Raw genomic sequence first — 49,145 nt, 5'->3', positions numbered from 1 at the left:
CCTTCCGCGCGCGGGAATTCTGGTCGGTCAAGGCCATGCTGGTGACGCCACGGGGCCAAGAATATGAAACCCGGCTGACCATTCTGGGCGGCAAGAAGCTGGACAAATTCGACATTGCGACGGCAGAGGCTGCCGAATTGGCGGTGCAGGCTGTCACTTCCCGAACCTTGGCGGTGCAGGCCGTCGAATCCAAACCCGCCAGCCGGAACCCCTATCCGCCCTTCATGACCTCGACCCTGCAACAAGAGGCCAGCCGCAAGTTAGGGATGGGGGCCAAGGCCTGCATGTCCACCGCCCAGCGCCTGTATGAGGCGGGGCATATCACCTATATGCGGACCGACGGCATCGACATGGCGCCCGAGACGGTGATGTCGGCGCGCGACGCGATCAAGGCGATCTTTGGGGCGAATTATGTGCCCGACAGCCCGCGGATGTACAAGAACAAGGCCAAGAACGCGCAGGAAGCGCATGAATGTATCCGGCCGACCGACATGTCAGCCAGCCCCGACAAGCTGCGTCTGGCCGAGGCGGATCAGCGGCGGCTCTATGACCTGATCTGGAAACGCACCATCGCCAGCCAGATGGCGGCAGCGCGGCTGGAACGGACTGTGGTGGATGTCCTCAGCCCCGATGGGCAGGTTGGTCTGCGGGCGAATGGGCAGGTGGTTCTGTTCGACGGTTTTCTGAAAGTCTATGACGAAGGCCGGGATGAGGATGGCGAGGACGAGGGCCGCCTGCCCCAAATCATGCAGGGCGAGGCGGCGGAAAAGCGGTCGGTGACGCCGGAACAGCATTTCACCCAGCCGCCGCCGCGCTATACCGAGGCAACCTTGGTCAAGCGGATGGAAGAACTGGGCATCGGGCGGCCTTCGACCTATGCCTCTGTGATCAGCACGATTCAGGACCGCGAATATGTCCGCAAAGACAAGAACCGCCTGATCCCGGAGGACAAGGGGCGGCTGGTGACGGCCTTTCTGACCAACTTCTTCCGCAAATATGTGGAATATGACTTCACCGCCGATCTGGAATCGGAACTGGATGATGTTTCGGCTGGTGAGCGGAATTATAAGGACGTGCTGAGCCGTTTCTGGCGGGATTTTTCGGCCGCGATTGCGGAAACGGCGGATCTGCGGATTGGCGAAGTGCTGGAAAAGCTGGATGATTTTCTGGCCCCCCATCTTTACCCGCCCCGCGCCGATGGGTCTGACCCGCGGATTTGCCCGACCTGTGGCACGGGGAAACTGCACCTGAAAACCGCCCGTTCGGGCGGGGCTTTCATCGGTTGCGGCAATTATCCCGAGTGCCGCTATACCCGGCCCATTTCGGTTGCGGGCGGGGAAGAGGCGGGTTCGGTCGACGGCAAGGTTCTGGGACAGGACAGCGACGGGGTCGACATCACGCTGCGCGCAGGCCGCTTTGGCCCCTATGTGCAAAAGGGCGAGGCAACGGCAGAGCAGCCCAAACCGCCGCGCGCCAGCCTGCCCAAGGGCTGGTCGCCCGAAAGCATGGATCTGGAACGCGCCCTGGCCCTGCTGGCCCTGCCGCGCCCCATCGGGAAACACCCCGAGGATGGTGAGTTGGTCGAGGCTGGGATCGGGCGCTTTGGGCCCTATATCAAGCATGGCACGAAATACGCGAATATCCCGGATGTGGACGAAGTCTTTACCATCGGCATGAACCGCGCGGTGGAGGTTCTGGCGCAAAAGGCCAGCCGCTTTGGCCAGCGCACCGCCCCGGCGGCGGCTTTGCGCGAACTCGGGGCGCATCCCGATGGCGGTGTGGTGCAGGTGATGCCGGGGCGCTATGGGCCTTATGTGAAATGGGAAAAGGTCAATGCGACCTTGCCCAAGGAAACCACACCCGAGACCATCACCTTGGACGAAGCCTTGGCCCTGATCGCGGAAAAGGCGGCGAAATCGCCGGCCAAGGCGAAAAAGGCCCCGGCAAAGAAAGCCGCGCCCAAGGCGACGGCCGAGAAAAAACCGGCGGCCAAGAAGGCTGCCGCCAAAACGGCGACGAAAACAGCCGCCAAGAAACCCGCAGCGAAAAAAGCGGCGGTCAAGAAGGCCACCGAATGACCGGCACAGGGGCGGTGTCACACGGCATCGACCTGACCGGCGCAGAAGTGTCCTTGCTGGGCAAGCGGCTGCTGGGGCCGGTGACGCTGAACATCAGCGAACGCCGGGTGGGCATCATCGGGCGCAATGGTTCGGGCAAATCCACCCTTTTGCGGTTGATCGCGGGGCTGGTGGCCCCCTCAGCTGGGCAGGTGCGGGTGGACGGAATCGACCCGTCGGGCGACCGCAAGGGGCTGATCGCGCGGCTGGGCATCCTGTTCCAGAACCCCGATCACCAAATCATCTTTCCGATTGTCGAGGAAGAACTGGCCTTTGGCCTGCGCCAGATGGGGCTGGGCAAGGTCGAGGCTTTGGCCCAGGCCAAGGCGCGTCTGGTGGCCGAAGGCCGTGGCCATTGGGCCGGGCGGCCCGTGTCCAGCCTTAGCCAAGGCCAGCGGCAATATCTGTGCCTGCTGGCCGTCCTGATGATGGAACCCGCAACGCTTTTGCTGGATGAACCCTTTTCCGGTCTCGACATCCCCACCGCGCGGGGGTTGGCCGCCCATCTGGCGAGGCTTTCGCAGCGCCTGCTGGTCGTGACGCATGATCCTTTGGTGGCCCAAGCCTATGACCGGGTGATCTGGCTGGAGGGTGGGTTGGTCAAGGGCGACGGGACGCCAGATGCCGTTTTGCCCGCCTATCTGACAGCGATGGAGGCAGCGGATGCTGGGCCTGACTTCGGCGCATAAGACTTGGATGCACCGCCTGCCGGTGGGGCCAAAGCTGGCGCTGCTGGCCCTGTTCAGCGTGGTGCTGTTCTGGCTCGACAACCTTTGGCCCATGTTGGTGGCCTTGGTGCTTGTCGCCGCTCTGGTGGCCAGCGGCGGGGCAGGTTTTGCCCGGCAAGCCCTGCGGCTGTTGCAGCCCGTCTGGTTTTTTGTCGCCCTTCTGGCGGTTTGGCATCTGTGGCTGAATGACCCCCTGAACGGCCTGCGCATTGCCTTGCGGCTGGTGGTCGCGGTGACGGCCGCCAATCTGGTCACGCTTACATCACGGCTGTCAGACATGATCGACCTTATCGAACGCCTGCTGGGCCGCAAAGTGGCGCTGACCCTTGGCCTTGCCTTGCGCTTTGTGCCGGTGCTGGGCGAACGGGCTGCGATGTTGAGCCTTGCTTGGCGGGCGCGGTCGCAAAAGCGCGCCGCTTGGCGGCTCGTGCCGGGCCTGACGGTCGGGGCCTTTGACGAGGCCGACCACATGGCAGAAGCCTTGCGTGCGCGCGGCGGATTGGTTTAGCTGCACTGCGGCATCAACGACCGCTGAGCCATCAAGGGGACAGAGATGGAAAAGAACATTGCTTACGTGGCGCTGTTTGCGGCGCTGGTTGTGGCCTTGGGCACAACACCGGCCTTGACCCTGCCGGGGGGTATTCCGCCCATCACGGCGCAGACTTTCGGCATTTTGCTTTGCGGAACCGTGCTGGGGGCACGGCTGGGCGGGCTGGCCGTGTTGGTGTTTCTGGGCATCGTCGCCTTGGGTTTTCAGGTGCTGCCGGGCGGGCGTGGTGGCTTGGGTGTCTTTGTCGGCGGCTCGGCGGGCTTTCTGGTGGGCTTTCCGGTCGCGGCCTTTGTCGCCGGTCTGGTGATGCGGGCCTCGACCCTGCCGGTTTGGCTGGCGGCTGCGGTGGCGGGTGTCATCGGTGGCATTGGCGCACTGTATCCGCTGGGGATTTTGGGCATGTCGATCGCGCTGGAAAAGCCGATGATCGAGGCGGCGGTGGCCTGCATCGCCTATCTGCCGGGTGATCTGATCAAGATCGCGCTCTGTGCGGCGGTGACTCACAGCATCGCGCAAATGCGGCCACAGGCGCTGTTGTCGCGGGCTTAAACGCGCTCTAGGATCAGGGCTGATCCGATGCCCCCGGCCGCCGCGATGGCGGCAAGGCCGGGGGCGGTTTCCAGATCGTGAAACAGGCGCACGGCGAGGATGGCCCCCGATGCGCCGATGGGATGGCCGCGCGCCACGGCTCCGCCCTTTCGATTTACCATATTCGGGTCAAATCCGGCCTGCTGAATGCAGGCAAGGGCTTGGGCAGCAAAGGCTTCCATCATTTCAACATGGCTAAAGTTGGCAGCTGTCAACTTTGCCTGCGCCAAAACCGCACGGATCGCAGGCAAGGGCGAAAGCCCCGGTTCCATCGGATCGGCGCCTAAGGTCGCCGTGGCCCGGATGATGGCCGCGCCGGGCGTGGGCTTGGCACTGATCACAACGAAAGCCGCCGCATCGGCGGCGACGGCCATCGTAGCCTTGGTGATATTCTCTGCGACCTTTGGGGCACGAAGCGCAGCTTGCAGGGTCAGGGCGCGGGTGAAGGCGTCGCTTGCGCCTTCCGGCAAAGCCACAATCTCATCCGAAAGATCCGCCGCCATGGCCTTGGCATGGCTTTCGACCGCCCATTCCGCCTGCCTTTGCGCGGTGATGCCCAACCGTTCGGCCAAATCCGAAGCCGCCTGCGCCATGTCCGGGTTTCGATCCGGCCAAGGGGTAAAGAGCGGGGCATCATAGGCGACGGGTTCCCCCCCATCCGGGTCCGTTCGCAACCGCAAAGGACGGCGGGAATAGCTTTCCGCCCCCCCGGCAATCACGACGCGCGCCTGCCCGCTGGCGACCATCGCCGCGCCAAGACGGATGGCATCAAGGCCCCCGGCGCATTGGCGGTCAATGCTCAGCCCTGCCACCCGTTCGGGCAGACCTGCCGCCAAAGCAGCAAGGCGGGCCGGATTGCCGCCGCCGCCCAAGGCATTGGAGAGGATCTGCTCATCGACATCGTCAGGTTGCAGCCCAGCATCGGCCAAAACGGCGCGGATAACGGGGGCAGCGAGGTCATGGGGATGCAGGCGGGCAAAACCCCCACCCCGGGGCATGACGGCGGTGCGGCGGGCGGCAAGGATATAGGCACTCATTCGAGCGCCCCGGCCAAAGCGGCGAAATCGGTCTTGCCCGAGGGCAGCATAGGCCAATCCCCCGCCCACCAAAGAATGCGACGGGGAACGGCCAAGGGGCCGAAATGGTCGCGGATGGCTTGGCAAAGGGGCTGATCCTGCCCCTGCCCTTGCAAAATGGCGATGGGAACCTGACCCCGTGCCGCGTCGGGCTGGGGCAAAAGGGCGGCCTGTCGGATGCCGGGTTGAGAGAGGAGGAAGGTTTCAACCTCCTCAGGAAACAGGCTTTGATCGGCGATGCGAATGCGGCGGCTGCCGCGCCCGAGGATGACCAGATCGCCCGAGGGCAAAAGGCGGCCCCATTCGCCCGCCGTAACGCGGCCATCCTCCCAGCGGCCCGAGCCTTGGGTTCCGGCATAGCCCGCCGCGAGATAGGGGCTTTCCACCCAGATTTCACCGATGCCTTGGGGATCTGGGTCGCGCAAATGCAGGGTGACGCCGGGGTAAGGCTTGCCCGCCGCGCCTTCGGGGGTCGTGGCGTCCGACAGAGTGATGAAACTGGTTTCGGCGGCCCCGTAAAAGCCGGTGATCCTGGCCGAGGGAAAGGCGGTGCGGAGTGTATGGGCCAGCCCCGCATCCATCGCGCCGCCGCCGATGATCAGATGCCGGATGCTGGCCGAAGCCCCCTGCCCCGCCAAAAGGCGCAGTTGGGCGGGGGTGGCGTAAAGATGGGTGATCTGGCGTTCGGCCAAGGCGCGGAGGATGCCCTTGGGCGAAAGGCGATGCAGGTGGTGGAAGTAGCCCCCCAGATGCAGCGCCTCTACACCCGCATAAAGGGCCAAGGAATGGATCAGATCACCCATGGCGGCGACGCTTGCGCCGGGGGCGATGTTGAAGAGTTTCGCGTTGATGGCAAAGCTGGCGGTCCAACTGGACTGGCGACGCAGGATGCGGCGGGGCGTGCCGGTGCTGCCGCCAGTGAGGGTTTCAAACCAGCCAATGCCACCCTCGGGAAAGCCTTCACCGCCGACGCGAAAAGACATTTCGGGGGCGGTGAGAAAGACCGAGGAGAGGGCCGCTGGACCGGGGGCGATGACGGGTTCAATGCGACCCAAGGGCAGTGCCTGCCCATCCGGCCCAAAGGCGCGGGCCTTGGGATGCAGGCAAAAGATGTCAGCCACGCCCGAAGTCACGCGCCAAGGCACGGACGCCGCCCAGAAGGGTCACCAGATCGACACCGACCGCCGTGAAGGTGCTGCCCTTTTCCATACATTCCTGCGCAAAATCTCGATCCAGCGTCAGAATCCCCGCAGCCTTGCCCGTGGCCGCAATGCGCCCGATGGCGTCCAGAATGGCGGTTTTGACCACCGGATGGCCAGGGTTGCCGGTATAACCCATCGTCGCGGCCAGATCGTTCGGACCGATGAACAGACCGTCCACGCCGTCCACCGCCGCAATCGCCTCAATCTGGTCTAGGGTCGCCGCCGTTTCCACCTGCACCAGCAGGCAAAGTTCTTGTTCGGCGCGGTTCATATAATCGTCCACCGTTCCAAAGCGGTTCGCGCGGATCGTGCCCCCCGCTCCCCGGATGCCGCGCGGCGGGTAGCGCATGGCCGCCACCGCCGCCTGTGCTTCCTTGGCGGTTTGGACATAGGGAACCAACAAGGTCTGCGCGCCGAAATCCAGCAGGCGTTTGAACAGCACCGGGTCATTCGCCGCTGGCCTGACCACCGGGCTGATCGGATAGGCCGACACCGCCTGCAACATGCCCAGCACGTCGGGCACATCGGTCAGGCTGTGTTCTGTGTCGATCAGCAGCCAGTCAAAACCCGTTCCCGCCAGCGCCTCGGCCACCACGGGCCCCGCGATGGTGTTCCACAGGCCGATCTGCTGGCGGCCTTCCTTTAGCGCGCGTTTGAAATGGTTGAGGGGTAGAGTCATTTCGCCACCAAGGAGGCGACGCGGCGCAGGGCCAGGAGGTAGCCTTCGGTCCCGAAACCGGCGATCACCCCGTCAGCCCGAAGGCTGACATAGGAATGATGACGGAAACTTTCCCGTTTGTGGACGTTGGAAATATGAACCTCGATCACCGGGCCTTCGAAGGTGTGCAGGGCGTCGAGGATGGCCACGGAAGTGTGGGTATAGGCGGCCGGATTGATGATGATCGCCGCCCCTTCGCTGCGGGCTTCGTGGATCCAGTCGACCAAGGCCCCTTCGTGGTTCGACTGGTGGAAGCGGATCGAAAGGCCCAGCTCTTCGGCCAGGGCCGAGACTTTGTCGGCCACATCGGCCAGGGTTTCGCGGCCATAGATTTCCGGCTGGCGCAGGCCCAGAAGGTTCAGGTTCGGGCCGTTCAGGACATAGATCGGTTTGGGCATGGTTTCCCCCTTTTGAGGGAAGTTAGAGGATTTGGGCGGGCTTGGGAACGGGGGTGATGGGGAGGGGATTGCACGCGTGAAATTGGTTTTAGTATCTTGATTTGATTTATTTATTCATTATTTTGAATGTTTTTAGGTGGCTTTTGGTTCATCATCCTTGGCCGGGAAGTTCCCTGCCGATCCGCGCTTGGCAGGTTGGCCTATGCTGTGGCAGGAAGAGGTCACGTTATGGATGTACAACACCTTGCACCAACCGTTGGAGATTGTTGATTTGCGCAAACATCAAGGAGTTTCGGCGGCGGCCCTGATGCTGAGCCTGTGTCCGACACCAAATGTTGCTGAACCCTTGGACGTTTTCCGCGACTGCGACGTTTGCCCCGAAATGGTGGAACTGCCCTTGGGCGAATTCACGATGGGCGCGCCGGATGACGAATTTCGCGAGATCGTCCACTACACCGGTTTAAAATTAAACATCGCCACAAAAGAAGATCCTTATATTCCAAAAAATGAGGGGCCTCAGCACAAAGTGGTTGTAGATATTCCAATTGCGATAGGACGAAATGAGGTGACATTCGACGAGTGGATGGCCTGTGTGGAGGATAATGGTTGCAATGGATACAAACCAGACCCCATGGTCGGCATGGCTGGCAATCCCGAATTAATTCGTCAATCGATTGTTGACCCGAGATTTAAGCGAATCCCTTCAGAGATCGAAATTGAAAAAATCATAGATAGCCCTGAGTATTTACGAACAGCAGGCCGCTATCCTGTAAATGGCGTGTCCTACTTGGATGCGGTCGAATACGTCAGTTGGCTAAATAAAAAGCTCGACAGTTATGCCTATAGACTGCCCACCGAAGCTGAATGGGAATATGCTGCACGCGCGGGAACAAATACTAGATTTCCGCAAGGATTCGAACCGACATCCGACCAAGAGAATATCTCTGGCAGCGAGACCTCGAATATGTTGCAGACACCGCGACCGGATCTAAGGACCCTTGGACATCCTGTTCCTGTAGATGAATTGGACGCGGATAACCCTTGGGGTATCAGGCATATGGCGGGCAATTTGGCGGAGGTTACTTTGTCGTGCTATCCAGAAGATACAGAATACCTCCCGCAATGGTCCACAACTGAAGAATGGCTTGAAAAGAGCTTTTCCGAAAGGTGCCTGCGCGTTTTGAAAGGTGGAAGCTACGCCAATTCCATGAGCCGGGCGCGCCCAACTTCGCGTTGGCGGGTTGAGGAAGATACGCGACTGGATCGGTATGGGTTCCGTGTCGTTAAGGTAATGAAGTAGCTGTCACATCCCGGCATGAGATAGACTGGCAATCAGACTGGATCAGGCTCAGCATGAAATTTGCCTTATCCGATACACGCCGATCCCAAGCCCCGCCCGGCGACCAGCCGGGCCGCGTCCGCCGCCCCCCAGGGCGGACGCGATTGCAACGTCCATCACAAGCGCCACGTTTTTCGGGGTTGAACCATAAATCGAGGGGAACGGACGGCGTGCGTCCCCCCTGCGGCCGACGCGGCCCTTATCGCGTCTATCGACCGTTAATTGGCCCATTCCGCATTAAAAAAGCGCCCCGGTGTGGGCCGGGGCGCAAAAGCGCGACGACTGGGAAAGGCCCGTCAGGCCACCTTTTCCAGCGCCACAGCCTTGGGGGTAACGCCAAGGGCGTGGCAGACGTCGCGGGTCAGGTTGGGGCGGTTCAGGGTGTAGAAGTGCAAATCTTCCACCCCTTCGCCCAAAAGCGTGTCGCAAAGTTCGGTGCAAAGGGCGACCGACAGCAGCTCCTCGCGCCCGTCGCGGATGGCGGCGGTATAGGCCTCTTCGACCCAGGCGGGGACTTTCGTCCCACAGCGGGCGGCGAAGCGTTTGGCCCCTGACCAAGACACGATGGGCAGGATGCCCGGAATGATTTTCTGCGTGATCCCGGCCTTTTCGCAGCGGTCGCGGAAGCGGAGGAAGGTTTCGGGTTCAAAGAAGAACTGGGTGATGGCGGCGGTGGCCCCGGCATCGAGTTTCTTCTTCAGCCAGAACACATCGGCCTGATCATCGGCGGCATCGGGGTGCGGTTCGGGATAGGCCCCGACGCGCAGGGTGAATTTGCCGGTCGCGGCCAGCTTTTCCACCAGTTCGACCGAATCGCGGAAGCCCAGCGGATGGGGCACAAAGCGTTCGGCCCCTTTGGGCGCATCGCCGCGAAGGGCGACGATGTCGGTGACGCCAGCCTCGGCGTAAGCCTCGGCAATGGCCAGGGTTTCGGATTTGGTGGCATCGACACAGGTCAGATGGGCGGCGACTTTCAACCCGTAGTTCTTGCCGATGGTCGTGACCGCCTCATGCGTGAGGGTGCGGGTCGTGCCACCGGCGCCATAGGTGACCGAGACAAACTCCGGGGCCAGAGGGGCCAAGGATTGCACCGTTTCCCACAGGCGGAACGACGCATCCAGCGACTGGGGGGGGAAGAATTCGAAGGAAATTTTCGGAGTCATGGGTCACCTCTTGCCGGTCCCTTGTGTCACGGCAGGCGATGTGAGACAAATTCATAATCTTCAAGATGAACATGAGGAAGACCGCAAGATGTATCTGGAGTTCCGCCATCTGCGCACGATCAAGGCGATCCATCAGGCGGGGGGGTTGGCCCGTGCGGCGGATATGCTGAACATGACGCAATCGGCGCTTTCGCATCAGGTGAAGGGCTTGGAGGATCAGGCGGGGGTGGAGCTGTTCGTGCGGCGGTCGAAACCCCTGCGGCTGTCGGCGGCGGGGGTGCGGATGCTGCGGGCGGCCGAGCGGATCCTGCCGGAACTGGACGCGCTGGCCGAGGAATTCCGGGCCTTGCGGTCGGGCAAGACGGGGCGGCTGCACATTGCGATTGAGTGTCACGCTTGTTTTGACTGGCTTTTCCCGGTGCTGACCCAGTTTCGTCATGCCTGGCCCGAGGTGGATGTGGATATTCGGGCGGGGCTGTCGTTCGAGGCGATGCCGGCCTTGTTGCGCGAAGATGTAGATCTGGTGATCTCGTCCGATCCCGCGCCTTTGGCGGGGGTGACGTATAATGCTTTGTTCGATTACCACCCGACCTTTGTTTGTGCGGCGGGGAATGCGTTGGCGGGGAAAGACCGGATCGAGGCGGAGGATTTCCGGGATCAGGTGCTGATCACCTATCCGGTGGGGCGGGACAAGCTGGACATCTTTACCGAACTGCTGACGCCCGCGCGGGTGGAACCGGCGGGGCAAAGGATGGTGGAATTGACGGCGGTGATCCTGATGCTGGTGGCGGCGGATCGGGGGGTTTCGGTGCTGCCGGATTGGGTTCTGCGGGAAGTGCGGACAAATGCGGATTATGTGACGCGGCCTTTGGGGGATGGGACGATCACGAAGCGGCTTTATGCGGCGACGCGGGAAGATGATGCGACGAAACCCTTCATGGCGCATTTTCTGAAGCTGGGGCGGAGCGAGCCGGTGAAGATGCAGCGCTAGACGATTGCCAGATTGGCAGGGGCTGCGCTATGGTTCCTGCAAGTCAAGCCAAGGGAGGGCTGTCTGAGATGATCGATCGACAGCATCTGACCTATGGGCCTGTCTTTGCCCCGCATCCAGTCATGCGGGGCGGGCTTTAGGTCGAGCATTCACCTTAGTCTGCCCATCGGGCCGCGTTTGCGCGGCTGTTGATTGATCGCCGGATGCCGATTGGCCCGGCTGGCAGATGAGAAAAACATGTCGATCCTGATTTTGAATGCCTTGGGCCTGACCCTTGGTGCCCCGCTGTTCCAAGACCTTTCCTTGACCTTGCATCCGGGCGACCGGATCGGGCTGGTCGCCGCCAATGGGTGTGGCAAATCCTCTTTGCTGCGCTGTTTGGCGGGGGCGGAGGAGCCGACTTTCGGCACGCTCACGCGGGGGCGGGGGCTGGTGGTGGGGTTGATGGAGCAAGAGGTGCCCGCAGGCCTGCTGGGGCTTTCTTTGCGGGCGGCGGTGCTGGCGGCCTTGCCGGTGGAGGAGGCGGAGGCCGACGGCTGGCGGGCGGATGTGGTGCTGGAAGAGTTGGGGTTGCCGTCGGCGCTGCATGATCAGCCCTTGGGGAGCCTGAGCGGCGGCTGGCAGCGGATGGCGCTTTTGGCACGGGTTTGGATCGGTGCGCCGGATCTGCTGCTGCTGGACGAGCCGACGAACCATCTGGATTTGCAGCGGATCGCGGTGCTGGAGGGTTGGATCAAGGGCTTGCCGCGCAGCATGCCACTGGTGATTGCCAGCCATGACCGGGCCTTTCTGGATGCGGTGACGAACCGGACCCTGTTCCTGCGATCTGAGCGGAGCGTGATGTTCCCGCTGGGCTATACGCGGGCGCGTCTGGCCTTGGCCGAGGCGGATGCGAGTGCGGGGCGGCAGTTCGAGAATGACATGAAAAAGGCCGATCAGCTGCGACGTCAGGCGGCGAAGCTGAAGAATATCGGCATCAATTCGGGGTCGGACCTGCTGGTGGTGAAGACAAGGCAACTGTCGGAGCGGGCAGAGAAGATCGAGGCGGCGGCGCGGCCTGCGGCCAAGGATCGTTCGGCAGGGGTGATCCGGCTGGCGCATGGGGCGGCGCGGGCCAAGGCGCTGCTGGGGTTGGAGGATGCGTTGATCTCGTCGCCGGATGGGCGTGTTTTGTTCAAGACCGCTCAGAAGTGGATCGAGCGGGGCGAGAGGGTTGTGCTGTTGGGGGCGAACGGGGTCGGGAAAAGCTGTCTGATCCGGGCGGTGCAGGCGGCGATTGGGGGCGCGCCCGGGTCAATACGGGCGACGCCAAGCCTTGTGCCGGGCTATATGGATCAGGGGTTGGGGCAGATCGGGGCCGCTGAGACGCCGTTCGGGGCGATCACCACGCGGTTCGATCTGGGCGATGGCCCGGCGCGCAGCGTGTTGGCGGGGGCTGGGATTGCACCGGATTGGCAGGTGCGACCGGTTGCAACCCTGTCGGGCGGGCAGCGGGCACGGCTGGCTTTGCTGGCCCTGCGACTGGCAAGACCAAGCTTTTATCTGCTGGACGAACCGACGAACCATCTGGACATCGAGGGGCAAGAGGCGCTGGAGGCGGAATTGCAGGCCGAGGGGGCGACGGCGCTGATTGTCAGCCATGACCGAGCCTTTGTGCGGGCCGTGGGGACGCGGTTCTGGCAGATCATCGGGAAAACGCTGGTGGACGTGGAGGATGCGGAAGGGTTTTTCCGCGCGGCGGCGGGTTGAGGGAAATTGCGCAGGAACGGAAAGTTGCAATCCTGGCTGGCGCATTTCCTGAAGCTGGGGCGCAGCGAGCCGGTGAAGATGCAGCGGGGGTAACGCGGCTATTGGCGGGCGTCTTGTAGAAGGAGTTCCATGTAGATGTCTGCCACCTTTTGCGGCGGATCGCCGGGCCGGACTTGTGCGCTGTAGAGGGCGCGAAGCAGGCGAAAGTCGGGGGATAGGTCGGGGCGGTCCAAGACCGTGTTGTCATATGAAAAAGTTGGCGAATTGACTGAATCATTCAGCAGGCCAAGGCTGTGGGTCAGTTCCTCGTGCAAGCAAGCGTGCAGCATGTCCGAAGCCCGATTCACGTCAATAAAGATGTTGGCCACGACCATCTGATTGTTCTTTGACTTTGATGCGTAAAAACAAGCCTCTACACCGCCTTCGGAAAATTCGTGCAAATTGCTGTCCGTCAGCGCGCCGAACAACACCCCTTCCTCCAATCCCACCAGAAAGATGAAGATGTTGGCCGTCAGCTCCACTTCCTGCGGCGTATCGCGCGGACCCAGATACAGCCGCCCGACGCTGGGGAATTCGCCCGTCTTGCGGCTGTCACGGATACGGTAGCGCGCCTGACCGAAAAGCGAGCCTTCAATCTGGTCCAGATCGAAATAGGTGGCGCTGAGTTCACCCGGAAGACCAGGCACTTTGGCGTTGATTTCGGCGAACTTGGCATCGACAAGTTCGCGGTAGGGATCGCCGCGATGGACAACGATGATGCTGGGCGGAAAGGTCCATTTGCGCACCGTGTTGCGATCCGATTGCAGAATTTCAAGGATCTGCTGGTTCAAGGACTTTTCCTGCGCCCAAGTAGGCGCCGAAAGAACCGTCAACAAGGCCAGCAAAAGCGTAAAAAGCCGCATAGGAACGATTCTCCACCAAAGGTTGCAGCGAGGTTAGGCGATTGGCCCAGACAGACCAAGAACGCAAACCCGCTTTGCCCTTTCCTTTTGGCGCGGGGCGTCCTATAGGCCCAGCCGGATTTCCCCGAAGGATGAGACAATGGCCGCTTCTGCGAACATGAACTTGATGGTTAAGGCTGCGCGCAAGGCGGGGCGGTCTTTGGTCAAGGACTTCCGCGAGGTGGAGAACCTTCAGGTTTCCTCGAAAGGCCCCGGCGATTTCGTGAGCAAGGCCGACCGCGAGGCGGAGCGGATCATCAAGGAAGAACTGATGGGCGGCCGTCCGACCTATGGTTGGCTGGGCGAGGAGACCGGGGCCACCGACGGCGAAGACCCGACCCGGCGCTGGATTGTGGACCCGCTGGACGGAACCACGAACTTTCTGCACGGGATGCCGCATTGGGCCGTGTCGATCGCGTTGGAGCATAAGGGCGAGATTGTCGCGGGCGTGGTCTTTGACCCGGCGAAGGACGAATTGTTCTGGGCGGAAAAGGGCGCTGGCGCCTGGATGAACGACCGGCGGATGCGGGTTTCGGGGCGGCGGACGATGATTGAATCGGTTTTTGCAACGGGCGTGCCCTTTGCAAGCCAGCGCAACCTGCCGGAAAGCCTGCAAGATCTGGCGCGGTTGATGCCGACCTGTGCGGGCGTGCGGCGCTGGGGGGCGGCCTCGCTGGATCTGGCCTATGTGGCGGCGGGGCGTTTCGACGGCTATTGGGAACGCGGGCTGAACATCTGGGATATGGCGGCAGGTCTGATCATCGTGCGCGAGGCGGGCGGTTTCGCCAGCGGGCTGCGTGAGGGTGAACGGCCGCAGGACCGGGGCGATCTGATCGTGGCGAACGAGGCTTTGTTTGACCCGTTGAAGAAGATTTTGCTGGGGTAAGGCGGGTCAAGCCCGGCAATTGAATTTTTTCGGGGTCGGGGATCTTTCAGAGTCGGGGCGAGCCCCGACCTACCGGCCGACGCGCGGGATGCGTGATTTTTCAAACGGATAATGCGCCTCGGGGTGGGGGGGATGACCCTCGGTCCGCGCCCAGAAGCGGCGACCGCCGCGCCGCAGCCAGAGAGGCAGCAGCAAGACAACACCGGCGGCAAATCCACCCAGATGGGCGAAATAGGCGACGCCGGACGCTTCGGCGCTGATGGCGAAAGAGCTGTAAAGCTGCAAGATCAGCCAGATGCCCAGCACGATCCAGGCGGGCACCGGGATGATGCGGAAAAAGATGATGAAGAACAGAAAGACGTCGATCTTGGCCCGCGGGAACAGCAGCAGATAGCCGCCCATGACACCGGCAATCGCGCCAGAGGCCCCCACCATTGGGGCCAGCGACATCGGGTCTGGCAGTATGTGCAAAGCGGCGGCGGCAAGGCCGCTGACAAGATAAAACAGCAGAAAACGAAGGTGCCCCAGCGTATCCTCAAGATTGTCGCCATAGATCCAGAGGAACAGCATATTGCCGCCCAGATGGAGCCAGTTTCCATGGAGGAACATCGAGGTGACCAATGTTTCCCAATCTTGTCCGGCCAAAGAGCGGGCAGGGATCATGCCATACTCGGCAAAAATCATCCCAAGGGCACGGTCCGATGCCGCACCCGGATAATAGGCCAGAAAGATCGCCACGTTGGCGAGGATCAGACCCCAAGTCACCCAAGGGGTCCGTTCAGATGGGTTGTGATCGCGGATCGGAAACATGGCAGCAGAGTTTCCCAAGGGCACGGTCAGGTCAAGCGGGGATAATTCTTGACGCGGGGGCAGTTGGAACCGATAATTGCAAAATTGATTGGAAGATTTCGCGCAGGTTATCATGCCTTATGATGTTTTTTGGAACGTGGCTGTCGATTTCCGCAAGTTCGATATCAGCGTGCCGAGATTCGGCTTTGTGAATCGGACCCCTACGGACCTTATTCCTGCGGTTGAGACGCCGGACGGCAACTATTATTTGCAGGACGAAATCCGTCTGCCCCAATTTGAGGGGGAGCGTTTTGCCGATGCGTTCATGGGCAATGGCTTGACGCGCAACGGTCAGACCCTGACGGGCGGCGACGCCCTGATCTATGTGGATTTTGCGCCTGTTTCGGGGGCGGTGCGCGGCTATATCCTGCCCAACATGCTTCCGTTTTCGATCACCCAGTTGAACAGCGTGATCGACAGCGTTGGCACGAAAGATGACATTGCCCTGTTGCGCAGCATGCTGGGCGGCAGCAACGAAATTCGTCTGGGTGGTGTCACAGGCAATGCAAAGGGCAACAACTTTGTCTTTGCTGGAGCGGGCGATGACAGGATCTATGGTGCGGCGGGGCAAGACACGCTGAAGGGCGATGGGGGCCAAGACACGGTGAACGGTTATGATGGGCATGACCGGCTTTACGGTGGCGCGGGGAATGATCTTCTGTCGGGCGGCGCGGGTGACGATATTCTTTTCGGGGGCGCGGGCGGCAATCAACTTTTCGGTGACTTTGGACGGGATACGATCAACGGTGGCAGTGCGGCCGAAAGCATCATGGGCGGGGCAGGCGCGGACCGGATCATGGCTGGCGGCGGGGATGATGCGATCTATGGCAACGAGGGCGCCGACTTTTTTGTCTATCGGAAGAATCACGGTCATGACGCGATCCAGGATTTCCAAGATGGGGTCGACAAGATCGTGATCGAAGCCCCGGGCGGCACGAATCTGGGCAGTTTCGTCAAAACAAACTTCACAGGCGGTTGCACGATCAGCAATGCGGCACTGAACATCGAAATCACCTTGTTGGGGGTCAGCAAGAGCCAGATCAGCCTAGCTGAAGATTTCATTTTTGTCGCATTCTGAACGGCAGGACATGCTGACAGAGTTTCAAGTAACAAGGCCTAGTAGAACAGGACATATCATGAGCATCACGACAACACGCGACACCGCTTTGCTGCAAACCCTTCCCAGCTTTGCCAGCATTCCTGGCACCGCTGGCCCCGACACGCTAACGGGCGGCGCATCACCCGACACGATCAACGGCAAGGGAGGGAACGATCTCCTTTATGGAAAAGGGGGTGCCGACGTTTTGGTTGGTGGGGCTGGCGATGATTTCCTGTTCGGGGGCAAGGGCAACGATCAATTGGACGGGGGCGTGGGCGACGACGTGCTGAGCGGCGGGGCGGGGGCGGATGATTTCATGTTCCGCGCCAATCAGGGCGAAGACACGATCGATGCGTTTCAGGACAATATCGACGAAATCCGCTTTGTGGCGCAGGGCGGCGATACGGTGAAATTCCTGATCAGTTACAACACCTCGACCGATGTGGCGACGGTGCGCATCCGGGTGAACGGATCGATCACCAACACGCTCTATGTGGAAAGCGTCGAGGTGAACGACCTTCAGCAAAGCCAACAGGGCAATACGCTGATCCTGAGCTGAGGGGATGGGCGGGGATCATCCCCGCCCAATTGCCTACCAGCGCTGCAAGCCGAGCAGCCTTTCGCCCAAGGGTGTCAGTTTCGCGGTTTCAGCATTGTGCTTTTCCCATTCGCGCGGATCGCCAGGAAAGGCGTCGCGTTTCGGGTGATCGCGTTCGCGCCAGAGGCGGATGCGCTCCTGCCGCTGTTCTTCGTCATCATATTCCGCGGGTTGCATGGACACATATTGCGCCATGCGGACACGGCCATCGGAATGGTTGGGACGGACGCCATGGGCCAAGAGCGAGTTGAAGATCATCAGATCGCCCGGCTCCATTTCGATGTTCACGGTTTCAAGGCCGGTCATGTCGGGGTGCATCGGATCGCGGTCATGCGGCTGCGTTTTGACCCATTCGTCAAAATGTTCGAATAGGTAGGGGACACATTGGAAACCACCGACGTCGCCATCCTGTTTCTGCAAGGAAAGGACAGCCTGCACACCGATGGGCAGGGGGCGGATAGAGGTATCGACATCCCAATGGATGAAACCATTGGGGTTGCCTTTGACCTTTTTCGGTGGGTTCAGGTTGGCGCGGTCGATGGTGACCCAAAGGTCGGTGCGATCCCAGATATCGACAAAGGTGTCATAGACCCTTTGTTCCATGCGATTGTCCCAAAGGTGCTGGTGATTGTAGATTTCCAGCATCCCCGTGCCGTTCAATTCCTTCATGATATGATCGCGCCGCTGGGGGGCATACCAGGTGTCGGGATTTTTCGGGTCTTTCTCGTCAAAAGCCCAAAGCGTTTGGACAAGCCTTTCGACATTCGCCGCAGGCACGGCTTGGCGGACGATGACATAGCCCTTGGTCGTCCAGTGCTGCCAGTCGGCGGGGGACAGAACCCGCAGGGGCAGGGTTTTCTGGATGTCTTTCAGGGGCACGGTGGCCCTGGTGGTGGGGTGGCTGTCGCGGATCAGGGCGGTTTGCATGGGCTTTCTCCATCTTGGCCTCGCTTGGGCTGATGGGGTCAGATTAGCGTGGTGGTGCGGCTGGTGTTGTGCTGGCGGGGCCAGTATGCATACTATTATGGCGTATCTTGTCGCATGAGGTACATTTGAAAGCCTATTTGGAACATCTGACCCTGCCGCCTGATGCATCCTGGGCGATGCTGAACCGGCGGTTGGCGGATGGGATTCCCTTTCAATGGCACCACCACCCGGAATGGGAGCTGACGCTGACGCTGAATTCCCACGGCCAGCGGTTCATTGGTGATCATGTTGGGGAGTACGGGCCGGGGGATCTGGTGCTGGTGGGGCCGAATTTGCCGCACACTTGGGCCTCGCGTGGAAAGGACTCCCCTGCCCTGCCGCATGTGGCGCTGGTCTTCTGGTTCCGGCAGGAATGGGTGGAGGGGCTGTTGGCGGGAAGTGTCGAGGGGCAGGCGATCAATCAGATGCTGGCACGGGGCAAGGGCGGGCTGGCCTTTGATGCGGCCTTGGGGCAGGCGTTGGCGGCAGAATATGAGAGCATCTATGCCCAGCCGCCGATGGCCCGCTTGCTGGGCCTGCTGGCCATTCTGGACCGGCTGGCCCATGCCGAATCTGTGCCCCTGTCGCCCACCCTGCCCCATGCTCCGCCCGAAAACCGGCAGAGGATCGACCGGGTGCTGACCCACCTGCACTTGTCCTATGCCGAGCCGGTGCGGCTGGAGGCGTTGGCGGAAATCGCGGCGTTAAGCCTGTCGGGCCTGCATCGTCTGTTCCGCAAGCATACGCAAAGCAGCGTGACCGATTATGTGATCCGCCTGCGCGTGGGCGAGGCCTGCGCGCGCTTGTCGGGCAGCGACCAGCCGATCCAGCATGTGGCGGCGGATGTGGGCTATACCTCGATGGCGAATTTCAATCGCCAATTCCGAGCCTTGAGGGGCATGACGCCACGGGAATATCGGGCGCTGTTTCGGAAATGACAAAGCCACCCGCAAGGGGTGGCTAGAACTTATCACTGGAGCGCTGGCTGGCCAGTAGGCTTGCTGGCTGTCTTGAGGATGAGATAAGCGATTCGGCGGGCAGGCACAAGGGGTGATTGGAATTTTTCCAAAGAAATCATATAGTTGATTGTTTTGGTCAGATATGGCTTCCCGACAAAAAGACTTGGGGGCTGTTGCGCATGCCCACTACGGCGTACGCAGGGCACTGTTGAAAACTTTCTTCCACCGTGCTAAATAATCTTTGACAGTGATCCTGTTGGCGACCCGCCATGCCGCGTGCAGGGTGCGCGCCGCGGTGACCCGAACCCCAAAGGTTCGGTTGCAAGCCGCGCTTAAAAGCCGCCCCTCGGGCGGTTTTTCTGTTTCAGAGGATTTGAATACCGTAACGTTCATGCAAACGTATGGCATTTTCTTCGCTGCGGTGAATCCACATCCGCGCATAGGCGACCACATCGGCCAGTTGCAACATGCGCGAGGCCGCCGAGTCGATCTGACTGATGTGGTTCACCGCCCTGAAACGACCGTCGTTCTTACAGGCTGCTTCCAATATCTGTCGAAACTCGGGGCTGATGTTGTGGTGGTTCTGATCCAATATCAGTTCGACATTTCCAAGGCCTTGGCCTTGGATCTTGTGCAGCTTACGAAATTGCCCAACAGCCACCTTGACGGTTTCAATCACATTTCCTGCATAAATCGCGGCTGCCGATCCCGTTTGGACTGTGCCCAGACGGTTCAGCAGGATCATGCCCTGCGGTCTGTCAGTCTGAACATAGCGCCCCAAAAGACTTTGCAGATAGTCTTTGCTCAGGTTCGTCGCATGCAGTTCGTTGGCATTCGGTTCCAACAAATCGCTCAGCGCCTTGTCTGCCCGACCGCATTCGCGCGCCCAAACCATCACACATCCCAGCGCAAAGCCGTCTTGCCCGGCGGTCCCGCATTCGTCGATGAAGCACAAAATGCGCTTATTCTGCGCGGCCATGGAAACCCTATGCGGCGGAAGCTGCAAAACAGTGTAGGCGGAAAAGCTTAAGGTTGTGAAGGCGTGGCCGAGAGGGAAATCCCGCTATGACTTTAACTTGGTGCCCGCGGCCGGACTCGAACCGGCACGGCCTTGCGGCCGGGAGATTTTAAGTCTCATGTGTCTACCATTCCACCACGCGGGCGGGCGCGGCCAGCATAGCGGGTGGCGTGGCGGGGTAAAGGGCGTGCGATGCTGCAAGGCGGCAATTGACTCTGCACCGCCGCGCTGGCCAATATCGGCTGGCAAGGTGGAGGCCCGCATGAAGAAAATCTATCCCGATGCCAAGGCGGCGCTGGACGGTCTGCTGTTTGACGGCATGACGATTGCGGCGGGCGGCTTTGGTCTTTGTGGCATCCCGGAACTGCTGATCGCAGGGTTGCGGGCGGCAGGGGTCAAGGATCTGACCGTGGCGTCGAACAACGCGGGGGTCGATGGGTTCGGGCTGGGCGTGCTGCTGGAAAGCCGTCAAATCAAAAAGATGATCAGCTCTTATGTGGGCGAGAATGCCGAATTCATGCGGCAGTATCTGAGCGGAGAGCTGGAGCTGGAGTTCAACCCGCAAGGCACGCTGGCCGAGCGGATGCGGGCCGGTGGGGCTGGGATTCCGGGCTTCTATACGCGGACGGGCGTGGGGACGGTGATTGCCGAGGGTAAGGATCACAAGGATTTCGACGGCAAGACCTATATTCTGGAAAGGGGCATCGTGGCCGACCTTTCGATTGTGAAGGCGTGGAAGGCCGACCCGTCAGGCAACCTGATCTTCCGCAAGACGGCGCGGAACTTTAACCCGCCTGCGGCGACCTGCGGCAAGGTCTGCGTGGTGGAGGTGGAAGAGATTGTGCCGCTGGGCACACTGGACCCGGACCATATCCACCTGCCGGGCATCTATGTGCATCGGATCATCCTAGGGACGCATGAAAAGCGCATCGAACAGCGCACCGTTCGGCAAAGGGGTTAGGCCATGTGGGACAGAAACCAGATTGCGGCCCGTGCAGCGCAGGAATTGCAGGACGGGACTTATGTGAACCTTGGCATCGGCATCCCGACCTTGGTGGCGAATTACATTCCGGCAGGGGTGAATGTGACCCTGCAATCGGAAAACGGCATGTTGGGGATGGGGCCCTTCCCGTTTGAAGGGGAAGAGGACGCCGATCTGATCAATGCGGGCAAGCAGACGATCACCGAACTGCCGCAGACGGCCTTTTTCGATTCGGCGCAAAGCTTTGCGATGATCCGGGGGGGCAAGATTGCGATGGCGATCCTGGGCGCGATGGAAGTGGCGGAAAACGGTGATCTGGCGAACTGGATGATCCCCGGCAAGCTGGTCAAGGGCATGGGTGGGGCGATGGATCTTGTGGCCGGTGTGGGGCGCGTGGTGGTCGTGATGGACCACACGTCGAAACATGGCGAGTCAAAGGTGCTGAAGGCCTGCACACTGCCCCTGACGGGCAAGGCCGTAGTCAACCGGATCATCACCAATCTGGGGGTGCTGGATGTGGTGCCCGGTGGGCTGAAGATCGTGGAAATGGCCGAGGGCGTGACCGAGGCGGAACTGCGCGCGGCGACGGAGGCGACGATTGTCTGAACATCAGGTCATCCGCGAACAGGGCGAGACCAAGGGCCGCTATGTGATCCGCAAGGATGGGGCGGTGGCGGAGCTGACCTATTCGATCACGACTCCAACGCTGATCATCGCGGACCATACCGGCGTGCCCGAGGCCTTTCGCGGCACGGGGGCGGGGCTGGCCTTGGTAGAGGCGATGATCGCCGATGCTAGGCGCGAGGGGTTCAAGATCATGCCGCTTTGCCCCTTTGTGAACGCCCAGCGGAAAAAGCATCCTGAATGGGCGGATGTGTTTTCCGTTTGAGGCGGCCGTCAGTTTGAGGCGGTGGTCGTTGTCATCACTTTAAAGACGCAGGGATCGCTGACCAATTCTGGTGGGGTCAGGCACAGGCCCTGCGCCACCTGCCAGGCGGCCAGCACCTTTGGCACATAGTCGCGCGTTTCGGCATAGGGGGGCACGCCGGCGTTAGATTCGACCGCCCCCTCGCCCGAATTGTAGGCGGCCAGAACCATCAGAGGATCGCGGTCAAAGCGTTTCATCAGCCAATCCAGGTAGGCGACGCCACCCTTGATGTTCTGCACCGGATCCTTGGAGTCGGTGACGCCAAAGCGTTCGGCGGTGGCGGGGATCAGCTGCATCAACCCCTCGGCCCCGGCATGGCTGACAGCCTCGGGGTTACCTGCGCTTTCGATGCCGATCACGGCCAAAACGAGGGCTGGTGAAACCTCGGTCCCAATGGTGGCTTTCAGGATGTCGGTTCCATACAAGGCGGCGATGTCTTGCATGTGCTGCATCCGTGGGGCTTTGACTGATTCGCCACTTGGTCCTTTGGAAAGAATCGCCAGCGCAGCGACAAACCGGCCTTGCCGGGCCGTGATCGAGGTCGGAATTTCATCCCAGAACCAGGCATAGGTTGAGCTCACGTCGTCCGATCCGGGGGCAAGCGGACTGACCCCGCCATTCGACAGATCAGCACCTTGGCCCGGCGTGGGCGTCGCCCCACTGGCCGCAACCTCAACAGGTTGTTCTGGCTCTGTTTTCTTTGGCGGTGCCAAGCGCCTTGCCTGTTCTTCCGGATCAATCTGGACGGTGATCCGTTTTACTTTTGCCCCACCGACAGGCGGCTTGACCGACCGGAAGGTAAAGTCCTCCTGCCCCATCAAGACCTGCGCCTGCGACACCGAGCCCGCCAACAGCAGCGCTGTGGCGAGTGTCATTCCTGCCTGAAACCGCATGCGCGGCTGCCTCATGTTTTTGTTTTCATTGGAATCATCTTGGCAGAGAATCAGTCACGCGACCAGTCTCTCGATCAAACATCGTGGCATGTTTGCCCCAATTGACCACAAAAGCCACAGTTTGTGCCGGATTGTTTACAATTCCTAAATCGTTGCAGCTGCACTTTATCATTAAATATCAAATATTTACCCATTCAGAACCCCAAGTTAAGCATTTTTTTGCAAATTCGCCTTGCCTTCCCAACTACCGCCATGATTCAAAGGCTATATCAGTCCAAGCCAACAGGGACAGTCTTGGAACAGAGGCCAAGGCGATCATCCCCAAGGTGACTGCTGACACTGATTTTTAAATCCTGGGAAAGGGACTATCATGCTGAACCTTCTGAAAAACTTCGCAAAAGACGAATCCGGTGCTGTGACCGTTGACTGGGTCGTGCTGACCGCGGCGATCGTGGGCCTGGGCCTGCTGGTCATCCAAGCCGTCCGTCCGGGCATCACCACGCTGAGCAACAACATCTCGACCGCTGTCGAAGATACCTGCGTTGGCGTCACCTGCCCCTGATTTTCAGGCAGTTGCTTGAATTTGAACCGTGCAGCGTCGCTGCACGGTTTTCTTATTTCAGATTGGTTGCGCCCGGTACGGACCCAAATGTTTCTGCGCCGCCATCGCGTCGCCGCAATCACGCCAGAATTCAGAACGACGCTGCGCATCAGGTGGGAAGTCACGGCCAGATGCAAAGGATAGCAGCTCATGTCGCTGAAGGCGTATATTTCCGATGAGGATGGTGCAGTAACGGTTGACTGGGTCGTGTTGACTGCGGCAATAGTCGCGCTTGGGATGCTGGTTTTGACGACCTTGGCGGGGCCGACCACGAACGTGGGTGACGACATCGCCAGTCAGTTGGGAACCATCACGCCTGGAAGCTAATTCTTCGCAGCCCTCAGAAGTGGGACTGCACTTCAGAAGGGTGAAGGAATGAGATCTGTTTTTGGTCTGGTCTTGGTCTTGGGCGTCGCCCTTGCTGGCTTTGCTGTTTATATGGTGCAGGGCTATCTTAATCAGACTCAGGCCGAGGTGCAGAACCTCGCCTCGGAGCGGGCGAAGGTCGGTGAGTTGGTTGAGGTCTTGGCGATCACCAAGCCACTTAAATTTGGTGAAGAACTGAAGCCGGAAGACGTGCAGAAAATCTATCTGCAAAAAGCCTTTTTGCCGGACGGGGTGTTCATCGAAGTGGATGCCCTGTTTCCCAAAGACGCGAAGCCCCGATATATCCAACGCCAGCTTGAGAAGTTTGAGGCTTTGACGGCGGTCAAAGTGACTGAACCGGGCCAAGCTCCAGGCTTGCGGTTGAGCCCGGGCATGCGGGCTTTCACGATCGAGGTCGATGCCATTTCGGGCGTCTCGGGCTTTATCAAGCCGGATGATCGCGTCGATGTGTTCTGGTCGGGGACCGTCGGCAGCGAGGGCAAGTCCATTACCCAATCCATCCTGTTCCAACTGCGCGTCATCGCGGTGGACCAAAGCTCGAACACCGATGCCGTACAGGCCACCGTCGCGCGGACCGTCACCGTCGAGGTCACGTCGGATCAGGTCGCGGTTCTGGCGCAGGCACAGAACACGGGCTCTTTGCGTTTGTCGCTGGCCGGAACCGATGCCCAAGCACCTGACGCCCCAATCATCACCACCACCGAGACGATGCTGGGTATCGTCGAAGCCCCGGTCATCGAGGCGGCGCCTGTCGTCGCGGAAGAGGTCTGCACCACCCGCGAGCGTAAGGGCACCGAAGTGGTGGAAACGCCAATCGACTGCGCGACACGCCAGCCGCTTATTCCCTGATTTTTCGGGTTCGATTCTGACAAACAACAGGAAAACGCGGCCACCTTATCTGGGGCCGCGTTTTTCAATGCCCTCCATAGATTGTGATTTGAAGTTGCGGCGGCGTCCCCCTGTTGCAGGTTATCCACACGAACGACGCGCTCCAACCAATTGATTCTTGCAATAAATAATCATGTAGGCCATGGTGCCTTCAAGAATGGGCGACATAGACCCAGGAAGAGGCGTGATCGGAAAGGCAGGTCACATGAGCATGCGGAAATACTGGACGGCCGGGTTGCTGGGGCTTGCCCTCTCGACCACGGCAATGACGGAAGTAGCAGCACAAACGCTGCGCATTATGGAAGGCGCCCCGACAAGCGCCCTCAACGTCCCGATGAACCGGGCCGTTGTTTTGGAAAGTGATTCACCATTTGGCGAAGTTTCGATCGCCAACCCGGGGATCGCCGACATCTCGACGCTGAGCGATAAGACGATCTATGTTCTGGGCAAAGCCCCTGGGCGGACGACGCTGACGCTGCTGGGTCCGGATGGCAAGCTGATCTCCAACGTCGAGGTGCAGGTTGCGCCCGACGTGGCCGAGTTCAAAGAGCGTCTGCGGCAGATTCTGCCGGGTGAGGCGATCGAGGTTCGGACCGCCAATGACGGGATCGTTCTGTCGGGGACCGTGTCTTCGACGGCGAAACTGGATCGGGCGCTGGATCTGGCCGAGCGTTATGCGCCGGAACGGGTTTCGAACCTGATGTCGGTCGGTGGCACCCAGCAAGTGATGCTGAAAGTGCGCTTTGCCGAAATGCAGCGTTCGGTGGCCAAAGGCCTGTCGTCCTCGCTTTCGGGTGTTGGACCGCGGGGCTCGGGTGGTTCGGGCACGTTTATTCAGCCCGATGGCCGCGATGTGGCCGAAGATGGGCTGCTGCTGCGCGAAGGCACGCTGGGACACATGAACCTGGCGGGTACTGCGGGAGCCTTGGCTTTCGAAGTTCTGCTGGAAGCGTTCGAGAACAAGGGCATGGTGCGGACACTGGCCGAACCGAACCTGACGGCACTTTCCGGACAAGAAGCCAAGTTCCTGGCGGGTGGCGAATATCCGATCCCGGTGGCAGGGTCCGACGGCACGATCACCATCGAATACAAGCCTTTTGGTGTGGAGTTGAACTTTACACCTGTGGTGGTCGATGGGGACATCATCAACCTGACCATCAACGCGGCCGTGTCCTCGATCGACACGACGACGACGGTCAGCACCAACGGCTTGGACGTCAACGCCTTTAAACGGCGCGAGACATCGACCACGGTGGAAATGCGGGATGGTGAAAGCTTTGCGATTGCTGGTTTGCTGCAAGACGACTTCCGCGATCTGACGGGTCAGGTTCCATGGCTAGGCGATGTTCCGGTTCTGGGCGCCCTGTTCCGCAGCACGGACTATAAACGCGAGCAATCGGAACTGGTCATCATCGTGACGCCGCATCTGGTGACACCGACCCGTGGCGAAGCGCTGGCGCTGCCGACCGATCGGGTTCGTATCCCGACCGAGAAAGAACTGTTCCTGCTGGGTTCGACGCCAGCGGTGACAACCAAGGAAGCCGGCGAAGTGGCCCGCCAAGACTTTTCGGGCTCCTACGGCTATGTGATGGAGTGAGATGATGCAAAAGCACCTGAATTATCTCCTGATCGGCGCCTCGGTCCTTGGGCTGTCGGCTTGCCAAACCTCTTTCACGCAAGAAGCGGGTATGCAGGTTGACAAGGGTCAGTTCGGCAACTCGACGATGAACAACGTCCTGCTGCAATCGGGCGAGATCACCTATATGCAGGCCTTGGGCGGTCGTTTTGCTGCCGAGGTGCCTTCGACGATCACGTTCGAGTTCAACAGTGCGGTTCTAAGTCCGGCAGCAATGGCGGCGCTGAACCAGCAAGCGAACTGGATCCGGCAATTCCCGGAACTGCGGTTCAGCGTCTATGGACATACCGATCTGGTTGGGTCGAATGCCTACAACTATGCGCTGGGCAAGAAGCGGGCCGAGGTTGTGGTCAGCTATCTGGAAACCAAAGGGATCAGCCGTTCTCGCCTGAAAGCTTTGGTGTCCTATGGCGAAACCCGGCCGGTGATTGCAACGCCAAACCCAGAAACCCAGAATCGCCGCACGGTGACCGAGGTTTCGGGCTTTGTCGAAAATCACCCAATGGTGTTGAACGGCAAGTATGCGCAAGTGATCATGCGGGAATATCTGGTTCTGGCCGAACGTCTTCATCCGGAAAACACGGATGTTCAGACCCAAGTCGATCCAAGCCAGTGATCTTGCTGACAGGTTTCGAAAGGGGCGCGCCACAAGCGCGCCCCTTTTGTTTCTGAATTCGAAAAAATCTAACTCTGTCACGCTTTTAGCCCCAATCCTGCCAACATTGGCGGCAAGCTTCAGAGCATTGGGGGTGGTGATGCCGACTCGGCTCACCTTGGCGTTACTTGTGACAATCCACTTGCCCTAAAAGGGCAGCGGGTTCAGTGTTGTTGCGCCGAATATAAAGGACGGAAGGGTATGACGACCATGGCCAATCTACAGCCGGATCCGACGCCGATCCTCGCCTGCACGATCTCTCGCGATGTGCAGAACTTCGATCTTTTGATCGAGGATATGGAGATCGAGCTGGGCGAAAGCTGGGGCGATTTGTCTTTTGATGACGCGCTGGCCTTTTTTGATCAGCCGGACGCTGCGCATCTGGAGTTTGTGGTCATCGCTGTGGACAGCGAGGACGAAACAGATCTGGGCCGTGTTGGCGAGATCATCAAGACCGCCAAGGCCAACGGGATCAAGGTGATGCTGATCGCCAATGAAGTGACCCCTTCGGCGCTGCATCAATTGCTGCGCTTGGGAGCGGATGACTTTGTGCCCTACCCCCTGCCCGACGGGGCCCTGCATGATTCGATTGAACGCATCCGCCGCGGGGTTCCAGCCCCTGGGATGTCTTATGGCGATGATTCCGACGCCCCCCGCGCCCCAGGCTTTAAGGGCAAGGGCGACCGCAACGGGGTCATTCTACCGGTACACGGCCTTGCCGGCGGTGTCGGGGCCTCGACCTTTGCCGTAAACTTGGCATGGGAACTGGCGACGGTGGATCGCAATGCACCGAAGGTCTGCCTCATCGACCTCGACTTTCAGTATGGCGCGATTTCCACCTATCTCGACCTTACCCGCAAGGAGACGGTCTATGAGGTTCTGACCGATCTTGGTCGCGCCGATCTGGACACGTTCATGCTGGCGATGCAGCCCTATAATGAAAAGTTGCAAGTCTTTACCGCTCCGACCGATATGTTGCCGCTGGACATTGTGACTGGCGAAGACATTGGTCGCCTTTTGGACATGGCGACCGCGAATTTTGATTTCGTGGTCATCGACATGCCTTCGACGGTGGTGTCTTGGACGGAAACGGTTCTGACGCGGGCGCATGTCTATTTCGCGCTGATGGAGTTGGACCTGCGTTCGGCGCAGAATATTCTGCGGTTGGTGCGTGCCCTGAAATCCGAAGGATTGCCGCATGAAAAGCTGCGCTACATCCTGAACAGGGCGCCGAAATTCACCGATCTGACAGCGAAAAGCCGTGTCAAGCGCATGGCGGAAAGCCTTGATATCGACCTTGAGGTTCAATTGCCGGATGGAACGGCCATTGTGACGCAGGCCAATGATCACGGTCAGACCTTGGCGGATCACGCCAACAAGAACCCGCTGCGCAAGGAAATTCAGAAACTCGCCAAGTCGCTGTTCGATCTGAACAAGGCGACAGAAACAGGTCGCCGGACCTGATTTCGGCTTTTTGGGGGATAAGCGATGTTTTCAAAGTTCAAGAAACCAGATGGAACGAAGCCCGCAGGCGGCGTGGGCGTCGCGTTGCCCGGCCAACCGCGCCCGACAGCACCGGCCGCAACGGCCCCTGCACAGCGCGCCCCTGCGCCAGCCCCGTCCAAGCCCGTGGCACCGCAGCGGGTCAGCGCAGAGTCGCAGAACGCGGATAAGGACAAAAAGCGGCGGGATCGTCTGCAAGAGTTGAAGGTCGAGTTGCACAAGCGTCTGCTTGAGAACCTGAACCTCAGCGCATTGGAACATGCCAGCGAAAGCGACCTGAAGCTTGAGATTTCATCCATCGCTTCCGAAGCGCTGGATGAAATGTCGGTCGCCCTGAACAAAGAAGACCGCGTCACCCTGAACCAAGAACTGTATGACGAGGTTATGGGTCTGGGGCCGCTGGAGCCCTTGCTGAAAGATGAAACGATCAACGATATTCTGGTAAACGGTCCGCAGCGCATTTTTGTGGAACGGGCTGGTAAGCTGGAGTTGACCAACGTTACGTTCAAGGACGAACGTCACCTTTTGCGGATTATCGACAAGATCGTGTCGGCGGTGGGTCGTCGGGTCGATGAATCAAACCCCTATTGCGACGCCCGTTTGCAGGATGGTTCGCGTTTCAACTGCATGGTGCCGCCAATCGCGGTGGACGGGTCGCTGGTGTCGATCCGGAAATTCAAAAAGGACAAGCTGGGCATTGGCGATCTGGTCAAGTTCGGGGCCTTTACCGAGGAAATGGCGGCCTATATTCAAGCGGCTGTGTCCTGCCGGTTGAACATCATCGTGTCGGGCGGGACAGGTTCGGGGAAAACGACGACGCTGAACGCCTTGTCGTCGTTCATTGACAACCACGAACGCGTCTTGACGATCGAAGATACCGCCGAACTTCAGCTGCAACAGGTGCATGTGGGCCGGATGGAAAGCCGTCCGCCGAACGTCGAAGGCAAGGGGGCGGTGACGCAGCGGGATTGCTTGCGCAACGCACTGCGGATGCGGCCTGATCGGATCATCGTGGGGGAAACCCGGGGTGAAGAGGTGATCGACATGTTGCAGGCCATGAACACGGGCCACGACGGGTCGATGACGACGATCCACGCCAACAACCCGCGGGACGGCATCAGCCGTCTGGAAAACATGGTGGCGATGGCCGGGATCGAAATGCCGCTGAAGGCGGTGCGGTCGCAGATCGCATCGGCTGTGAACCTGATCGTGCAGGCCAGCCGTCTGCAAGACGGTTCGCGGCGGATGGTGTCGATCACGGAAATCACCGGGATGGAAGGCGAAGTGATCTCGATGCAGGAAATCTTCCGCTACGAACGGCTGGGCCTTGCCCCCGATGGCAAGATCATCGGCCGCTTCAACGCGACGGGGGTGCGTTCGCACTATTCCGACCGTTTCCGCCAATGGGGCTTTGATCTGCCGGCCTCGATCTATGAACCGATTGCCTAAGGCCATAACTCGATGCAACTCAGCGCCGCACCCATTATCTATATCCTGATCTTCGTCGCCGTCATCGTGCTGGTCGAAGGTGTCTATCTGACCGTCTTTGGCAAGTCGATCAGCCTGAACAACCGTGTCAGCCGTCGCCTGCAACTGCTGGAAAAGAACGGCAACCGTGAACAGGTTCTGGAACAACTCCGCAAAGAGATGAGCCAGCACCTGAATTCGCGCGGGATTCCGCTGTATTCGATTCTGGCCGATAAGGCACAAAAGGCCAACATCGCCTTTACGCCAAAGGCGCTGATGGGGATCATGGGTCTTGTTACGGTCTTTGCCTTTCTGGCCTTGACGGCCCTGACAAGCGCCGATGTCGCGATCCGGGCGCTGGTTGCCGTTGGCATGGGGGTGGGCGGTGTCTATTTCTGGGTTGCCCGCAAAGCCAAAAAGCGCATGACGCTGATTGATGAACAATTGCCCGACGCTGTGGAACTGATGGTCCGCAGCTTGCGCGTGGGCCACCCGTTCTCGACCGCCGTGCAGATCGTGTCGAAAGAGGTGCCAGATCCCTTGGGAACGGAATTTGGTATCATCGCGGACGAGGCGGCCTATGGTCGCGAAATTTCGGAAAGCCTCAAGGCCTTTGCCGAACGCATGGACAGCCAGGATTTGCGGTTCCTTGCCGTGGCCGTGAACATCCAGCAAACTTCGGGGGGGAACCTGGCCGAGATTCTGGAAGGGCTTTCCAAGGTGATCCGGGCGCGGTTCCGTCTGTTCCGCCGGGTGGCCGCCATCACCGCCGAGGCGAAGTGGTCAGGGATGTTCCTTTCAGGTTTCCCAATCCTGGCACTGGTTATGATCATCATGATCAAACCGGACTATTATGACGAAGTGCGCGAAACGTCGACTTTCATTCCGGCGGCGCTGGTGGTGGGGGCCTTGCTGGTCATCAACATCATCTACATGAAAATCATGACCAATATTAAGGTCTGAGGGGCCCATCATGTTCGAATCGCTGAACACCGCTATCGTTGATTCCATGGGCCCGATGGGGCCGCTGATCTTGGTTGGCGGCCTTGGCCTGCTGCTGATCCTGATCACCTTGCCGATTTTGCTGAAGAAGCGCGCCGAACCTTTTGACAAGCTGAAGGCTCTGGCCGCGCAGAATGCGGGCAAGGACAAAGGCCGTAGCCTGCGCGCGGGCAGCCGCATCGACAAGCTAGAGAAATTCGCCAGCTTCCTTGAGCCGAAATCGGCGGCCGAGATGAGCAGTGCGCGGATGCAGATGTTGCGCGCAGGTTATCCTGGCAAGGGTGCTGTGCGGTTGTTCCACCTGTCGAAACTGGTGCTGGGCATCGGCTTTCTGATCATCGGGATGATCTACACGCTTTACAAAGCATCGATCAGCGATGTGCCGCTGACGACGCAAAGCATGATTTTCACGGCCATTCTGCCAGCCGGAATTGGCTACTATCTGCCAATTTACTGGGTGACCCGCCGCGTGGAGACCCGCAAGCAGGAGATCATTGCAGGCTTTCCGGATGCGCTGGACCTGATGCTGGTCTGTGTCGAGGCCGGCCAATCGCTGGATCAATCCATCAACCGGGTGGCGCGCGAAATGCGACTGGGCTATCCAGCCTTGGCCGAGGAATTTGACCTAGTGGCAAACGAGGTCAAGGCCGGGAAAGAGCGCACGACGGTTCTGCGCGACATGGCGGAACGCGTGGGCGTGCCGGATGTGGCGTCTTTCGTGACAACGCTGATTCAGTCCGCCACGTTCGGGACATCGGTGGCCGAAGCTCTTCGTGTCTATTCGGCCGAAATGCGCGACAAACGCATCATGCGCGCCGAAGAAAAGGCCAACAAACTGCCTACGAAGCTGACTTTGGGAACCATGCTGTTCACCGTGCCGCCGCTGCTGATCATCCTGATCGGACCGTCGATTGTGGGCATTGGTGCCACACTGGCAGAGGTCAACGCACTCTGATAGATCAACGCTATGCGTTGTTTCCAAATCATCAGCCTTTGCCTGATCTTGGCCGCCTGCAATGCGACGGGCGGCCCGGGTCTTGTTGGCGCTGTCAATCCGCGCGGACATTCCGAAGACGGCCTATTGGTCGGCCACCGCCTGATGGAAGCGGGTGAGTACGAGCTTGCGCTGAAATCCTATTATCGGGCCGCCAGCGAAAAAGGCATGACGGTGGATGTCATGGCTTCGATCGGTTCGGCGAACATGCGTCTTGGCCGCTTGGGGCAAGCCGAGCAGTTGCTAAGACGGGCCATTGAATTGGATGCCTCATACGTCCCCGCCCTGAACAACTTGGGGGTGGTGCTGATGGAGCAGGGCGAAGTGGCCGAGGCGAAGGAGCTTTTTGAGCAAGCTTACGCGCAGGATAGTGGCGAAACGGACTCTATCCGAGAAAATTTGAATAGGGCTATCGCCGGACCGAAAGCTTCTGACTATGATGCCTCAGAGGATGCGCCGGTGTTGTATGATTTGATCAACGGGACAGAGGGTCAGCAAGAAGAAACCCTTAACTCGTTGTAAGCACCGGCCGAGCAGCAGAGGACGCGAAAATGCGCCACCCGGTGATGACTATCCTGTGCCTTTCGGGCACGGCTTTTTTGGCCGCATGCGGGGCCGAAAAAAAGGACGAAGATGTCGAGCGTGCGTTGAAAAGCGTGAACGTCATCGATGAAAGCAACCTTTCTGACATCATGCTGACGGTGGGTGACCCGAATGAATCGGTTACCTATTTCCGCAAGACGCTGGCCGAGAATCCGGGCCGGATCGACTTGAAGCGGGGCCTTGCAAAATCGTTGGTGCGGGCCGGAAAGCCCGTCGAAGGCGTGACCGCCTGGAAAGACGTGGTTGGCACCTCGGGTTCAAACAGCGAAGATCGCGTTGCTTTGGCCGATGCGCAGATTCGCACCAATGCTTGGGACGACGCGGAAAAGACACTGAATCAAATTCCGCCGACCCACGAAACCTATGAGCGTTATCGGCTTGAGGCGATGGTCGCGGATAGCAAGAAAGATTGGAAAAAGGCCGATAGCTTTTATGAAATTGCATCGGGTCTGACCACCAAACCGGCAGGCGTTCTGAACAATTGGGGTTACTCCAAGCTGACACGCGGCGATTTCCCCGGCGCAGAACGGTTGTTTGTCGAGGCATTGACGCATGATTCGACCCTTTTCACGGCCAAGAACAACCTGGTCTTGGTGCGCGGGGCACAGCGCAAATACGAACTGCCCGTCGTTTCTATGACCCAAAAGGAACGGGCCGAACTGCTTTACACGCTGGCCTTGGCCGCCGTGAAGCAAGGCGACCTGTCGGTCGGTCGGCAATTGATGGAAGAAGCGGTGGATACCCATCCGCAACATTTCGAAGCGGCCGCCCGTAGTCTGGAAGCCCTGAAGGCCGGTGACAGCGCCCAAGTCGCGGAAGTGGCGTCGGTCCCCGCACCAGCGGCGACGTTGGGCCCGGCACCTGCTGTGGCAGGCCCCGCACCGATCACAACGGCAAATCCGGGTCTCTGATGCTGGTTGGAACGCAGGCACTGATCGCTTTGGCCTTGGCCACGCCGATCGCAATCTGGGCGGCGTGGTCGGACATGGCCACGATGAAAATACCGAACAAGGCCGTTCTGGCCTTGGCGGCGGTTTTTCTTGCGTCGGGGCCGTTCCTGTTGCCTTGGAACGCCTATCTATGGGGCTTGGGCATTCTGGGCATTACGCTGATCATCGGTTTTGTTTTGTCCAGTATCGGCATGGTGGGCGCTGGCGACGCCAAGTTGGCCACGGCGATGGCACCTTTTTTCGTGGGTGGCGATGTGGCGGTCATCATGTTTCTGGTGGCGGCCTGCATGATCGGCGCCCTGATTCTGCACCGCATCGCCAAGGGCATCGGCCCGATCCGCCGCGCGACCGAGAATTGGGCATCGTGGAGTGCTGGTCGATATTTCCCTTTTGGCCTGGCGCTTTCGGCGATGCTCGTGATCTATCTGGCACTTATGGGAACAATTGGCGCGGCAGTTTGAGACAATCGCGCCATTTGCTTGCCACTTTCCACAGTTAAAGCGACAGATATTGCGCGGTGCCCCATTGGGCACTGATTCTGCTAGGATTGCCGGGGACAAAGCGATGAACATGGAAACCACTCCGCCCGCCAGCTCTGGTGTCGAGGCTCCAGCCTCGCCCCGCACTTTGGCCGATGTCGGTCTGGGCACGGTGATGATGCGGGACATCCTGCTTAAATCCATGTTCCGTATGAACCTGTCCTTTGTCACCGACATCAGCAAAGTGGTCTGCCTGCCGGTGCCCTTGGTGCAGGAACTGGTTGATATGGCCCGCCAGCAACGCTTGGTTGAGGCGACGGGGACCCTGCACGCCACCTCGGGCAATGAAATGGGCTATCAGCTGACCGAGGCCGGCAAGAACCGGGCGATGGATGCGCTGTCGCAGTCAGAATATTATGGCGCCATGCCTGTGCCGCTGGAGGCCTATAAGGTCCAGATCACCAAACAGTCGATCCGCAACATCAAATTGTCGCGCGAACAATTGTTGTCGGGCATGGGGCATCTGATCCTTCCCGATGATCTGATCGGCAATCTTGGTCCGGCCGTGACCGCAGGACGTTCGATCCTGATGTATGGTCCGCCCGGCAACGGGAAATCCTCGATCTCGAACGGTATCATCGCTTCGGTTGGCGGTAAGATTTATGTTCCCCGCGCCATCGAATATGGTGGCATCGTCATCAGCGTCTATGATCCGATCGTGCACTCCAAGGCCGAAGCGGCGACGGACGATCCGAATTCGCTGCGCCGCACGTCGAACCGGTTTGACAACCGCTATGTCTATTGCGACCGGCCTTCGGTGATCACGGGCGGTGAATTGTCGCTGGACATGCTGGATTTGACCTACAACCCGGTGGCCAGGACCTATCAGGCCCCGTTGCAGATGAAATCCAACGGCGGCATCTTCATCATCGACGACTTGGGCCGTCAGCAGGAACCGCCGCAAAAGATCGTCAACCGCTGGATCGTGCCTTTGGAAGAAAGCCGCGATATTCTGGCCTTGCAATCGGGCGAGAAATTCACCGTGCCATTCGACACGCTGGTGATCTTTTCCACCAACTTCCACCCGAACGAAATCTTTGACGGCGCGGCCCTGCGGCGGATCTTCTTCAAGATCAAGATCGATGGGCCGAACCAGGAAAACTTCCTGAAGATTTTTGCCATGGTCGCGCGCAAGCGCAAGATGCCGCTGGACGAGCAGACCTTGCTGTATCTGATGAAGAACAAATATCCGACGATCAACAACAACTATGCGAACTATCAGCCGGTCTATCTGATCGACCAGATGATCGCGGTCTGCGAATTTGAAGGCATCCCCTATCAAATGACGCCGGAACTGATTGATCGCGCTTGGTCGAACATGTTCGTGAAACAGGAAACCATCGTTCACTGATCAGCGGAAGGCGGGGTCCAGCCCCGCCGTCCAGGCCAGATGGTCGCGCAGGCGGTTCGCCGCCTCGCGAATTTGGCCGACAGCAGACGGCCCCTGCAACAGGGACCAGACCTTTTCCTGCGGCAAGCCCGTGCCTTCGAGGTCAAGGTTCAGCCCCTTGGGCCACCAGCCATCGGAGTCGCGCACGGCCCGCAGCCAACGCGCGGGGGTCGGCCCCCAGCCGTTTTCACGCCGCCAATTGGCGCGGAAATGCAGGCAGGTGGGTTGGTCGACCATCGCAAGACCGGGCCGCCCGCAATCGGCTAAGATACGCTTCCACAGATCCCAATCGCCAGAGCCTTCGGCGCGCTCGGGCCATAGGCCCACCCGGTCAAAGGCGCTGCGGCGGTGCATCACGGCGGTTGCGGGCACGAAATTCCGCACCTCCATGAATTCGCGGAAAACGGGGGGGATGTTCAGATTGGCGAAAAAGGGCAGGACGGTGCCATCGTCATCGATGAACAACGGGCGAGAGACGGCGAACTGCACCTTGGGTCGGGCAAAGGCCGCGCCCATCTTTTCCAGATGGTCGGGGAAATACAGGTTGTCATGGCCCAGAAAGGCGACCAATTCGCCTTTGGCCTGCCGCAGTGCGATGTTGCGGTTGGCATAGCCAAAGCCCGGCCCTTTGGGCAGGTCAAACCAGCGGATGCGGGCATCGCCAAAGCCCTGCACCACGGCGCCGGTGTTGTCGGTGCAGCCGTCGCCCACGACCAGCAATTCCCAATCGTCCCGCGTCTGGGCCAGCACCGAGCGGATCGCCAGATGCAGCACCTCGGGGCGGTTGTGGGTCGGCAGAAGGATCGAAAACTTGGTCAATAGCCCCGCGCCCCCGGAAATTTGTGGGGGATCAGGGGCGTGTCCAAGGGCAGCCGCCATTTGTCGGGATCGGCATAGTCATAGGGTTCGGTCGGCATCGACAACAGCAGCGCCTCCGTATCCCCAACATTGTGATCGGCATGCCAGACAAAGGGCGGGATGGTCAGGAATTGGCGGTTCGCCTCGGACACCGTCACCTTGAACAGATGACCCAAGGTGGGGCTGTCGGGGCGGACGTCATACATCAGGAACTGAATGGTGCCCGTCAGCAGGAAATAGCGGTCACCGTGCCGCTTGTGCAGGCCCCAGCCCTTGACCACGCCGGGGCGCATGGTCGTCACATAGGCCTGCCGAACGGGGTTGCCGCCCTGCCCCGGCCAAACCTCGTTGAACACTTCAAACAAACTGCCGCGGTCGTCGGTGATCGGGGGTGAGGCGCGCAAAGTGCCGCCCTGCGGCAGGCCCGCCAGCAGCGTGCCCTTGTCATCGGTGGTGCGTTGATCCTTGCTGGCCGCGGCCAATGTGCGTTCCAGCAGGTCCATCAATAGCCCCGCGCGCCGGGGAATTGATGGGGGATCAGGTCGGTGTCGATGGGCAAGCGCCATTTGTCAGGGTCGGCATAATTGTAGATCTTGGTTGGCATGTTGATCAAAAGGCATTCGTCCTGACCCACGTTATAATCAGCATGCCAGACAAAAGTCGGGATGGTGATCAGCCGCCGCGCCTGATCGGAGAGCGTCAGCTTGAACAGATGGCCGCGCGTCGGGCTGTCGGGGCGCACATCGTAAAGCACCACCTGCATGGTGCCCTTGACGATGAAATAGCGATCCTCATGCGTTTTATGCAGGCTCCACCCTTTCACCACATTCGGGCGCAGGGTGGTGATATAGACCTGCTCCATCGGCTGATCGTCAAAGGCCCATTGCTTGTTCCAGATTTCAAACAGGCTGCCCCGATCATCGGTGATGGTCTGGGCACGGCGTTCGCGAAGCCCATGCGGATGGCGTTCAAGATAGGTGCCGTCCGTGGTGGTCGTCGGCTGGTCTTTGGAAGCGGCGGCAAGGGTCTGGTGCAAAAGGTCGGTCATTTCAATCCTGCGGCGGCGGGTTCAGTTGGCCTTGTAAAGAATCTGGCTTACCCGGTTTTCTGTAGTCTTGCCATTCTGCTGAACGTCCGAGCCCAGAACAATCAGCGAAGGCAGGTGGAGCCACTTCCGCACGACAACCGGCCCCGGCCCAGAATCGGTTTCATGCGTCACCTGCATTTCCACGACAGGATAGGTGCAATCCCGGATCGCGATCTCGGTCGGACCCACCACCTGAACCGTGACCGTCATGGTTCCGGCGGCTTTGCCGTTTTCCGCAATCTGGGCCGTCGCGCGAAAGCTGTTGCCCGCCGTCAGATCTGCCAAGCCAGGCAGCGGCCCTTCCCAAGTCATGATCCGCTCTTGATCGCCCCAGCGGAACCGCAACGGAAAATTCGCCGCATGAACCGTTGTATCCGCCAGAAGATCGCTGCCGGGGATTGCCTCGCGATAGGTCAGGACTTCGGCCTTTCGGTCCATGATCGCGATGGCGGCATGGCTTTCGAACAGAACCATCTCGATGGGGTCACGGCCCAAGCGGCTGCAATCGGTCTGGGCCAAGGTGATTGAGGGTAAAAACGCCAGACCCAGCAGCAAAGCCCGAAACAGCATGACGCCCCCTTTTCAGCGGAAATGGATGATGCCCTTTTCCGTCACCAGATAATCCAGCCGCTGATCAAAACCGTCAATCGGGACTTCGTCCATTTCCTGCGCGGCAAAGGCAAAACCCACGGCGATTCTTGGCCCCTTGGCCCGCAGCAGTTCCAATGTCCGGTCATAGAAACCGCCGCCATAGCCCAGCCGATAGCCGCGGGCGTCAAAGCCCAGCAGCGGCACGATCAGGATGTCGGGTTCGATCCATGCGCCCTCGGCCGGAACCTTGGCCCCAAACGGCCCGTCCTCCAGCGCGCAACCGGGCGACCATTCGCGGAAACGCAGCGGCGTCGCCTGCGCCGTGATCACGGGCACGCCCACCGGCCCGTCATGCGCGGCCATGGCGGGCAGCGGGTCAATCTCGGTCCGCATCGGCATATAGCCGGACAGAGCCTTGCCCGGATGGCGTTCCAGAAAATCGGCCAGAATTTCCGCCGCCTGCCCCTGCCCCGCCGCGAAAGCCTGCGCCCGCCGCGCCATGGCGTCTTTGCGGGCGGCTTTTTTGATCTCGTCCAAGGTCATATCAGGAACACCGTTGCCAGCCCCAGAAAGGCAAAGAAGCCCATAACATCGGTCAATGTCGTGACAAATGTCCCCGAAGCCAGCGCCGGGTCCAGCCCCAGCCTGTCGAGCGTCAGGGGCACCAGAACCCCGCCCAAGGCCGCCACGATCTGGTTCACGATCATCGCGCCCGCCAGCACGGCCCCAAGCAGGGGCGAGCCAAAGATCAAAGCCCCCGCCAGCCCCAGAATGATCGCAAGGCCCAGCCCGTTCAGAAACCCGGCCCCCAATTCGCGCAAAACCACCCGCCGCGTGTTCGCCCGCGTCAGATCGCGCGTGGCCAAGGCCCGCACCGACACGGCCAAGGCCTGCGTGCCCGCAATCCCGCCCGTGGAGGCGACAATCGGCATCAGCGCCGCCAGAACCACCAATTGGGTGATCGTCGCCTCAAACCGGCTGATGACAAAGGCAGACAGCGAGGCCGTCGCCAAATTGGCCACCAGCCAAGGCAGGCGCACCTTGGCGGTTTCAAAGGGACCGTCCGACAGGTTGGAATCGTCGCCGACCCCCGCCAGTCGCAGCATGTCTTCTTCGTGTTCCTCGTCCAGCACCGCCATCGCATCATCGATGGTGATCACCCCCACCAGCCGGTCGTTTTCATCGACAACGGGGCAGGAAATCAGGTGATACTGGTTGAAGATATAGGCAACGTCCGCCTCTTCATCCGTCGCCGCCACCGTGCGGAAGCTATCCTCGACGATGTCGCGCAGGGCCATGTCGCGGCGGGCTGACAGGATGCGGCCCAAAGTGACATAGCCCTTGGGTTTCATCCGGGCGTCAACAAGGATCACATGATAGAACTGATCGGGCAGATCCTCGGCTCCGCGCAGAAAGTCGATGGCCTGTCCCACGGTCCAGTCTTGGGGTGCCATGACCACTTCGCGCTGCATCAGGCGGCCGGCGGAATGTTCGGGCCAGGTCAGCGCCTGTTCCACCGCCGCCCGGTCACTGACATCTAGCGCGTCAAGAATCGCCTCTTGCTGTGGTTCCTCTAGGTCTTCCAGCAGGTCAACCACATCGTCGGTTTCCAGATCACGCACCGCCTCGGCCAGAACCTCGGGCGGAAGGGCGGCGATCACCTCTTCGCGGATGCTTTCGTCCAGTTCCGAAAGGATGTCGCCATCCATCTGGGGCGACCAGAGGGCCAGCAGGTCACGGCGCCCGCTGGGGCCAATCTGTTCCAGAAGGTCGGCAATATCGGCGGCGTGCAGCGGTTCCAGCAGTACCGAAAGCGTGACGCCATCGCCCGCCTCCAGCGCTGCTTGCACCGCCTCCATCCGGCGGTCGTCCAGCGGGTGGTCTTCGTCCAAAGCTTGATCCATGCCGCCCCCTGCTTTCGCCGGACCCTAGCCCGTTTGGCCGTGGAAGCCTAGCTGTTCAGAACGGCCAAGGCTGCCGCATGAACCTGTGCATTCGCCGCCGCCAGAATGCGCCCGCCCTGCGGATTGCGCTTTCCCGTCCAGTCGGTGACGATGCCACCCGCCGCCTCGATCACCGCCATCGGGGCCTGCACGTCATAGGGTTGCAATCCCGCCTCGACCACCAGATCAATCTGGCCCGCCGCGATCAGCGCATAGGCATAGCAATCGGTGCCATAGCGGGTCAGGCGGCACTGCGGCACCAGTTTGCGAAAGGCCGCACCTTCCTCGGCCGTGCCCACCTCGGGGAAGGTGGACATCAGCAGGCATTCCGAAAGGGGGCGTGCGGAGCGGGTTTTCAAGGGCCGGTTCCAATGCGGGCCGGTCATTTCGGCAAGGCCAAAGCCCCCCTCGAACCGTTCGCCGACATAGGGCTGGTCGATCAGACCATAGATCGGGCCCGTTTCATCCGCGACCGAGATCAGCACCCCCCAAGTCGGCGTCCCCGCCAGATAGGACCGTGTGCCATCAATTGGGTCGAGAACCCAGGTCAGCCCGTTTTCGCTGGGCTTTGCGCCGTATTCTTCGCCCAAAATGCCATCCTGAGGGCGGCGGCGGGCCAGAATCTCGCGCATGCGTTCTTCTGACAGGCGGTCGGCGACGGTCACCGGATCAAAACGGTCAGTTTCCTTGTTTTCCGCATCCAAAGCCGTGCGGAAATGTTGCAGCGTCGCCTTGCGCGCCGCTTCGGCCAGCTCATGGGCCACGCTGCGCAGATCTTGCTGCAACGCCGGGGTCAAATTTGTCATGGAAACATCCCCTTGCTGATCCCCCGGCGCTAGCCTTTTGCTGCGCCGGGGTCAAGCCACGGGGAGGGGTCGCGCTTAGGCGACGTCGCTCAGAACGCGGGCCAGATCGAACAGGCGACGGCGCTGCTCTTCCGGGATGGCATAGTAGGTCCGAACCAGATCGAGAGCCTCTTTATCGGCCAGGATATCCCCTTCGACGGGGGCGGTCGAAGCCTTGGCTTCGTCCAGACCTTCAAAGAAGAAGGCAATGGCCACGCCCAGCGAGGCCGCAATGTCCCAAAGGCGAGATGCGCTGACCCGGTTCATGCCGGTTTCGTATTTCTGGATTTGCTGGAACTTGATACCGACCTTTTCGGCCAGTTGCTGCTGCGTCATGCCGACCATCCAGCGCCGATGCCGGATCCGTTTGCCCACATGCGCGTCAACGGGATGCTTCATTATTATACTCCACTTTATATGCCTGCTGCGCCCACCCGCAGACCAGGTACTGATTGCTACACATCCGTGTCCCCAAGCAATCCAGACGGGAAATAACCACCCAGAACGCATCCTTCGGATTGAAGAACCATACAGGAAACCGGCTTGGCGGCGCAACAATCTTCCATTTCCGGACGAAATGAAACAGTTAATTCTATCTCTGCTGTCGCGTGAGTGACACAAAATCCATGCATTGAACAGGCGACTGAAACAATCTTTACATCACCTGACGCAACGCAGGGCGAATCACCCGCCTTCAGACCGCTACTCTAAGCGGCGCAGATTCGATCCGCCGCGCCTTATAGCCATCGCGGATCAGACCGGCCAGAACCGCGACGGCGGGGCTGTTCCGCCGCCCGGCCGCGTAAAGGTTGATCTTCATTCCCCCCAACGACGGCAGGTGTCCGCCATGTTCGATCCTTTCAACATATGGGGGTTCCGAACCGGCCAAAACGGTATGCACCGCAAGATCAGCGCTGACGGTCGCCTCGACGGTGCGGGTGCTGTCGCTTTCCACCGCCAGATCCCAGGGAATGCCCGCCGCATCCAGCGCCGCCTGCACCCCCTGCCGAAAAATGCAGCGTTGTTCATAGGCCAGTTTCAAGGGCCGCTGCCGCCAAGCCTGCCCCCCCGGAGCACCAATCCACACCAAGGGCAATTCGACCAAAGTCTCACCCCCCTCACCCAAATGGCCTTCGGTCGTCAGGATGATGTCGCACTGGCCCTTCTGGAATTCTTCCAGCAGGCCGCGGGTGAACGAGGAATGTAGTGTGACTTTCATCTTTGGAAAGTCACGGGCAAATTGCCGCAGCACATTCGGGATCACCGGATAAACGATGTCATGCGGTACGCCCAGAATGACCTCGCCCTCAAATTCCGAATTGGTCAGACGGCCAAACGCCTCATCATTCAGCGCCAGCAAACGCCGCGCGTAGGACAAAAGCTGTTCGCCGGCCGCGGTCAGGGCAACGCCCCGCCCCTGCCTGTCCAACAGCTCGCATTGCAGCACATCTTCCAGCCGCTTGATCTGCATCGAGACCGCCGATTGCGACAGGTTCATCACCCCCGCCGCCCGTGTCACCCCGCCGGCATCGGCCACCGCCACCAGCGACCGCAAAGCTGTCAGATCGAATTCGCGCCGCATATCACATTCCCTGATGGATCACTTCACAATCATTCGTTTTACAAAAGTAACCTGTCACGGCATTTTCATCAACAAGAAAGATCATCGAACCCAATTCCATCCGATCATGTGATGAAAGGCCCTGCCATGTTCACCTCTGCCCTTCGCCGCCAAACCCCTGTCCGCAAAGGCTTTTCCCTGCGCCGCCTGCTGATCTGGGCCAGCCTGCGCCGTCAGCGCCAGCATCTGTTGGAACTCGACGCCCATCTGCTGGCTGATATCGGCGTCACCGCACAAGCGGCACAGGCCGAGGCGGATCGCCCGTTCTGGGACGCACCGGAAAGCTGGAAACGCTAAGCCCGCGGTTTTTCCGACGGTAAGACTTGAAATCTGGGGCGACTTTCCCAACATTGGTGACAAGGTCGGGCGCGTGCGGAATTCTTCGCGCGCGAACCGGTCACAGATATTCAGGGAACCTGACGGAGGCATTGTATGGCTGAGTATGAAACAATCCGTTCGGTCGGCGCAGGCGTTCGTTCTGCCCAGATCGACGAAGGGCTGAAGGCCCATATGAACAAGGTCTACGGGCTGATGTCCGTGGCGATGGTCGTGACGGGTGCGGTGGCTTGGGCCGTCGGCACCAACGAAACCATGCTGGCCGCGATCTTTGGCAGCCCGCTGCGCTGGGTGGTGATGTTCGCGCCCTTGGTGATGGTCTTTGCCTTTAGCGCGATGATCAACCGCCTGTCGGCTGCGGCGGCACAGCTGTTCTTCTACGCCTTTGCGGCGGTGATGGGCCTGTCGATCAGCTTTATCTTTGCGGTCTACACCGGGTCGTCGATTGCCCAGACCTTCTTTGTGACGGCGGCGGCCTTTGCCGGTCTGTCGCTTTACGGCTACACCACCAAGCGCGACCTGTCGGCGATGGGTTCGTTCCTGATGATGGGTCTGATCGGGCTGATCCTAGCCTCGGTCGTCAACATCTTCATGGCGTCCGACGCGCTGCAATTCGCGATCTCGGTCATCGGCGTGCTGATCTTTGCCGGTCTGACAGCCTATGACACGCAGAACATCAAGACCACCTATCTGCAACATGCGCAGATGGGCGACCAGGAATGGCTGGCGAAATCGGCGATCATGGGGGCGTTGAACCTTTATCTCGACTTCATCAACCTGTTCATGTTCCTGCTGCAATTCTTGGGCAACCGCGAGTAAGGCAGAGTTCGAGTAGGCAGAGGGCCGGTCATCTGACCGGCCCTTTTCTTTTGGGCGGTATCACGGGAAGAACCCTACCTGCCACTCGTCCCGCCCGGCAACCAGCCGGGCCATGCCCCCCCGGGCGGGCACGGCCCTTATCGCTTCATCATCGACCCTAAATCGTCCAAAAGAAAAGCCGCCCCAAAGGGCGGCTTGTTCCATCGTAAAGGGGCGCAGATCTTACTTGATCTTGCCTTCCTTGTATTCCACATGCTCCCGCTTGACGGGGTCATATTTGCGGACCGACATCTTTTCGGTCATCGTCCGGGCGTTCTTTTTGGTCACATAAAAGTGGCCGGTGCCCGCCGTCGAGTTCAGACGGATTTTGATCGTCGTCGGCTTCGCCATGTCTCGTCTCCTGCGCCGCAAGGGACGCTACCAAAATTTCAAGCCCGCTTTTTACGGATCATACTGACAGAGTCAACCGCGAAACGCAGCTTTTTGGCTTGTTTTTGATGGGGTGCATCCGGGGCCAAACCGATAGCCAACGGGCACAGCCAAAACGCGCGGAAGGCCTATAAGCCGGATTCTGTCCAAGGGTTGCCCCTCTGGATGACCATTCCTCTGCCGCCGCTGTTACCAGCGGGGTCAAGCTGCCAACCCGGGCCTCTCGGGCTGAAGCATCCCTGCGGCGGTATCCCCGGCCTTGCGGCCGCGGACCAGACCCGCGCGAGGCCCCTATTTGGCATTGCTCCGGGTGGGGCTTGCCATGCCGTCCCGGTTGCCCGGTCCGCGGTGGGCTCTTACCCCACCGTTTCACCATCGCCCTGCATGCAGGGCAGTCTCTTCTCTGTGGCGCTTTCCCTGGGGTTGCCCCCGCCGGGCGTTACCCGGCACCCTTGCCTCATGGAGTCCGGACTTTCCTCGGGGGTTGCCCCCCGCGATCATCCAGCCTTCCGCGCAGGGCGGGCTTAGGCCCAGCGACGGCCTGCGTCAACGGGAAAGCGTGCCGCCAGATCGGCAATCAGCGCGCGGTCTGTGGCTTCTAGCGGGCCCGTGGCCCAAGGCCGAAAGCGCAGGCGAAAGGCGGCCAGCAAGGTCGCCTCTTCCAGATCAGGGTAGCCAAAGGCCCGCGCCGCCGCGCGAAAATCGGCAGCCGGTTCGGGCGCGGGGTCTGGCCAGACGCTCTGCCCCGCCAATGCCAGGCCACGCCAATCAAACCGAGCGCCGGGGTCGGCCTTGCGCAAAGGGGCCATGTCGGAATGGCCGATGATGCGTTCGGCGGGAATGGCCCAGCGATGCCGAATATCCGCCAGCAATGCCACCAAGGCCTGCATCTGTGCAAAGCCAAAGGGCGAGCGGCCATCGTTCTGCAACTCGATGCCGATGGAACGGGAGTTCACATCTGTCGTCGACCCCCAAGCACCGCCCCCGGCGTGCCAGGCGCGCAGTTCTTCGGGGACAAGTGGCAGAACATCGCCTTCGGGTGCGATCAGGTAATGGCAGGACACTTCCGCCTGCGGATCACACAGCCGCGCCAGCGATTCTGCGGTGCTGGCCATGGCCGTGAAATGCAGAACAATCAGATCGGGCAGAACCCCACCGCGGCGCGGGCCGCAATTGGGCGAAGGGAAATCCCCCGCCCAAAGCGCCTTAGTTCGCACGGAAGGGCCGCGGATCCCAGGAACAGGCATAGCCATCACCATCGGGATCCAGACCCTTGCGGTCACGGTCGGGGCCACCCGCCGCCAGAAACGCCTCTTGCGCGAGATCCGGCGAGGCGAAACGCGAACAGGCACGTTCGGGGTTCGACAGGCCGATGGACGACCGTTTGTACATCGGCGTGCCCGGCGCATGGCTGGTCGACATGGCAAAGCCCACGATGTTGCTGGACCCATCGGTGCCGTCGCGCGTGGGCAGGGCCCCCGGCTGGATCACCTGATATTGGTCGCGGTTGCGAGCGATGCGTTCGGCGTCGGATTCGATGGTCTCGCGCGCGGAAACCGCCCCAAAATCATTCTCATCCGAGATGCCCGCATTGTTCGGATCCACCTCGGACGACACCGAGGCGACCCCGGCAATCGTATCGGCGCGCGGACGGTTCGGGTCCAGCTGGCCGGTTGGTGCCGCGCCGATCACCGCGCCAACGCCACCGCCGGTCTGATCGCCATATTGCGGCTGGGCGGGTTGCACCGCGCCATAGCCGCCCACCTGGCTGCCCACAGGCTGGCCAGTGGCTGCGTCGATCGCGCTGCCAATCCGTTCGGTCGAAAATCCCGTTGGCTGTCCCGATGGTCCATAGGCGCCATTCAGCGCCGCTTCGCGCTGGTTCTGGTATTGCCCGTAATTCTGAAAACCGACCCCAGCCCCCGCCTCGGAGTTCCAAGAGGACTGACAGCCCGCAAGCCCAGTCAGGGCCAGAATGAAAACACAGTTCCGCATCGGTGTTCCCCCGATTTTTCGCCCAAAAGACCGCTCAATTCGCGCCATTACCACCATTTGCCCGGTTTGGCCACAAAGCCCGCGGCTTTTTCCAGCACATAGGCGTGATTGAGCAACGCTGCCTCTTCCCACGGTCGCCCGATCAGTTGCAGGCCCAAGGGCAGGCCCTGACTGTCCAAACCGACCGGCACGCTGATGCCGGGCAGACCCGCCAGGTTCACTGTGACCGTAAAGACGTCGTTCAGATACATCTGCACCGGATCGGCGCTGGCCATTTCACCCAAGCCAAAGGCGGCGCTGGGGGTCGTTGGCGTCAGGATCGCATCGACGCCGCCCGCAAAGACCTGATCGAAATCGCGCTTGATCAAGGCCCGCACCTTCCGCGCCCGATTGTAATAGGCGTCATAGAAACCCGCCGACAGAACATAAGTGCCGATCATGATCCGGCGTTTGACCTCGGCCCCGAAACCCTCGGCGCGGGTCTTTTCATACATTTCGGTGATGCCATCGCCTTGGCTCAGCTTGGCGCGGTGGCCATAGCGGACGCCGTCATAGCGGGCGAGGTTCGACGACGCCTCGGCGGGCGCAATCACGTAATAGGCAGGCAGAGCATATTGCGTATGCGGCAAAGAAATATCGACAATTTCCGCCCCGGCATCGCGCAACATATCCGCGCCCTTGGCCCAAAGCGCGGCAATTTCGGCAGGCATCCCATCGGCGCGGTATTCGCGGGGAATGCCGATCTTTTTGCCGCGAATGTCGCCGGTCAAGGCCGCTTCAAAATCCGGCACCGGAATGTCGGCGCTGGTGGAATCTTTGGCGTCATGCCCCGCCATCGCTTGTAGGAAGATCGCCGTATCGCGGACCGTCTTGGCCATCGGCCCCGCCTGATCCAGCGACGACGCATAGGCCACGATGCCCCAACGGCTGACGCGGCCATAGGTCGGCTTTAGCCCGACGATGCCGGTAAAGGCCGCAGGCTGACGGATGGAACCGCCCGTATCGGTGCCGGTCGCGCCAAGGCAAAGGTCGGCGGCGACGGCGCTGGCTGAACCGCCCGACGATCCGCCGGGGGTCAGTTCGCGGTCATCGGACCGCCAAGGGTTCACTGCAGGACCATAGCAGGACGATTCGTTGGAAGAGCCCATGGCGAATTCGTCCATGTTCAACTTGCCCAGCATCACCGCGCCGGCGCCGAACAATTTGCTGGTCACGGTCGATTCATATTCCGGCAGGAAACCGGCCAGAATGTTCGAGGCCGCCTGTCCGGGCACGCCCTTGGTGCAGAACAGATCTTTGATGCCCAAGGGAATGCCGCACAGATCAGGCGCGTCGCCCTTTGCCAACCGCGCATCGGCGGCGGTGGCTTGTTCGCGGGCAATGTCAGGCGTCTTGTGGACGAAAGCGCCCAAGGCATCGGCCCCGTCAATCGCAGTCAGGCAGGCCCCCGTCAGTTCGCTGGCGGTGAATTCACCCTTGCGCAGGCCATCCCGCGCCTCGGCAATCGTCAGGCTGTTCAGCGACTTGCTCATTCCACCACCTTCGGCACTGCAAAGAAACCTTCCCGTGCGTCGGGCGCGTTCTTCAGAATCCGCTCTGGCATGTTGCCATCCGTGACCACATCCTCGCGCCGTTTCAGGCGCATCGGGGTCACGCCCGTCATGGGTTCCACGCCATCGACATTGACCGCGTTCAGCTGTTCCATGAAGGTGACAATGCCGTTCAGCTCGTCCGCCAAGGCTGGCAGATCGCTTTCATCCACCCGGATGCGGGCGAGTTTCGCCACCCGGCGCGCGGTATCAACGTCAATCGACATGGGCTTCTCCGAAGATCATGCGCCCGTTTAGCCCTGCCGCGCCCGGCCTGCAAGCGGCGCAAGGTTGTCATCCGGGCGTCGCAAGCTAAACTTAGGGGTTCAGAAAACAGGAGTGCGCATATGGAAATCACTTGGCTGGGCCATTCGGGCTTTCGCATCACCATCGAAGGGGCGGTTCTGCTGGTTGATCCCTGGCTGACCGGCAACCCATCTTTCCCCGAGGCGCGGCGGCCCGAAGCCTTGGCCGGGGCGACCCATATTCTGATCAGCCATGGCCACGGCGACCATGCCAGCAACGCCTTGGCGATTGCCCGCGAAACCGGCCTGCCCATCGTCTGCGGCCATGAGCTGGCGGAGTATTGGGCGGCCAGCGAAGGGGTGCAGACCTTGGGCTTTGGCAAGGGCGGCACGGTCGATCTGAACGGGGCCAAGGTCACCATGGTCCATGCCGTGCATTCATCGAGCCTTGATTATCTGGGGGGTGCTTTGCAGGTGGCGGGGTCGGAATGCGGTTACATGATCGCGGGCGAAGGCCATGTCATCTATTTCTCGGGCGATACCGATGTGATGGCCGATATGGATTGGCTGGCCGATTACCACAAACCCGACATTGGCCTTTTGTCGGCGGGCGGGCATTACACGATGGATATGGACCGCGCCGCCTATGCCTGCCGCCGCTTCTTCCAATTCCGCACGGTCATTCCCTGCCATTACAAGACCTTCCCCATCTTGGCGCAAGACGCGAGCGCGCTGCGGGCCGGGCTGCCGCCGGGGGTGGATCTGATCGAGCCAGAGGTTCTGGAAGCGATCCGATTCTGATCCTGTGGCATGACCTGCGGCCAAAAGGCTTTCCGTGACCCCCGCTTCGCCGCGGGATTTAAAGTGGCCTCCGCTTCGCTTCGGCCGGGGGGGCAGCCGCCCCCCGTCCTTCGGACTCCCCAGAGGTATTTTCGGACTCCCCCGAGGTATTTAGGACAAGATGAAGGAGCTTTCATCTTGCCCTAAATACCTGGGGGTATGAGCGCAGCGAATAGGGGGCAAAGCCCCCTCGAACGCCTAGGCTTGCGGCAAAGCCGCGCCGTTGCTTCACGGCCAGTCAGGAATTCTGCCCTTGCCCGGTGGGGCGCGAAGGGCCAGTTTAGGGAAAACGGGGGGCAGGATGCAGAAATTTGCGGTGATCGGGGACAAGCGGGCAACCGAGGCTGAGATGCCTTGGGCGGAACGGGGCCAGCCCAAAGCGATTTATCCCTTTCTGGCAAGGGCGCGGGATCGGTTCGCCGCGCGGTCGGCAGTGTCGTTCCAGCTGACCTCGGGTCCCGCTGACAAGGCCACGACCCTGACCTGGGGACAGTTGCACGATCAGGTGGTAAGGGCGGCCAATCTGTTTCGCTCCCTGGGGATCGGGCCGGGGGATGCCGTGGCCTATGTCCTGCCGAACAGTCTGGAAACGGT

55 protein-coding genes, 1 tRNA gene and 1 other RNA gene are annotated in these 49,145 nt (G+C 60.4%); 31 read left to right on the top strand and 26 right to left on the bottom strand.

Annotated elements, in window-relative coordinates; translation table 11 throughout:
* The 4 genes from topA to IE095_RS04760 all read left to right on the top strand — a co-directional run.
* Window positions 1-2,078, top strand: a 2,078-nt coding sequence (topA, locus tag IE095_RS04775) for a type I DNA topoisomerase (RefSeq protein WP_229804504.1), incomplete at its 5' end; no start/stop codon positions are given.
* Entirely contained in the window at window positions 2,075-2,806 is a 732-nt protein-coding gene (locus IE095_RS04770; protein WP_189410472.1) for an energy-coupling factor ABC transporter ATP-binding protein, read from the top strand. The genes topA and IE095_RS04770, both read left to right, overlap by 4 nt.
* A complete protein-coding gene (locus IE095_RS04765; protein ID WP_189410471.1) occupies window positions 2,781-3,353 on the top strand; it encodes an energy-coupling factor transporter transmembrane component T family protein in 573 nt (190 codons plus the stop codon). The genes IE095_RS04770 and IE095_RS04765 overlap by 26 nt, the downstream gene beginning before the upstream one ends.
* A gap of 45 nt (window positions 3,354-3,398) precedes the next feature.
* The gene (locus IE095_RS04760) at window positions 3,399-3,944 is read left to right on the top strand and encodes a biotin transporter BioY (RefSeq protein WP_189410470.1); all 546 of its coding nucleotides are present in this window, start codon (window positions 3,399-3,401) and stop codon (window positions 3,942-3,944) included.
* Here the strand turns inward: IE095_RS04760 and IE095_RS04755 are convergent.
* Genes IE095_RS04755 through aroQ form a run of 4 tightly spaced genes read right to left on the bottom strand, consistent with a single transcriptional unit; the run spans window position 3,941 to window position 7,377 of the window.
* Entirely contained in the window at window positions 3,941-5,020 is a 1,080-nt protein-coding gene (locus tag IE095_RS04755) for a thiolase family protein (protein ID WP_189410469.1), read from the bottom strand. The two genes, IE095_RS04760 and IE095_RS04755, sit on opposite strands and share 4 nt — an antisense overlap.
* On the bottom strand, window positions 5,017-6,180 hold the full coding sequence (locus IE095_RS04750; protein ID WP_189410468.1) for an AMP-binding protein: 1,164 nt from the start codon (window positions 6,178-6,180) through the stop codon (window positions 5,017-5,019). Before IE095_RS04750 ends, IE095_RS04755 begins: the two co-directional genes overlap by 4 nt.
* The gene (locus tag IE095_RS04745; protein ID WP_189410467.1) at window positions 6,173-6,940 is read right to left on the bottom strand and encodes an aldolase/citrate lyase family protein; all 768 of its coding nucleotides are present in this window, start codon (window positions 6,938-6,940) and stop codon (window positions 6,173-6,175) included. Before IE095_RS04745 ends, IE095_RS04750 begins: the two co-directional genes overlap by 8 nt.
* Window positions 6,937-7,377 (bottom strand): type II 3-dehydroquinate dehydratase, encoded by a 441-nt coding sequence (aroQ, locus tag IE095_RS04740; RefSeq protein WP_189410466.1) that lies wholly within the window; start codon window positions 7,375-7,377, stop codon window positions 6,937-6,939. The genes IE095_RS04745 and aroQ overlap by 4 nt, the downstream gene beginning before the upstream one ends.
* Before the next feature lie 157 nt (window positions 7,378-7,534).
* Here aroQ and IE095_RS04735 point away from each other — a divergent pair, with 157 nt between their 5' ends.
* The gene (locus tag IE095_RS04735; protein ID WP_189410465.1) at window positions 7,535-8,677 is read left to right on the top strand and encodes a formylglycine-generating enzyme family protein; all 1,143 of its coding nucleotides are present in this window, start codon (window positions 7,535-7,537) and stop codon (window positions 8,675-8,677) included.
* A gap of 335 nt (window positions 8,678-9,012) precedes the next feature.
* On the opposite strand, the gene metF is transcribed toward IE095_RS04735, so the two are convergent.
* Complete coding sequence (gene metF / locus IE095_RS04730; protein WP_189410464.1) at window positions 9,013-9,879, bottom strand: methylenetetrahydrofolate reductase [NAD(P)H]; 867 nt, start codon at window positions 9,877-9,879, stop codon at window positions 9,013-9,015.
* Between the two features lie 88 nt (window positions 9,880-9,967).
* Here metF and IE095_RS04725 point away from each other — a divergent pair, with 88 nt between their 5' ends.
* Window positions 9,968-10,870: a LysR family transcriptional regulator gene (locus IE095_RS04725; RefSeq protein ID WP_189410541.1), complete on the top strand. Its 903-nt coding sequence runs from the start codon at window positions 9,968-9,970 to the stop codon at window positions 10,868-10,870.
* Between the two features lie 237 nt (window positions 10,871-11,107).
* Window positions 11,108-12,619, top strand: a complete 1,512-nt coding sequence (locus tag IE095_RS04720; protein WP_189410463.1) for an ABC-F family ATP-binding cassette domain-containing protein — start codon at window positions 11,108-11,110, stop codon at window positions 12,617-12,619.
* Window positions 12,620-12,717: 98 nt separating this feature from the next.
* Here IE095_RS04720 and IE095_RS04715 read toward each other — a convergent pair whose 3' ends face one another.
* On the bottom strand, window positions 12,718-13,449 hold the full coding sequence (locus IE095_RS04715; protein ID WP_189410462.1) for a DUF2927 domain-containing protein: 732 nt from the start codon (window positions 13,447-13,449) through the stop codon (window positions 12,718-12,720).
* Window positions 13,450-13,660: 211 nt separating this feature from the next.
* Between IE095_RS04715 and IE095_RS04710 the strand changes: the two genes are divergently transcribed.
* On the top strand, window positions 13,661-14,446 hold the full coding sequence (locus tag IE095_RS04710) for an inositol monophosphatase family protein (RefSeq protein ID WP_189410461.1): 786 nt from the start codon (window positions 13,661-13,663) through the stop codon (window positions 14,444-14,446).
* Between the two features lie 69 nt (window positions 14,447-14,515).
* Here the strand turns inward: IE095_RS04710 and IE095_RS04705 are convergent, their stop codons facing one another.
* The gene (locus IE095_RS04705) at window positions 14,516-15,256 is read right to left on the bottom strand and encodes a rhomboid family intramembrane serine protease (RefSeq protein ID WP_189410460.1); all 741 of its coding nucleotides are present in this window, start codon (window positions 15,254-15,256) and stop codon (window positions 14,516-14,518) included.
* Window positions 15,257-15,368: 112 nt separating this feature from the next.
* Between IE095_RS04705 and IE095_RS04700 the strand changes: the two genes are divergently transcribed.
* Together IE095_RS04700 and IE095_RS04695 are read left to right on the top strand one after the other, a co-directional pair.
* Complete coding sequence (locus IE095_RS04700; protein ID WP_189410459.1) at window positions 15,369-16,373, top strand: calcium-binding protein; 1,005 nt, start codon at window positions 15,369-15,371, stop codon at window positions 16,371-16,373.
* Between the two features lie 58 nt (window positions 16,374-16,431).
* Complete coding sequence (locus IE095_RS04695; protein WP_189410458.1) at window positions 16,432-16,953, top strand: calcium-binding protein; 522 nt, start codon at window positions 16,432-16,434, stop codon at window positions 16,951-16,953.
* A gap of 33 nt (window positions 16,954-16,986) precedes the next feature.
* On the opposite strand, the gene IE095_RS04690 is transcribed toward IE095_RS04695, so the two are convergent.
* Window positions 16,987-17,919 (bottom strand): phytanoyl-CoA dioxygenase family protein, encoded by a 933-nt coding sequence (locus IE095_RS04690; protein WP_189410457.1) that lies wholly within the window; start codon window positions 17,917-17,919, stop codon window positions 16,987-16,989.
* Between the two features lie 125 nt (window positions 17,920-18,044).
* Here IE095_RS04690 and IE095_RS04685 point away from each other — a divergent pair, with 125 nt between their 5' ends.
* Complete coding sequence (locus IE095_RS04685) at window positions 18,045-18,896, top strand: helix-turn-helix domain-containing protein (RefSeq protein WP_189410456.1); 852 nt, start codon at window positions 18,045-18,047, stop codon at window positions 18,894-18,896.
* A gap of 385 nt (window positions 18,897-19,281) precedes the next feature.
* Here IE095_RS04685 and IE095_RS04680 read toward each other — a convergent pair whose 3' ends face one another.
* Together IE095_RS04680 and IE095_RS04675 are read right to left on the bottom strand one after the other, a co-directional pair.
* Window positions 19,282-19,896 (bottom strand): DUF3800 domain-containing protein, encoded by a 615-nt coding sequence (locus IE095_RS04680; protein WP_189410455.1) that lies wholly within the window; start codon window positions 19,894-19,896, stop codon window positions 19,282-19,284.
* Window positions 19,897-19,994: 98 nt separating this feature from the next.
* Window positions 19,995-20,080: transfer RNA gene (locus IE095_RS04675), tRNA-Leu, on the bottom strand.
* Window positions 20,081-20,197: 117 nt separating this feature from the next.
* On the opposite strand from IE095_RS04675, the gene IE095_RS04670 reads away from it, so the two are divergent.
* Genes IE095_RS04670 through IE095_RS04660 form a run of 3 tightly spaced genes read left to right on the top strand, consistent with a single transcriptional unit; the run spans window position 20,198 to window position 21,806 of the window.
* A complete protein-coding gene (locus IE095_RS04670) occupies window positions 20,198-20,896 on the top strand; it encodes a CoA transferase subunit A (RefSeq protein ID WP_189410454.1) in 699 nt (232 codons plus the stop codon).
* Between the two features lie 3 nt (window positions 20,897-20,899).
* Window positions 20,900-21,523 (top strand): 3-oxoacid CoA-transferase subunit B, encoded by a 624-nt coding sequence (locus IE095_RS04665; RefSeq protein ID WP_189410453.1) that lies wholly within the window; start codon window positions 20,900-20,902, stop codon window positions 21,521-21,523.
* On the top strand, window positions 21,516-21,806 hold the full coding sequence (locus tag IE095_RS04660) for a GNAT family N-acetyltransferase (RefSeq protein ID WP_189410452.1): 291 nt from the start codon (window positions 21,516-21,518) through the stop codon (window positions 21,804-21,806). Before IE095_RS04665 ends, IE095_RS04660 begins: the two co-directional genes overlap by 8 nt.
* A gap of 8 nt (window positions 21,807-21,814) precedes the next feature.
* Here IE095_RS04660 and IE095_RS04655 read toward each other — a convergent pair whose 3' ends face one another.
* Window positions 21,815-22,753 (bottom strand): lytic transglycosylase domain-containing protein, encoded by a 939-nt coding sequence (locus IE095_RS04655; protein ID WP_373295394.1) that lies wholly within the window; start codon window positions 22,751-22,753, stop codon window positions 21,815-21,817.
* Between the two features lie 355 nt (window positions 22,754-23,108).
* On the opposite strand from IE095_RS04655, the gene IE095_RS04650 reads away from it, so the two are divergent.
* From IE095_RS04650 to IE095_RS04590, 13 genes are all read left to right on the top strand, one after another.
* Window positions 23,109-23,300, top strand: coding sequence for a Flp family type IVb pilin (locus tag IE095_RS04650; RefSeq protein WP_189410451.1), 192 nt, complete (start codon window positions 23,109-23,111; stop codon window positions 23,298-23,300).
* Window positions 23,301-23,489: 189 nt separating this feature from the next.
* The gene (locus IE095_RS04645) at window positions 23,490-23,666 is read left to right on the top strand and encodes a hypothetical protein (RefSeq protein WP_189410450.1); all 177 of its coding nucleotides are present in this window, start codon (window positions 23,490-23,492) and stop codon (window positions 23,664-23,666) included.
* 48 nt (window positions 23,667-23,714) lie between these two features.
* Entirely contained in the window at window positions 23,715-24,575 is an 861-nt protein-coding gene (gene cpaB, locus IE095_RS04640; RefSeq protein WP_189410449.1) for a Flp pilus assembly protein CpaB, read from the top strand.
* A gap of 244 nt (window positions 24,576-24,819) precedes the next feature.
* Window positions 24,820-26,211, top strand: a complete 1,392-nt coding sequence (locus IE095_RS04635) for a type II and III secretion system protein family protein (protein WP_189410448.1) — start codon at window positions 24,820-24,822, stop codon at window positions 26,209-26,211.
* Window positions 26,212-26,215: 4 nt separating this feature from the next.
* Window positions 26,216-26,866, top strand: coding sequence for an OmpA family protein (locus IE095_RS04630; protein WP_189410447.1), 651 nt, complete (start codon window positions 26,216-26,218; stop codon window positions 26,864-26,866).
* Window positions 26,867-27,106: 240 nt separating this feature from the next.
* The gene (locus IE095_RS04625; protein ID WP_189410446.1) at window positions 27,107-28,369 is read left to right on the top strand and encodes a CpaE/TadZ family protein; all 1,263 of its coding nucleotides are present in this window, start codon (window positions 27,107-27,109) and stop codon (window positions 28,367-28,369) included.
* 24 nt (window positions 28,370-28,393) lie between these two features.
* Entirely contained in the window at window positions 28,394-29,857 is a 1,464-nt protein-coding gene (locus tag IE095_RS04620; protein WP_189410445.1) for a TadA family conjugal transfer-associated ATPase, read from the top strand.
* 12 nt (window positions 29,858-29,869) lie between these two features.
* Window positions 29,870-30,838 (top strand): type II secretion system F family protein, encoded by a 969-nt coding sequence (locus tag IE095_RS04615; RefSeq protein ID WP_189410444.1) that lies wholly within the window; start codon window positions 29,870-29,872, stop codon window positions 30,836-30,838.
* Between the two features lie 10 nt (window positions 30,839-30,848).
* Complete coding sequence (locus IE095_RS04610; RefSeq protein ID WP_189410443.1) at window positions 30,849-31,832, top strand: type II secretion system F family protein; 984 nt, start codon at window positions 30,849-30,851, stop codon at window positions 31,830-31,832.
* A gap of 12 nt (window positions 31,833-31,844) precedes the next feature.
* Window positions 31,845-32,393 carry a tetratricopeptide repeat protein gene (locus tag IE095_RS04605; protein WP_189410442.1) on the top strand — a complete coding sequence of 183 codons (549 nt, stop codon included), beginning with the start codon at window positions 31,845-31,847 and terminating at the stop codon, window positions 32,391-32,393.
* A 29-nt stretch (window positions 32,394-32,422) separates the two neighbouring features.
* Window positions 32,423-33,385 (top strand): tetratricopeptide repeat protein, encoded by a 963-nt coding sequence (locus IE095_RS04600; RefSeq protein ID WP_229804501.1) that lies wholly within the window; start codon window positions 32,423-32,425, stop codon window positions 33,383-33,385.
* Entirely contained in the window at window positions 33,385-33,885 is a 501-nt protein-coding gene (locus tag IE095_RS04595) for a prepilin peptidase (RefSeq protein ID WP_189410441.1), read from the top strand. Before IE095_RS04600 ends, IE095_RS04595 begins: the two co-directional genes overlap by 1 nt.
* 103 nt (window positions 33,886-33,988) lie before the next feature.
* Window positions 33,989-35,314, top strand: a complete 1,326-nt coding sequence (locus tag IE095_RS04590) for a DUF8689 domain-containing protein (RefSeq protein WP_189410440.1) — start codon at window positions 33,989-33,991, stop codon at window positions 35,312-35,314.
* On the opposite strand, the gene IE095_RS04585 is transcribed toward IE095_RS04590, so the two are convergent.
* The 9 genes from IE095_RS04585 to IE095_RS04545 all read right to left on the bottom strand — a co-directional run bounded on the left by IE095_RS04585 (window position 35,315) and on the right by IE095_RS04545 (window position 42,259).
* Window positions 35,315-36,172, bottom strand: a complete 858-nt coding sequence (locus tag IE095_RS04585; protein ID WP_189410439.1) for a glycosyltransferase family 2 protein — start codon at window positions 36,170-36,172, stop codon at window positions 35,315-35,317.
* Window positions 36,169-36,714, bottom strand: coding sequence for a dTDP-4-dehydrorhamnose 3,5-epimerase family protein (locus tag IE095_RS04580; RefSeq protein ID WP_189410438.1), 546 nt, complete (start codon window positions 36,712-36,714; stop codon window positions 36,169-36,171). The genes IE095_RS04585 and IE095_RS04580 overlap by 4 nt, the downstream gene beginning before the upstream one ends.
* Window positions 36,714-37,259, bottom strand: coding sequence for a dTDP-4-dehydrorhamnose 3,5-epimerase family protein (locus IE095_RS04575; RefSeq protein WP_189410437.1), 546 nt, complete (start codon window positions 37,257-37,259; stop codon window positions 36,714-36,716). The genes IE095_RS04580 and IE095_RS04575 overlap by 1 nt, the downstream gene beginning before the upstream one ends.
* A gap of 21 nt (window positions 37,260-37,280) precedes the next feature.
* Window positions 37,281-37,868, bottom strand: coding sequence for a hypothetical protein (locus tag IE095_RS04570; protein ID WP_189410436.1), 588 nt, complete (start codon window positions 37,866-37,868; stop codon window positions 37,281-37,283).
* Window positions 37,869-37,880: 12 nt separating this feature from the next.
* Complete coding sequence (locus IE095_RS04565; RefSeq protein WP_189410435.1) at window positions 37,881-38,432, bottom strand: 5-formyltetrahydrofolate cyclo-ligase; 552 nt, start codon at window positions 38,430-38,432, stop codon at window positions 37,881-37,883.
* Window positions 38,429-39,793 (bottom strand): magnesium transporter, encoded by a 1,365-nt coding sequence (gene mgtE / locus IE095_RS04560; RefSeq protein ID WP_189410434.1) that lies wholly within the window; start codon window positions 39,791-39,793, stop codon window positions 38,429-38,431. The genes IE095_RS04565 and mgtE overlap by 4 nt, the downstream gene beginning before the upstream one ends.
* Before the next feature lie 47 nt (window positions 39,794-39,840).
* The gene (hisN, locus tag IE095_RS04555) at window positions 39,841-40,638 is read right to left on the bottom strand and encodes a histidinol-phosphatase (protein ID WP_189410433.1); all 798 of its coding nucleotides are present in this window, start codon (window positions 40,636-40,638) and stop codon (window positions 39,841-39,843) included.
* A 75-nt stretch (window positions 40,639-40,713) separates the two neighbouring features.
* Window positions 40,714-41,076 carry a helix-turn-helix domain-containing protein gene (locus tag IE095_RS04550; RefSeq protein WP_189410432.1) on the bottom strand — a complete coding sequence of 121 codons (363 nt, stop codon included), beginning with the start codon at window positions 41,074-41,076 and terminating at the stop codon, window positions 40,714-40,716.
* Between the two features lie 295 nt (window positions 41,077-41,371).
* The gene (locus IE095_RS04545) at window positions 41,372-42,259 is read right to left on the bottom strand and encodes a LysR family transcriptional regulator (protein WP_189410431.1); all 888 of its coding nucleotides are present in this window, start codon (window positions 42,257-42,259) and stop codon (window positions 41,372-41,374) included.
* A 126-nt stretch (window positions 42,260-42,385) separates the two neighbouring features.
* On the opposite strand from IE095_RS04545, the gene IE095_RS04540 reads away from it, so the two are divergent.
* Both IE095_RS04540 and IE095_RS04535 read left to right on the top strand, forming a co-directional pair.
* Window positions 42,386-42,595, top strand: a complete 210-nt coding sequence (locus tag IE095_RS04540; RefSeq protein WP_189410430.1) for a DUF1127 domain-containing protein — start codon at window positions 42,386-42,388, stop codon at window positions 42,593-42,595.
* Between the two features lie 135 nt (window positions 42,596-42,730).
* Window positions 42,731-43,453, top strand: a complete 723-nt coding sequence (locus tag IE095_RS04535) for a Bax inhibitor-1/YccA family protein (protein WP_189410429.1) — start codon at window positions 42,731-42,733, stop codon at window positions 43,451-43,453.
* A 222-nt stretch (window positions 43,454-43,675) separates the two neighbouring features.
* On the opposite strand, the gene rpmG is transcribed toward IE095_RS04535, so the two are convergent.
* From rpmG to gatC, 6 genes are all read right to left on the bottom strand, one after another.
* Window positions 43,676-43,843, bottom strand: a complete 168-nt coding sequence (rpmG, locus tag IE095_RS04530; RefSeq protein ID WP_189410428.1) for a 50S ribosomal protein L33 — start codon at window positions 43,841-43,843, stop codon at window positions 43,676-43,678.
* 154 nt (window positions 43,844-43,997) lie between these two features.
* Window positions 43,998-44,395, bottom strand: an RNA gene (rnpB, locus tag IE095_RS04525) — RNase P RNA component class A.
* Between the two features lie 11 nt (window positions 44,396-44,406).
* The gene (locus IE095_RS04520; protein ID WP_505824301.1) at window positions 44,407-45,099 is read right to left on the bottom strand and encodes an N-acetylmuramoyl-L-alanine amidase; all 693 of its coding nucleotides are present in this window, start codon (window positions 45,097-45,099) and stop codon (window positions 44,407-44,409) included.
* Window positions 45,089-45,877 (bottom strand): hypothetical protein, encoded by a 789-nt coding sequence (locus IE095_RS04515; RefSeq protein ID WP_229804499.1) that lies wholly within the window; start codon window positions 45,875-45,877, stop codon window positions 45,089-45,091. Before IE095_RS04515 ends, IE095_RS04520 begins: the two co-directional genes overlap by 11 nt.
* Before the next feature lie 47 nt (window positions 45,878-45,924).
* Complete coding sequence (gene gatA, locus IE095_RS04510) at window positions 45,925-47,409, bottom strand: Asp-tRNA(Asn)/Glu-tRNA(Gln) amidotransferase subunit GatA (protein ID WP_189410425.1); 1,485 nt, start codon at window positions 47,407-47,409, stop codon at window positions 45,925-45,927.
* Complete coding sequence (gatC, locus tag IE095_RS04505; protein ID WP_189410424.1) at window positions 47,406-47,693, bottom strand: Asp-tRNA(Asn)/Glu-tRNA(Gln) amidotransferase subunit GatC; 288 nt, start codon at window positions 47,691-47,693, stop codon at window positions 47,406-47,408. The genes gatA and gatC overlap by 4 nt, the downstream gene beginning before the upstream one ends.
* Before the next feature lie 120 nt (window positions 47,694-47,813).
* Here gatC and IE095_RS04500 point away from each other — a divergent pair, with 120 nt between their 5' ends.
* Together IE095_RS04500 and IE095_RS18260 are read left to right on the top strand one after the other, a co-directional pair.
* Window positions 47,814-48,512 carry a metal-dependent hydrolase gene (locus IE095_RS04500; protein WP_189410423.1) on the top strand — a complete coding sequence of 233 codons (699 nt, stop codon included), beginning with the start codon at window positions 47,814-47,816 and terminating at the stop codon, window positions 48,510-48,512.
* 340 nt (window positions 48,513-48,852) lie between these two features.
* Window positions 48,853-49,145: AMP-binding protein (locus IE095_RS18260; RefSeq protein WP_229804531.1), on the top strand; the 293-nt coding region annotated here is incomplete at its 3' end.

The sequence above is a fragment of the Neogemmobacter tilapiae genome, assembly GCF_014652215.1.
Classification (GTDB): Bacteria; Pseudomonadota; Alphaproteobacteria; order Rhodobacterales; family Rhodobacteraceae; genus Neogemmobacter; species Neogemmobacter tilapiae.
The sequence above is the reverse complement of the archived record's forward strand: the minus strand, read 5'-3'. Positions and strand labels throughout refer to the sequence as shown.

What these genes read in the sequence shown, in the direction of transcription:
- IE095_RS04610 (WP_189410443.1), top strand. Translation starts at nt 30,849, where the DNA reads ATGTTCGAATCGCTGAACACCGCTATCGTTGATTCCATGGGCCCGATG.
- IE095_RS04565 (WP_189410435.1), bottom strand. Translation starts at nt 38,432, where the DNA reads ATGACCTTGGACGAGATCAAAAAAGCCGCCCGCAAAGACGCCATGGCG.
- IE095_RS04625 (WP_189410446.1), top strand. Translation starts at nt 27,107, where the DNA reads ATGACGACCATGGCCAATCTACAGCCGGATCCGACGCCGATCCTCGCC.
- IE095_RS04645 (WP_189410450.1), top strand. Translation starts at nt 23,490, where the DNA reads ATGTCGCTGAAGGCGTATATTTCCGATGAGGATGGTGCAGTAACGGTT.
- IE095_RS04760 (WP_189410470.1), top strand. Translation starts at nt 3,399, where the DNA reads ATGGAAAAGAACATTGCTTACGTGGCGCTGTTTGCGGCGCTGGTTGTG.
- cpaB (WP_189410449.1), top strand. Translation starts at nt 23,715, where the DNA reads ATGAGATCTGTTTTTGGTCTGGTCTTGGTCTTGGGCGTCGCCCTTGCT.
- IE095_RS04515 (WP_229804499.1), bottom strand. Translation starts at nt 45,877, where the DNA reads ATGCGGAACTGTGTTTTCATTCTGGCCCTGACTGGGCTTGCGGGCTGT.
- IE095_RS04690 (WP_189410457.1), bottom strand. Translation starts at nt 17,919, where the DNA reads ATGCAAACCGCCCTGATCCGCGACAGCCACCCCACCACCAGGGCCACC.
- IE095_RS04650 (WP_189410451.1), top strand. Translation starts at nt 23,109, where the DNA reads ATGCTGAACCTTCTGAAAAACTTCGCAAAAGACGAATCCGGTGCTGTG.
- rpmG (WP_189410428.1), bottom strand. Translation starts at nt 43,843, where the DNA reads ATGGCGAAGCCGACGACGATCAAAATCCGTCTGAACTCGACGGCGGGC.
- IE095_RS04550 (WP_189410432.1), bottom strand. Translation starts at nt 41,076, where the DNA reads ATGAAGCATCCCGTTGACGCGCATGTGGGCAAACGGATCCGGCATCGG.
- IE095_RS04580 (WP_189410438.1), bottom strand. Translation starts at nt 36,714, where the DNA reads ATGGACCTGCTGGAACGCACATTGGCCGCGGCCAGCAAGGATCAACGC.
- IE095_RS04615 (WP_189410444.1), top strand. Translation starts at nt 29,870, where the DNA reads ATGCAACTCAGCGCCGCACCCATTATCTATATCCTGATCTTCGTCGCC.
- gatC (WP_189410424.1), bottom strand. Translation starts at nt 47,693, where the DNA reads ATGTCGATTGACGTTGATACCGCGCGCCGGGTGGCGAAACTCGCCCGC.
- IE095_RS04620 (WP_189410445.1), top strand. Translation starts at nt 28,394, where the DNA reads ATGTTTTCAAAGTTCAAGAAACCAGATGGAACGAAGCCCGCAGGCGGC.
- IE095_RS04575 (WP_189410437.1), bottom strand. Translation starts at nt 37,259, where the DNA reads ATGACCGACCTTTTGCACCAGACCCTTGCCGCCGCTTCCAAAGACCAG.
- IE095_RS04705 (WP_189410460.1), bottom strand. Translation starts at nt 15,256, where the DNA reads ATGTTTCCGATCCGCGATCACAACCCATCTGAACGGACCCCTTGGGTG.
- IE095_RS04680 (WP_189410455.1), bottom strand. Translation starts at nt 19,896, where the DNA reads ATGGCCGCGCAGAATAAGCGCATTTTGTGCTTCATCGACGAATGCGGG.
- IE095_RS04545 (WP_189410431.1), bottom strand. Translation starts at nt 42,259, where the DNA reads ATGCGGCGCGAATTCGATCTGACAGCTTTGCGGTCGCTGGTGGCGGTG.
- IE095_RS04670 (WP_189410454.1), top strand. Translation starts at nt 20,198, where the DNA reads ATGAAGAAAATCTATCCCGATGCCAAGGCGGCGCTGGACGGTCTGCTG.
- IE095_RS04655 (WP_373295394.1), bottom strand. Translation starts at nt 22,753, where the DNA reads ATGAGGCAGCCGCGCATGCGGTTTCAGGCAGGAATGACACTCGCCACA.
- IE095_RS04635 (WP_189410448.1), top strand. Translation starts at nt 24,820, where the DNA reads ATGAGCATGCGGAAATACTGGACGGCCGGGTTGCTGGGGCTTGCCCTC.
- IE095_RS04745 (WP_189410467.1), bottom strand. Translation starts at nt 6,940, where the DNA reads ATGACTCTACCCCTCAACCATTTCAAACGCGCGCTAAAGGAAGGCCGC.
- IE095_RS04535 (WP_189410429.1), top strand. Translation starts at nt 42,731, where the DNA reads ATGGCTGAGTATGAAACAATCCGTTCGGTCGGCGCAGGCGTTCGTTCT.
- IE095_RS04605 (WP_189410442.1), top strand. Translation starts at nt 31,845, where the DNA reads ATGCGTTGTTTCCAAATCATCAGCCTTTGCCTGATCTTGGCCGCCTGC.
- IE095_RS04755 (WP_189410469.1), bottom strand. Translation starts at nt 5,020, where the DNA reads ATGAGTGCCTATATCCTTGCCGCCCGCCGCACCGCCGTCATGCCCCGG.
- IE095_RS04710 (WP_189410461.1), top strand. Translation starts at nt 13,661, where the DNA reads ATGGCCGCTTCTGCGAACATGAACTTGATGGTTAAGGCTGCGCGCAAG.
- IE095_RS04500 (WP_189410423.1), top strand. Translation starts at nt 47,814, where the DNA reads ATGGAAATCACTTGGCTGGGCCATTCGGGCTTTCGCATCACCATCGAA.
- hisN (WP_189410433.1), bottom strand. Translation starts at nt 40,638, where the DNA reads ATGACAAATTTGACCCCGGCGTTGCAGCAAGATCTGCGCAGCGTGGCC.
- IE095_RS04720 (WP_189410463.1), top strand. Translation starts at nt 11,108, where the DNA reads ATGTCGATCCTGATTTTGAATGCCTTGGGCCTGACCCTTGGTGCCCCG.
- aroQ (WP_189410466.1), bottom strand. Translation starts at nt 7,377, where the DNA reads ATGCCCAAACCGATCTATGTCCTGAACGGCCCGAACCTGAACCTTCTG.
- gatA (WP_189410425.1), bottom strand. Translation starts at nt 47,409, where the DNA reads ATGAGCAAGTCGCTGAACAGCCTGACGATTGCCGAGGCGCGGGATGGC.
- IE095_RS04600 (WP_229804501.1), top strand. Translation starts at nt 32,423, where the DNA reads ATGCGCCACCCGGTGATGACTATCCTGTGCCTTTCGGGCACGGCTTTT.
- IE095_RS04595 (WP_189410441.1), top strand. Translation starts at nt 33,385, where the DNA reads ATGCTGGTTGGAACGCAGGCACTGATCGCTTTGGCCTTGGCCACGCCG.
- IE095_RS04695 (WP_189410458.1), top strand. Translation starts at nt 16,432, where the DNA reads ATGAGCATCACGACAACACGCGACACCGCTTTGCTGCAAACCCTTCCC.
- IE095_RS04700 (WP_189410459.1), top strand. Translation starts at nt 15,369, where the DNA reads ATGCCTTATGATGTTTTTTGGAACGTGGCTGTCGATTTCCGCAAGTTC.
- IE095_RS04725 (WP_189410541.1), top strand. Translation starts at nt 9,968, where the DNA reads ATGTATCTGGAGTTCCGCCATCTGCGCACGATCAAGGCGATCCATCAG.
- IE095_RS04665 (WP_189410453.1), top strand. Translation starts at nt 20,900, where the DNA reads ATGTGGGACAGAAACCAGATTGCGGCCCGTGCAGCGCAGGAATTGCAG.
- IE095_RS04630 (WP_189410447.1), top strand. Translation starts at nt 26,216, where the DNA reads ATGCAAAAGCACCTGAATTATCTCCTGATCGGCGCCTCGGTCCTTGGG.
- IE095_RS04765 (WP_189410471.1), top strand. Translation starts at nt 2,781, where the DNA reads ATGCTGGGCCTGACTTCGGCGCATAAGACTTGGATGCACCGCCTGCCG.
- mgtE (WP_189410434.1), bottom strand. Translation starts at nt 39,793, where the DNA reads ATGGATCAAGCTTTGGACGAAGACCACCCGCTGGACGACCGCCGGATG.
- IE095_RS04570 (WP_189410436.1), bottom strand. Translation starts at nt 37,868, where the DNA reads ATGCTGTTTCGGGCTTTGCTGCTGGGTCTGGCGTTTTTACCCTCAATC.
- IE095_RS04590 (WP_189410440.1), top strand. Translation starts at nt 33,989, where the DNA reads ATGAACATGGAAACCACTCCGCCCGCCAGCTCTGGTGTCGAGGCTCCA.
- IE095_RS04540 (WP_189410430.1), top strand. Translation starts at nt 42,386, where the DNA reads ATGTTCACCTCTGCCCTTCGCCGCCAAACCCCTGTCCGCAAAGGCTTT.
- metF (WP_189410464.1), bottom strand. Translation starts at nt 9,879, where the DNA reads ATGACTCCGAAAATTTCCTTCGAATTCTTCCCCCCCCAGTCGCTGGAT.
- IE095_RS04770 (WP_189410472.1), top strand. Translation starts at nt 2,075, where the DNA reads ATGACCGGCACAGGGGCGGTGTCACACGGCATCGACCTGACCGGCGCA.